This window comes from Catenulispora sp. GAS73 (genome assembly GCF_041262085.1).
In the GTDB taxonomy this organism is placed as follows: Bacteria; Actinomycetota; Actinomycetes; order Streptomycetales; family Catenulisporaceae; genus Catenulispora.
The window spans coordinates 1-50,780 of the sequence record NZ_JBGCCM010000059.1 but is presented as its reverse complement, the minus strand read 5'-3'; the positions used below and the strand labels follow the sequence as shown (position 1 = coordinate 50,780).

Below are 50,780 nucleotides of genomic sequence, written 5' to 3'. Positions count from 1 at the left end.
CCGAGTCACTGCGCATGTCGTAGGCGGCAATCGTCGTGCGTGGTGGGCACCTTGAGGCCTCCGGCGGGCGCTCTACAGCGAGGGGGCGACCCGCGGGTCCGGCGGTTCGGCGGCGGTCCGCGACTGGTCGGCTTCCTATCCGCTGTTGCCTGCGTTGCGTTGTTCGGTGGCGGTGTTGCTTGTGGTCGCCTGGTTCTGGGTCCCTCGCCGCGTCGTCGCCGTAAACGGAACCAGCCCGGTCCGGTGGTGTCCAGCCGCATCGCTGCTGCTGTGGTGCTGCTTCGTTCGGCTGGACACCACCGGCCCGGGCTGGTTGGCAGAGCCCGCCGACGCGGCGAGGGACCCAGAACCAACACCCCGCGTGGTCCGGTCGGACACGACGAACCGCGTGGCCGGCCGCGCTGCCACGTCGCCATGGCGAAGGCGGGACCACGCGTCCGCGTGGTCCCGCCCCGGTCGTGCTGCGTCAGGTCAGTCCTTCAGCAGGATGAACTTCGCTGTGCTCGTTGCCCCCTTCGTGATCGTCACCGTCTTCACCTGCGGTTGGTAGCCGTCCTTTGCGGCGATGACCGTCAGCGGGTTGTTTCGGTAGTCCAGCCAGAGGCCGTAGCCGCCGTTGATGTCGGTGTGCAGTGTGTAGTGCGTGGCCCACGTGTCGATCTGCACCGTGGCGCCTGCCAGTGGCACCAGTGCGCCGGTGGCGTCCGTGTACTCCACGACTCCGGCGAGCTTGCCCCAGGTTGCCGGGGGCTTCACTGTCATGGTGATCGGTAGTGCTGCCAGGGGGTAGGGGGTGTCGGTGCTGAAGGCCAGGCTCGCGGTGTACGCGCCTGGTTGGGTGATTGAGGCGTCGCTGGCGTCGACGGTTACGGTGAAGGTGCCGGAGGTGCCGGGGGCCAGGGTGACGGTTGTTGCGCTCTCCGACAGCCATGGCACGTGGGTGCTTGGGCCGACGTTGTAGCCCGGCAGGACCTGCGTTGTGGCCAGGGGCGGGGTCAGGGTGCCCTGGCCGCCGCCGACGGTGTAGAAGCCCAGTGCGCCGGCGAAGCGGTAGGCGCTGATGTTGGAGTTCGGCAGTGCGGACCAGGCGTCGGCCGAGGGGTCGTAGGCCCAGGCCTGGTTTGTCAGGCCTGCGGCCAGGACGCCGCCGGTGACGACCAGCTTGCCGTTGGCGCCGGTGCCGGCTGCGCCCCAGAAGGCCGCGGGGGCGTTGGCGCCCTTGGTCCAGGAGCCTGCTGCCGGGTCGTAGATGTACGTGCTCTGGCTCGCTGTGGTCGCCGAGGTGCCGCCGGCGCAGACCAGCTTGGCCAGGACGTTGGCGCACGACAGCCACGACGTGGACTCCGGGTACGCGGCCAGCTTGGTCCACGTGCCCGCTGTGGCGTCGAAGGCGTAGACGTCGGTGGTGCCGCAGGTGCTGGTGCAGCCGCCGACGACGTACAGGGTTGAGCCGATCACGGCGCTGCCGGAGCCCGCGTAGGGGGTCGGCGACGCCGTGCCGGTGCTCCAGCTGTTGGCTGCCGGGTCGTAGATCTCCATCTTCGGGTCGGGGTTGCCGGAGGTGGCCCAGCCGCCGACGACGTAGAGCTTGCCGCCGATGAAGCCGTGGGCCGGGGATTCTCGGGTGTCGCTCGCCGCGGCCAGCGTCGTCCAGGCGCCTGCCGTCGGGTCGAAGGAGTACAGCTTGCTGGAGTCGTTGGCGCCGTCGAAGCCGAAGCCGGAGTAGAGCTTGCCGCCGGAGAACTCGGCGATGTTGTCCTGGATCTGCGTCGGGAAGTTCGCCAGCGGCTGCCAGCTGTCACCGGAGGTGGAGTCGTTGCTCTTCAGCGCCTTGGCGCCGATCTGCTTCGACGCCAGCAGTGCGCTGCCGGTGGTGACGTGTGCCGGCACGATCTGCGTCGGTGCCGCCGGCACGTTCTGCATCACGAAGCCGCCCGGCTGCTCGCTGAGGTTCAGCGTCGCCGGGGCGGTGCCGGTGTTCTTCACCGTCACCGTCTGCGTGGCGTTCCCGCCCCACGGCACGGTCTTGGACACGGAACCCGGCTTCACCGTCAGCCGGCCGGCCTTCAGTGAGAAGTCGGACTCCACGACCTTGCCCGCGACCACGGCGGCGGTCGCCGTGCCCGTGGTGTAGTGGCCCTTGGCCGCGGACAGCGGGACTGAGCCGGTGGTCGGCGAGAAGAACCAGTAGAACGCGCCCTTCAGTGCCGGGTCCGAGGTGGTCGCGGTGGTGCCGCCGACGGTCGGTGCCGCGGTCTCGGCCACGCTCACGCCGGCCAGCGGCGCCTTGGTGTTGGCGTCGGTGACCTGCCCGATCACCAGGCCGCCGGGTACCGGGTCGCAGGTCGGGACGCCCAGCAGGACGTTGTCGACCTCCCAGTAGTAGGCCCAGGTGCCGGTGTAGTGGAACCGGACCTGCACCTGCGTCTTGCCCACGGCCTGCGGCAGCGGCACGCTCACCTTGGAGCCGTTCACCGCGGCAGTGCTCTGCGACCACACCGAGGACCAGGTCGTGCCGTTGTCCACGCTGACCTCGACGGTCGCCGTGGAGTTGCCGTACGGCTTGTAGTACGTCGCGAAGTCCAGCTCCGGGGCGGGGATCGCGGACAGGTCGGTGACCGGCGAGGTCAAGTACGTGTCCTGCGAATTGCCCTGCCCCAGGTGGTCGCTGTCGATGATGGCGAAGCCGCCGTCACCGGTGGTCAGGTTGCCGCGCTTGCCCGGGTCGTCGAACTCCCAGCCGCCGGAGGCGGTGTTGTTCGTCACGGTCCAGCCGGTCGGCGCCGTCGTGCCGTCGAACGTCTGGTACGGCCCGGTGTGGCCGACCTTGTAGCCGGCGGCCGTGCAGTTCGCGGAGTCCACCTTCACCGAGATCGGCTGGGACACCGCCGAGACGCCCACGGTCACCGAGGTGTCCGTGGTCTGATATCCCGGATAGGCGGCCGCGGTGTGCAGCTGGTAGGTCTTGTCCACCGGCAGCTGGATCGTGTACGCGCCGGTCTTCGGGTTCGTGTAGACCGGGCCGCCGGGCATGCCGTCGACCGTGATCGTCGCGTACAGCGGCCAGCCCTGGCCGGAGCCGTCGGTCACCGTGCCGGTCACCGCCACTCGGGCCACGGCCGCGAGTGTGAAGTTCTCCGGGACGGTGGCGCCGTCGGCGACCACCACGCCGGTCACCGACTGGTCGGCGTAGCCGAACGCGCTGATGCCGACTGTGTAGGTGCCTGGTGTCACGTTCAGCGTGTAGGTGCCGTCAGCCGCGGTCGTGGCGCTGGTCGAGCCGGCCGAGACCTTGGCGCCGGCCACCGGGTTGGTGCCGTCGGTGACCTTGCCGGAGATCACGCCGTGCGGGCCGCTGCTGAACGCCGCCAGGCCGTTGGGCGTGCCCAGGCCGGTCGGGCCGTCGTAGCCGGGCCCGGCGGTGCACAGGTACGACGGGGTGCAGGTGCTCGTCGAGCCCTGAGTCACGTCGTTGAGCGCCGAGGGCTTGGCGTACGGGTAGGAGTTCGGGTACGTCCCGGCGGACGGCGCGCCGGCGTCGGCGTAGACGCCGGCGACCAGAGGCGTCGAGACGCTGGTACCGCCGTAGACCTGCCAGCCGGAGGCCTGGTAGGAGTCGTAGACCGAGACGCCGGTGGCCGGGTCGGCGACCGCCGAGACGTCCGCGAGCGTCCGCATCGTGCAGCCGGTGTCCGTCTGGAAGCTCGGCTTGGGCTCGTACAGCGAGCAGCCCGAGCCCGGGCCTCCGTAGGAGTTCGACCACACCGACTCCGACCAGCCGCGCGAGCTGGTGTCCTTGACCAGCGAGGTGCCGCCGACCGAGGTGACGTACTGCGAGGCGGCCGGGTAGGCCACGCCGTACCCGCCGTCGCCGGTGCTGGCCAGCACCGCCACGCCCGGGTGGTTGTAGTACGGGTCCATCGACGTGGTCTCCGACGGGTCCTCGCCGCTGCCCGGCGTCGAGGTGTAGTTCGAGCCGTAGGAGTTGGACACGTAGCCGGCGCCCAGCGCCACGGCCTCGTCGACGGACGCGCCCAGGTCGGAGAAGCTCGGGGAGGTGCCCTCGACCAGGATGATGTGCGCCTGCGGCGCGATCGCGCTGACCATGTCCAGGTCCAGCGAGATCTCCCCGGACCAGCTCGCGTTCGGCGTCGGGTAGTTGGTGCCGCCGCTCTGGTCGACCTTCTTGAAGCAGCCGCTGGCGCTGGTGCACGCCGGCAGCCCGAACTGCGTCCGGTACAGCGCCAGGTCGCTCTCGGCGTTCGGGTCGTCGTAGGCGTCGACGATGGCCACCGTCGCCCCGGCCCCGCCGTTGGCCGGCAGGTTGTAGGCGCTGAGCAGGTCCGACGGGCCGAACCCGGCCGGTGTGCTCGCCTGGACCAGGCCGGAGGCGCCGGCTATGTCAGTGCGCTGCAACGCGAAGCAGGTGAAGGTGCCCTTGGCCGCCGGCGGGCAGACCGAGCGCGCCTCGGGCTTGGCGCCGGTCAGGTTCCCGGGCTTGGCGGCGGCTCCGGCCGGGTGGACGGCGGCCGAAGCGGCCTTGGCCGCGGCTTGGGACGTGTCGGCCCGCGCTCCGACTTCGGCGGCGGCGCTGCCGACCCCGGTCGTTAACGCGAGTGCGGCGGCCAGGGCTACTACCTTGCCCAGGCGTCGTGGAAGGGGGATGTGCACGTGCGGCTCCCTTGGGATGGCGGTGGCTGCCATGCCGTGGCGCCGCGGACACGGCGCCACGCTGCGCTGTGCCCTAGCAGAGGTCAGGATGTCCTGTGGTCAGGACGACCTGTTGTCAGCAGTCTGATCAGACTGTGAAGATGAGTGTGGCTCAAGGTAAAGGTTGTGTCTATACCCCGAAATCGGTGATGTCCTCGGTTTTTCCGCGCTGACCCGGAAATGCGCTTTAGTCGCTCATAGGTTGACGGCGTGATCGCGGGCGTTGAGGTTATGAGGCCGAGGCTTTGTGAGATTAACGCTGCGCGGCGACCAGTACGGGGCCGCCCGGAACGGTCGGGTACCGGCGCTCGTCACGGAAGCCCGCAGCAATCAGTGCTTCCTCAACGCTTTCGGTGTCCGATGAGCTGCCGCCGTTCAGATCCGCGGTCCAGGCCGCCACGGCCCGGCGCAGCGGGTGCTCCGGAGCCGGGTTGGTGCCCGCGACGACCCAGCCGCCGGGTCGCAGGGCACTGAAAAAGCGTGGTATCGCGGACTGCAGTGCGGCGTCCGACAGGAACGGGGCCGGAACCCACACGAGGTCGTACGCGGCCTGCTCGTCGAGTGCGCCGGCGTCTTGCAGGCGCAGCGTGACACGGCCGGCGACAGCCGGATCCGCCTCGGCCAGCTCGGTCTTGGCCAGGTCCAGCACCCGCTGCATGACGTCGATGCCCACGACCTCGACCGCCGGGAGCGCCGTGGCCAGAGCCAGCGCCAGCGCCGCGACACCGGTGCCGACGTCCAACACACGGCTCCCCGGCCGAGCCAGACGCTCGGCCAGCCCGGGCAGCACCGGCACGATCCGCGTGGCCAGCGCGCGGCCGGTGCCGGCGGAGGCCCGGCCCTGGTTCAGCAGCACGTCGTCGTCGTGGCGCTCCCAGGACGGTGCGGCGCCTGCGGTCTGCTCGGAGGCCGCGGTGGTGACCGCCTGTCGCAGGGCACTCAGACGCGCCGCGACGGCGCTGTGGGCGCTCGCGGCGTCGGCGACGTCCAGCACCGGGTCCACGGTGACGGCGTCCCCGTCGCGCCGGACCAGCCCGGCGGCCTCCAGAACGGCTGTGCGCCGGGGATGCGCGGCGAGCACCTCGTCGAGGGGCGTCGTGGCCGCGTCCCGCATGGTGCCGATCATCGCGGCGAGCGCCCACGGCGCGGCTTCGAGGATCAGCGCCGGCTCGGTGCGGGGGTCCGGGGATGACGGGGATGACGGGGAGGACGGGGATCCGGGCTGTGCCGGGGTCGGTGCGGAGGCAGTCATGGCGGACCTTTCGTCAGCGATCTTGGTCGCCCTACTCTCCGGCGTCGGCCGCGGTGGCTGTATCAGTCACATGACGCCCAGTACCCCGGTACGCCGCGAGCATGGCACGACCCAGCATGACCCGGCACGCGCGGGTTAAGGTATCTCGCTTATGGAAGAGGCTACGTCTAAGGTCCATGTCCGGCTCGCCGTCGAGGACGGATGGCCGCCGGTTGCCTTCGAGGAGCTGGAGGCCAAGCCTCTGGGCGATCACCGCTACCAGCTCCTGTCCCCGCCGGCGTTCGCCGAGCAGCTGGCGATCGGGGACGTCGTCAGCGTTGAGCATTCGGAGTCGCCCGAACCGGAGCAGGTGTGGGTGGACTCGGTGATCGAGTCGAGCGGCCACTCGACGGTGCGGGTGGTCTTCATCCAGGCGGCCGGCCAGGAGGCCGAGTCAGGCCTGCGGCGTGACCTGGAAGGGCTCGGGGCGCAGGTCCACGACACCGGTTTCCAAGGCCTGATCGCGGTCGACATCCCCGGTGAGGTCGACTACCGCGCGGTGCGGGAGCTCTTGGGCGAAGGGGAGTCGCGGGAGCTCTGGGATTTCGACGAAGGTGCGATCTCGCACCTGCACGACTACGAGTCGTAGCCGGTCGGCCGCAATCTGCCGATTGCCGAACGGGTTGCCGAATACGTGGTGACCTTCGTCGGTCTTCAGGCCGTAAGCTAGTGACTTAGGTAAGCCTAACTCCGGAGGTGTCCCCTTGGCCCGCACCCGCCACGACTTCGTCGTGCGCCGTACCGAGCGGCTGAACGACCACATGATCCGGGTCCATCTGGGCGGCCCGGGTTTCGCGACCTTCCAGCCCAGCGAGTTCACCGACTCCTACGTCAAGCTGCTGTTCCCGGCCCCGGACGGCGAGGTCACGCGCACCTACACCGTGCGCGCCGTCGACACCGCCGCCGAGACGATCGCCATCGACTTCGTCTACCACGGCGACGAGGGCCTGGCCGGCCCCTGGGCGGCCGCCGCGCAGCCCGGCGACGCCATCGGCCTGTTCGGCCCCGGCGGCGCCTACGCCCCGCGCGCCGACGCGGACTGGCACCTGCTGGCCGGCGACAGCTCGGCGCTCCCGGCGATCTCCGCGGCCTGCGCCGCCCTGCCGGCCGCCGCGGTCGGCCGGGTGTTCGTCGAAGTCGCCGGCCCCGCCGACGAGCTCGACGTCGTCCGTCCGGACGGCGTGGAGCTCACCTGGGTCCACAACGACGGCGGCACGCCGGGGGAGGCGCTGGCGAAGGCCGTGCGCGCCGAACCGTGGCTCGAAGGCCTCGTGCACGTCTTCATCCACGGCGAGGCACAGTCGGTCATGCACGACCTGCGGCCCTACGTCCGCAAGGAGCGCGGGGTCCCGGCCGACTGGGCCTCGATCTCCGGCTACTGGCGTCCCGGGCGCACCGAGGAGGGCTTCCGGCAGTGGAAGCGGGAGCTTTCCGAGCGTGAGGAAGTGGCTGTCTGACAGCGTTTGGTGACAGCTGTGTGGTTCAACGGAGGGGCCGGCACCGTGACGGGGTCGGCCCCGCTTCGTCTCATGACTCGGTACTGTCCCGCTATGCCACATGAGCTTCCCGTGCACCTCGCCCCCTTGCCGGATCGGATCGGCCACGTCGGGGGCATCGAATCGCTCACTCTGGACGAGCGTCGGTACTACTTCGGGTTCGACTACAGGAGCGATGTCGTCGTCTCGCCGCTGATCGACGATCCGGGGGCGATGGCGGCGTTCGCGAGCGAGTACATGCGTCAGACCACTGGCAAGCACGACGTGGCGTATTGGGAGGAACTGGTCGCCAGCGGGGCCGAGGAGTCGTCCCTGGCGGGGGACGACGCGGATCGGACGTTTTCCTCGGAGGAGTTGCGGGGCGGCCTGCCGGAGCCTGGTACCCACCTGCTCTACCTGCTGGGCGCGGCCACTGAGTGGGACACGTGGTTCACGGAGGCGCCGGATGTGCAGCGCGCCTATACCGGGCTCGGATTCGATGACGACGACTCGGAGTTTCTCGACCGCTGCCTTGAAGCGGTCGGGAAACACGGGGCGCGGGCTCGGCCTGCCGAGTTTGCGGTCGCGAGCTTTCATCTGGCTGAGGCTGCGGAGCGTGCGCCGGGTAACTGGGGGACGCTGTTCGGGCTGCTCGCGGAGGGGATTGCGAGTAAAGCTTTGGGATAGCTTTGGGACAAAACAGGATTCTGACTAAAGGCGGTGTCCGGCGGTGGTACGGTCGGCCGGTGTCTCGGACTCAATTGCCCGGTATTGCCGCGATGATCGCGGTTTTGTGTCTCGCTGCGGGGTGTAGTTCTCATTCCGCGGCGGTGAATGGCGCCGGCGATCAATCACATGTGATCGCTACGACGGCGTCGCCGAGCGCTTCTGGACGCGCTGTTTCTTCGTCGTCTTCTGCGTCCTCGCCCTCCTCGTCTTCGCCTTCCTCACCCTCACCTTCGCACTCGCACTCTTCGTCTGCGTCGTCGTCGCCGTCCTCCTCGTCATCGGCCCCGGCGGCGTCGACGAACGGGTGGCCCGACGCCAGCACCACCGGGGTCAAGCCCGGGTCGCATCTCACGCCGAAGAAGGGCGAGATCCTGGTCAACCAGAACGGTGCCGTGATCGAGAACATCGACTTGGTCGGCGACATTCGGGTCGAGGCTGACAACGTCGTTATTCGCAACGTGCGGATCTCCGCGCCGCAGAGTTCGGATATCGACCAGTGGGGGATTCTGCAGTGGGTCGGGTATACCGGCCTGACGGTGCAGGACAGTGAGATCGGCGGGCGGTCCGACACCGAACTGCGGCAGGCGGTGATGAACGACGGCGGAATGGTGACGGTGTCGCGGTGCAACATCCACGGGATGAGTAAGAAAGGCGTTTACACCAGCCAGGGCGACATCGAGGACAACTACATCCACGACCCCTACTGGTTTGCCGCCGCCGACGGCGAGATCGACATGATCCGCGTCGACGGCTCCCCGGACCCCGGCACCTCCCTGCTGGTCAAGCACAACGCCCTGATCGACACCACCACCACGAACAGCGCGCTCAGCCTCTTCGAAGCCGACGGCGGCACCCCCTCGCGCGTGACGGTCCAGGACAACTACATGGCAACGGCCGGCTGGGCGATCTACGCCGGCGGCCAGACCGCCGCGACCAGCTACATCGTGGTGAAGGACAACGTCTTCGCGACGAAGTTCAAGGACGGCTACAGCTACGTCACGGAGTGGAACCCGAACGGGCCCGGGAACGTGTGGTCGGGGAACAAGTGGGCCGACGGTAAGGCGGCGCCGGTGCTGTCGTGAGGCCGCGGCGGCGAGCGGCGCGGGTGTTCGGCTCGGTCGCGCCGCCGCACAGGCTTCACGGCCGCGCAGCGCTCCGGCACAACGCGAAAACCGCCGACCGGTCATGACCGGATCGGCGGTTCCGAGATATCTCACCGCTTGCGCGTGCCTCGGGCCGGCTCGCGCTTCAGCGTCTGTCGCGTACGTCTCGGGCCGGCGTGCGCGCTAGTCCTTGCCAACGCCTCAGTGCTTGCGCGCGTCGGCAGCCTTCGCCTTGCGGGAGGCGAACATCGCCGTGCCGCCGGCCCCGAAGAACGCCAAGGCGACCAGGCTGACCTCGCCGACGTTGGCACCGGTGTGCGCCAGGGTCGGGGTGCCGGGGGTGGGCGTGGTCGCCGGCGTGGTCGGCGTGGTGCTGGTGCTCGTCGGCGGCTTCGGCGCGGCCGGGGGAGTCGAGGAGACCGGCGTCGAGGGGTGCGTGCTGGGGCTGGCCGGCGGGGTGGTGGTGGTCTTGGGCGGGGTGGTCGTGGTCGTCGTGGTGACCGGAGGGGGCACGACGCAGCCGCCGGCGTCCGGGCCGTTCCAGGCGGTGATCAGGCGCTCCGGCGTCGGGCTGTCGGGGTAGTGCGGCAGCGCGCCGTGGACGCCGTCGTAGACCGTGGTACCGAAGTACAGGTCGATCTGACCGAAGCAAGGCCCGCCGGGGGTGTTCGGCAGCTTCACCTTGAGGAGTTCCTCAGGGTGCGCGGGGCTCAGGCTCGGAATCGTCTGGGAGTGGTCGACGAAGGTCTGAGTCCCGGAGGTCTCCCAGGTTCCGTGCTCGGCGGTGTACGAAGCCAGGGAGACGTCGATGCTGCCCTGGCAGGACGAGCTGACCAAGTCCGGGTTGAGCCGCACCTTGATACCGAACTGCGGCTCGTCTGTGAGCGCCGTGTACTGGTGGTGCGGGCCGCTCGCGTTCTGCCACTGCCCGATGATGCTCTTGCCGTCCGGGGTGGCCGGTGCGTACTGCACATCGTCGTCGCTGACCGCGCACACCGTCGCCGGCGTCGCGTTCCCGGGCTTCTTGTCGTGGCTGTGGTGGTCGTGCGTGTTCGGTGTCGTGGGCTTCGGCGGCGTGTTGTCGCACGCGTTCGCGGCACCCGCCGCCCACGCCATCGACGCGGCGGCGCCGAGCGTGACGATCGCACCGCGGCCTATTCGGCTAGAGGTCATGGTGGCTCTTCTCTGTGCCGGCCCCGAGGCCTCAAGGCCGGGTCACTGGGGGATGTGGGGGGATGTCAGGGTATTACTGCTCCTCGACAGCGCTGGAGCTTATCCCAGTCCGACCTGGGCTCGGAAGGCAGGTTCAGGGGTGACAAATGACGTAGTTTCTGCGGGGTCTCGACATGCCTTCTGGTGATCGGGGACGGCTTGTCCCGGTTCTCTGTCGGTGCTTCTCACCAGCGCGGACGCCGCAATCTGCGCCACTGCGTAGCTGGACTACGAATTCTGCGGTAGACGCGATTCCTCATACCTTGCTTGAGAATTACGCCGCATCATTCACGCCTTGGCATGAACCGCATGCCAGGCCCGTCCCGAAGCACCGACGGCCCAGGCCGTCAGAATCCCCGTTGCCGTCTCCTCGTCCGGTGCCGCCAGCAGTACGTCCCGCGCCCCGGCAAGTGCTGTTGCCGCCCCTGCAGCCCCCGTCCGCTCCGTCGCGATCGAGCCGTGGCTGCAGCACGTGCAGTGGAACGTCAGGCTGTCCACCGGCTCCATCGCCAGCCCGCGCTCGTCGAACGCGTCGGCCAGCGCCGTCATGTCCTGCGGCTCCGGTGCCGTCACCTGCGCGCGCCACGTCACGGTCGGCGAGGCCTGCCACAGCGCCAGCTCGTCGAAGACCGGGAACGCGTGGTCCTCGACGCGGCGCTCGCCGGTCGGGGCGCCGTCGTGCACGACGATCTCGCCGAAGCGGCGCGACCCGTAGGGCACCGACAGCACGCGGGCGCGCGTGGGGCAGATGCGGCGGACCCACACCACCTCGGCGTCGCCGTCCGGGTCCAGGCGGACCAGGGCCGAGCCGAATCCGTCCTCGATCTCGCCCTCGCCGGGGCTGAGGTGCACCCCGTACTTGGTCCACGCCTCGCGCGCCGTGCCCCAGTCGCCGACCATGGTGGCGGCGATCCCCAGGTTCCACCACGCCGGGTTCCCCTCCGGCTCGCCGGCCCGCAGCGCCGCCTGCCGCCCCAGCTCGTAGGCCTTGGGCCAGTTCCGCAGGAACTTGTTGGCCAGCGCGGCGTCGAACCAGAGCTCGGCGCTGATCGGGGTGTCCGGAAAAGCGGCGAGGAACTCCTCGTAGCAGGCGGCGACCACCGTCCAGTCCTGGACCTCGGTGGCGTCCTCGCCTCGTTGCAGCAACTCCATGGCTTCAGCGCCCGACAGCTGAACCCGGCTCATCTCTCCCCCTGGTTGTGATTGCAGAAGAGAACAGAGTAGCGATCAAAAATAGGGAGCGATGAGAGTCCCCGCCTCCGAGGAACAGAGGCGGGGACTCTCCTCTACGTGTTATACGTGTGGTGCAGGTAGTGCGGCCGCGCTAAGGGTTCTCAGCCGTCTCAGCCGTTCCTGGCCAGAACCTGCAGCTGGCTGTACGGGCCGTTGAACACGTCCTGGTCGCCGGGCTGCGAACCGGAGTCCGCGTACTGCCAGAACGTGTACCAGCCCCAGCCCGGAGGCAGCGTGCCGCCACCGGAGGCGACGTAGTTCGCGATCCACAGCGGGGTGTAGTTCGCGAAGTTGGTGTCGTCGCTGGTGCAGGAGTTCCACCAGTCGGTGGTGGAGTAGATGACCGGGTAGACGCCGGTGCGCGACGCGTACTCGTTCACGAAGTCCCAGATCCAGTTGGTCATCTGGCTTCCGGACAGGCCGTAGCACTCCGAGCCGTAGGGGTTGTACTCGATGTCGAGCGCCCCGGGCAGGGTGAGACCGTCGGAGGACCAGCCGCCGCCGTTGTTGACGAAGTAGTCCGCCTGAGTGGCGCCGCTGGAGTCGCTGGGGTTCGCGAAGTGGTACGCGCCCCGGATCAGGCCCTGGTCGTAGGGGCCGACGTACTGGTTGTAGAAGTCCTGGTTGGTGTAGTACGTGCCCTCGGTCGCCTTCGTGTAGGAGAAGTCGATGTTCGGCGCGATACTGGCCCAGTTCAGGTTGCCCTGGTAGGCGCTGACGTCGATGCCCGGCAGCTGCGGCACGGAGGCCGGCGAGAAGGGCTTCGGGGCGGTTCGTGCGGTCGGCTCGTGGGCCGGGATCGTGGAACCCATGTAGTCGAGCTGGGGGTGGGTCGCCACCGTGGGGTGGACCGGCGTGGTGTGCCGGGTGGTGTCGACCTTGACCAGCTTGCCGGTGACCGTGCGCGCGTAGCCCGGGTGCGGGTTGGCGTGGACGGCCGGGGCGCCGGGGACGCTCGCGGGCGCGGCGCTCGTCGGCTCGGCGCTCGTCGAGGCGGCTCCGCTGGTGGCCGGCAGCAGCACGGTGCCGGCCGTGGCGACCGCGAGGGCCAGGACGGCCAGGCGGCGGGTGGTGCGGGTGCCGTGGGTACCGCGGGCCTCGCGGGATCCCTGGGTTCCGTGGGTGGACGTGGGCATCGTCGGCTCCGTCTTAACCGAGGGCCAACGCTTGCAGGCGGCTGTAGGCACCGTTGAAGGTGTCCTGGTCGCCGGCCATGGAGCCGGAGTCCGCGTACTGCCAGAAGGTGTAGAAGCCCCAGCCGTTCGGCAGCGGGGTGGCGGTGCCGCCGTAGTTGGCGACCCACAGCGGGTCGTTGGTGGCGAAGCCGCCGTAGTTGCCGGTGCAGGTCTTCCACCAGTCGGTGGTGGTGTAGATGACGGCCCAGCGGCTGGTCTTGGCGTGGTACTCGTTGACGAACGAGGCGACCCAGTTGACCATCGAGCCCTGGCTCAGGCCGTAGCACTCGGCGCCGTAGGGGTTGTACTCGATGTCCAGGGCGCCCGGCAGGGTCTTGCCGTCGGCGGACCAACCGCCGCCGTGCGCGACGAAGTAGTCGGCCTGGGAGGCGCCGCTGCCGCCGTTCGGGATCGCGAAGTGGTAGGCGCCGCGGATCAGGCCGACGTTGTAGGCGCCGTTGTACTGCTGGGCGAAGTACGGGTTGGTGTAGTAGGTGCCCTCGGTGGCCTTCGAGTACGAGAACGAGGCGCCGGCGGCCTTGGTCGCCGACCAGTTCACGTTGCCCTGGTGCGAGGACACGTCGTCGCCGATGGGGTTGCCCGAGGCCTGCGCCATGGACGGTATCAGCGCGGCAGTGGCGGCCAGGGCGCCGACCGCGAGCGCGGTGAGGGCGCGGCGGCGGGTCCGAGGGGTGCTGTGCCGGGGGCCGGACGACGAGATCTTGACCATTGAGCTCTCCTGTGGGTGAGACCTGATGGTGGAACCACGACGTGGACAGGAGACGCGAAGCGCCCGAACACGCCCCCGTCCTGCGCCGCCGCCGGCGAGACGCTGACAGTGTGCTGCTTCGCGTCGGTGTCCGCCGCCGTCGGCATCAGCCAATGTAGCGGGAAAACAACAACAGTCAACGACTGTTTATGAGAATTCTGCGAACTGATTGTCCGCACGCACGAACGCGGCGTGTCCGGCCGCGGCCGCGACGGCCCCCACCACCTGCCGCGCGGCCAGCCAGGTCGCCCCGGCGGCGCCGTCGGCGGCCAGCGCGATCGGCGAGTCCGGCCAGCGCCGGCCGATCGCCGCGGCCACCGCCTCGAACACCGGCGAGCGGCTGACCAGGACCGAACCGCCCAGCACCACCGGCTCCCCGGGCGCGGGGGCGACCCCGGCCAGGCTGTCCACCAGCGCCTCGGCGGCCTGCGCGACGATGCGCGCCGCCGCCGGATCGCCGAGCTCGTACGCGGCCATCACCAGCGGCGCGAGCCGGGCCAGCGCCACCGTCGGCTGCGCCGTGACGGCCCGGACCAGCTCGGCGGCCCGGCGCCGGCCGTGCCGGGTGAAGCCTTCGCCGATGCTGGCCGTGAGGGGGAGCGGGGCGGTGGCGGGGGGACGAACGGGGGCTGACGGGTGTGCGGCGGTTGCGATCGGGGGTGCGGCGGGGGCCGTCGCGCCGGTCTTCGCCGAGCCCGCTGCCGACGCTCGTGAATCAGGGCTGGAGCTACGACTAGCCGTAGTACTGGCGCCCAGGTCAGCGGCGCGGCCCGGGGTGCTCGACGCGGGGCTGTCCCGATCGTCCGGATCGTTCAGATCACCCTGATCGTCCTGATCCGCGTCGATCAAGCGCGCCAGCACCGAGGTCGCGAGTTCAGCCATCGGCCGGCGTCCGTCGGCGGCGGCGAGGGCGGCGCGCGCGGCCTGGCGTCCGATCCAGAAGCCGGAGCCCTCGTCGCCGAGCAGCCAGCCGTAGCCGTCGCGGAAGTGGACGGGGAGGCGGTCGTGCATGCGGGCGGCGACGGCCCCGGTGCCGGAGACCAGCAGGGTGCCGTCGGGCGCGGGGGTGCCGGCGGCGAAGGCCACGGTCACATCCGACACCACCCGCACCGCGCAGGTCAGACCGGCGTCGGCCCAGGCCTGGTCCAAAACGTACGGCGCCTTCGGATCGGCCAGCAGGGTACTGACACCGGCCAGCCCCACGACGCACGCCTCGACCCGCTCACCCGGCACGTCGCCGAGCGCCGCCTTCAACGCCGCGACGATGTTCGCGATGGCGACCCCGGCCCCCACCACGGTCGGATTCCCACCCCCGGCCCGCCCGGTACCCAGCGTGCGGCCGTCGACGCCGGCGAGCACGGCCCGCGAATGCGAGCCCCCGACGTCGAGCCCCACCACGCACCGGTCCGCCATGAACGCCGCCACCTCCCGATCGACGCCGCCGGCCACCGGGTGTGCCGCTGTGGCGTTATGTGGGATCTTGCCAGAGTAGGCACAACAACTCAACGCCATCGCAGAGCCTTGACGGACCCCCGCCGATCCGCGAAGCCCCGGCTCTGGGCTGCTGGCGAACCGGATAGCGGCCGGCTGCGGAGCCCCGGACGTAGGCGGCGGACGGGGCGAAACGGCCGTCTGGGTTGATGTGGATTCTTGGCGCACGGCGGTCCGCACCGAGCAAATGGCGGCGCACTCGGGGGTGCGGAAGACCAGGTCAGGTCGGTTGGGCAGACTTGGGGCAGGGGTCTGAGACGATGGGGCCGGGCATGGCGCCACATCGGGTGCGCTTAACCGCATCAGCACACGGCGGTTGATTTTGGTCGCTCGCGATGATGCCGGGGGCCGGGTTGCGCACGGGGGTGCGCTGGGCGAGCGCTAGGCACGATGATTTGCGCCAGCAGCCAGCAGCCAGCAGCCAGCTTGCGAGTCAGCCGGCCCGCACGCCAGCCCGCCGGCCCGCAAACCAGCCCGCGCGCCAGTCCGCAAGCGCGTGAGCCAGCCAGCCGATCCTGCCGCGCCGGCCAACTCGGCCCGCGAGCGAACCCGAGCTGCCCGCTAATCCTGCCCGCACCAGCCGAACGGGCCGGCACCGGCTCATTTTGCGCGCACCGGCCGACCTGTTCTGCGCTGGCCAATCCTGTCCGCGCCAGCCGGCAGACCTACTCCGCTGCTGTCGCAACCGTCCCCGCGCCGGCCAACTCGGCCCGCGAGCGAACTCGACCTGCCGGCCGATCCTGCCGCGCCGGCCAACCCGGCCCGCGAGCGAACCGACCTGCCAGCTAATCCTGCCCGCACCAGCCGAACGGGCCGGCATCGGCTCATTTTGCGCGCACCGGCCAACCCGTTCTGCGCTGGCCAATCCCGTCCGCGCCAGCCGACAGCCCTACTCCGCTCCTGTCGCAACCGTCCCCGCGCCGGCCGCCAGCCGCTCGTGCACGCCGGCGTCGATCTCCGGGTCCAGTACTCGTGCCGCGAGCCAGGCTGCGCCGACGGCGCCGGGGGCGGCGAACAGGGGTGTGCCGCCGTGGTGTTCGGCTAGGCGGCGTTGGACTTCGGCGCCGATGGGGCCCGGTGCTGTCAGCAGGGAGCCGGCCAGGACCAGGGGTTCGTCGGGGTCGTTGGTGGTCAGGGCGGTGGCGGTGGCCATCAGGTGGCTGACTGCGCGGTCCACGATGCGCTGCGCCACGCGGTCGCCGGCCGTGGCTGCCGCCGACACGAGGGGTGCCAGGGCGGCCAGGGCGATCGGGGGGCCGTCGTACACCGCGTCGCGGAGGGCGGCGATCTGCTCCTCGGTGGATTGCGGGACTACGTCGTCGCCGGTCACTGTGCCGAGTACCGCCGAGGCCAGCAGCGTCGGTTCGCCGCGGCCGTCGAGGGCTGCGAAGACCGCGCGGACCGCCTGGCGTCCGATCCAGAAGCCGGAGCCGTCGTCGCCGACCAGCCAGCCGTTGCCGTCGATGCGGGCGGTCACTTCCTCGCCTTCGACGCGCGCGGCTATCGAGCCGACGCCGGCGATCAGGACGGAGCCGCTGGGCCGCGGGGTTCCGGCGGCGAAGGCTGTCACCGCGTCGGCGACGACCAGCACCGGGCAGGTCAGGCCGGCGTCCACCCAGGTCTTGGCCAGCGCCTCGGCGCTGGAGCCGCGGGAGTAGCGCAGGATGCCGGCGGCGCCGACCACGACGCCGGCCACCGAGGCCGGAGCCACCGTGCCCAGGGCCTGCCCGACCGCGTCGCTCAGGTGCGCCACGACGTCCGGGATGGGCAGCGCCGTCGGGTTCGCCAGCCCCGTGCGCCCGCGGCCGATGACCTGGCCCTCGACCGTCGCGACCACGGCCTCCACCAGCGTCGACCCGGCCTCCACCCCCAGCACGACCCCGGTCCGGGTGCGGTCTCGGCCCGCCGGGGCGGACGGTGCGGCCGGAGTCGGTGCCGAGGCGGCGGGCGAAGCGGACGGCATGGGTCCTCCTGGCGTGGACGGATGTCCCGGTGGTGGTCGGTGCCTGACACAGTGTGGCATGCCGGACCGGGCCTAGGAACGGTTCGGGCCAGGTCCGGGACCGGTTACGGGACCTCGGCGGCGTGGCACGCGGCATGCCGCCCGGAGGCGGGCAGCGGCTCCGGATCGACGCCTCGACACCGCCCCGCCACGCCGAGCCGTTCGGCCTCACCGGAGGCGACAAGCGGACACCGCGGACGGAAGCGGCACCCGGCGGGGATCGCGGCGGAATCCGGGGTCTCGCCGGTCAGGATCACCGGCTCCGCGCCGGACTCGGCCACCACCGACAGCAGAGCCCTGGTATACGGATGCTGCGGTGCCGTGAGCACCTCCTCCACGGTCCCGGTCTCCACGATGCGCCCCAGATACATCACCGCGACCCGATCGGCGATGTTCCACGCCAGCCCGAGATCGTGCGTGACGACCAGCGCCGACAGCCCGGCGCTCGCTCGCAGGTCGAGCATCAGCTTCAGGATCTCGCCACGCACCGAGGCGTCCAGCGAAGCCACCGGCTCGTCGGCGACGAGAACCTGCGGATCGAGCACGAGCGCCCCGGCGATCACGACCCGCTGCCGCTGCCCGCCGGAAAGCTGATGCGGATGCAGGTCGAAGAAGCGCTCAGGGGGACGCAAGCCCGCGCGGGACAGGGCATCGGCGACCTTGGCCTTCTCGTTGGGGAAGCCGGCGAGGGCGGATTTGCCATGGATGCGCAGGCCTTCGGCGACGGCCTCGTAGACGGTACGGCGCGGGTTGAGGGCGCCGGTCGGGTCCTGGAGCACCAGCTGCACGCCCCGCCGATAAGCCTTCAGCGCGCGCGATTTGTAGGACACCGGCACGCCGTCACGAAGAACCTGCCCGGCGGTGGGCACGACGAGCCCGGTCAGCGCACGCGCAAGGGTCGACTTCCCGCAGCCGGATTCGCCGACCAAGGCCACGATCTCGCCGGGGGCGATGTCGAGATCGACGCCGTCGACGGCTCGCGCCCGTCCGCGACCATCGCGGGCCCGGTAACTCACATAGAGCTCGCGGACGGACAACACCGGCTTCACAACTGTCTCCGTGCTCACCCCGCCTCCCGCACAACGTCCACCCGCACACAAGCCGCCGTCCGTCCCTCCCCGGCCGCCGCCAGCGCCGGCTCCGCCGCCCGGCATTCCTCGGCGGCGAACGTGCAGCGCGGCGCGAACGCGCAGCCCTCCGGCAGGTGCGCCGGGTCCGGCGGGTCGCCGGGCAGGCCGCGTGGTCCGCGCCGCGAGGCCGCGTCGCCGATGCGCGGGAACGCTTCGGCCAGTGCGCGGCCGTAGGGGTGTCGGGCGTCGGCGAAGACCTCGCCGGCCGGGCCCTCCTCGGCGATGCGCCCCGCGTACATCACCGCCAGCCGGTCGCAGTGCTCGGCCAGCACGGCCAGGTCGTGGCTGATCATCAGCAGGCTGATGCCGTGCTCGGCCACCAGCTCGCCGATCAGCCGCAGGATCTGCGCCTGGATCATCACGTCCAGCGCCGTGGTCGGCTCGTCGGCCACGATCAGCTGCGGCGAACACGCCAGCGCCATCGCGATCATCACCCGCTGGCGCTGCCCGCCGGACAGCTCGTGCGGATAGGCGGCGGCGCGCGCAGCGACCAGCCCCACCTGATCCAGCAGCGTGGCCACCCGGCGGTCGGCAGCGGTTCGGCTGACGCCGCGATCGTGCACCAGGATCGGTTCGGCGATCTGGTCGCCGACGCGCCGCACCGGGTTCAGCGAGTGCATCGCGCCCTGGAACACGATCGACGCCTCGGCCCAGCGCACGGCACGCAGCCGGCCCCAGGTCATCGTCTGCACATCCTCGCCGTCCAGCAGGATCCGCCCCGAGACGTCCGCCGACTTCGGCAGCAGCCGCAGGACCGCCCCGGCCAGCGTCGACTTGCCGCAGCCGGACTCCCCGGCTAAGCCCAAGCGGCCGCCGGCGGGCAGCGCGAGGTTCACGCCGCGCACCGTCGGTACCGGACCGGCTGCGGTCTTGTAGGAGACATATAGGTTTTCCAACCTAAGGACGTCGTTCACATCCGCTCCTGAAGCCGCGGGTTCAGTACCTGCTCCAGTGCCCGGCCGACCAGCGTGAAAGCCAGCGCCACCGCGATGATCGCGGCGCCCGGCGGCAGCAGGATCCACCAGTCCCCGGCGCTGACCGCCCCGACGGCCCGCGCCAGCTGCAGCGTGGTGCCCCAAGAGACCTTCGTCGGATCGCTCAGCCCCAGGAACGCCAGCGTCGCCTCGGTCAGGATCGCCGCCGAGACCGTCAGCGTGGCCTGAGCCAGCATCAGGGGCATGACGTTCGGCAGGATGTGCCGCCGCATCACGTGCCAGTGCCCGCCGCCCAGCGCCTTGGCCCGCTCGATGTACGGCCGCGACTCCACCGACAGCGTCTGCGCCCGCACCACGCGCGCCGCGGTCGGCCAGGCCGTCACGCCGATCGCGATCACCACCGTGCCGACCCCCGGCGTCAGCACCGACGCTAGCGCCGTGGCCAACACCAGCACCGGCAGCACCAGGAACCAGTCGGTGACCCGCATCAGCACCGTGTCCACCCAGCCGCCGAAATGCCCGGCGGCGACCCCGACCAGCGCCCCGATCCCGACCGCCAGCAGCGTGGCCAGCAGCCCCACGGTCAGCGAGATCCGCGCGCCCCAGATGGTCACGGCGACCATCGAGCGGCCGTAGGCGTCGGTGCCGAGCAGGAAGTGCCCCGACGGCGCCTGCCTCGGCACGCCCGGCGCGAACACCGCCGAGAGGTCCTCGGCCGAAATGAACAAGGGAGCTGCCAGCGCCGCCACGGCGGTCAGCACCAGGAAGGCCAGGCCGACCAGGCCGGCGCGCCGGTGACGGAAGTCAGCGATCACGAGGTGCGCACTCTCGGGTCGAGGATCGGATACAGCAGCTCGGCCAGCAGGTTTATCACGACCACCGCCGCCGCGAAGAAGATGAAAAGTCCCTCCAGCAGCGGCTGGTCCGGCACGGTCAGCGCCTCGTAGAACAGCGACCCCAGGCCCGGCCAGGAAAAGACGGTCTCGGCCAGGATCGAGCCGGACACCGCGGTCCCCAGGTTCAGGAACACCAGCGTGACCGCCGGCAGCATCGCGTTCGGCACCGCGTGCCTGCGCCGTACGTCGTCCTCCCGCAGGCCCTTGGCGCGCGCCGTGGTGAGGTAGTCGGCGCCGACCTCCTCCAGCAGCGTGGCGCGCATCGTCAGCAGGTACTGCGCGTAGAGCACCGCGATCAGTGTCACGCAGGGCAGCACCAGGTGCCGGAAGTGGTCCCACACGGAAGGGAAGAACCCGTGCACGTTCGGCGAGCTCATACCCCCGGTCGGGAACATGCCCGGGATCGGGCCGAAACCGACGCCGAACACCACGATCAGGATCAGCGCGAGCCAGAACGTCGGCATCGACCACAGCACCAGCGCGATGCCGGAGTTCGCGCGGTCCGCACGGCTGCCGTGCTTCCACGCCGAGCGCACGCCGATGCGCAGCCCCAGGAACGCCGCGATCAGCGTCGCGGTGCCGACCAGGTAGACCGTGGCCCACACGTGGCTGCCGATCAGGCTGCTGACCGAGGTCTTGTACTGGTACGACGTGCCCAGGTCGCCCCGGACGACGCGCGCGGTGTAGTCGCCGAACTGCGCGATCAGCGGCTTGTCGATCCCGAACTGGTGCCGCAACGCCGCCAGCTGCGCGGCGTCGACCGCGCGGCCGCGGGTCAGGGCCCTGACCGGGTCGCCGGGCACCACCCGGAACAGGAAGAAGCCGGTGACCACCACGGCCAGCATGCTCACCAGCGCTCCGGCGACGCGGCCCGCGGCATACCGCAGGGGGATGACGGGCCCGCGCCGCCGGACGCTGGCGGCCCCTGAGGGAGGGGGCACGGCCGCGGCGTCCCCCGAACCAGGGTGCGCGGAGACGGTGATCGACACGGTCGGCTACTCGCGTTCCTCGGCCGACGCGGTGCGCCGCCGGCGCGCCAGGACCAGACCGCCGCCGCCCACGACCACCACGACCGCGATGACGATCCCAGCGATCAGGCCGGTGTCCGAGCTCGACGACGAGGACTTCGAGGACGACGCCGAGGCGGCCGCCGGCTTGGCCGACCAGAAGGACCAATAGCCGTCCTGGCCCCAGTAGACGCCGTTCGGCTGCGGCTGCTTCTCCCAGGAGCCGATGACGTCGGAGCGGTAGGCCTCCAACACGTCCGGGTAGTACAGGACATTGATATAGGCGTCGGTGTAGAGCGCCTGCTCCATCTGCTTCACGTCACTCGCGCGGGTCGCCGGGTCGTACTCGGAGATCTGCTTGGCGTAGAGCGCGTCGTAGTTCTGGTCGCAGATGAAGTCGTCACCGTTGAGGGTCCCGCCGGGCTTGGAGGGCCGGCCGTCGCACTTCCGCAGGGACAGCACGTAGTCCGGGTCCGGGTTCACCTGCCAGCTGTCGAAGCCCAGGTCGAAGGTGCCGGCGGTCTCGGTGTCGGAGAGCTTGCCCTGGTCCACCACCGAGGTGGTGGTGGCGATGCCGACGGCCTTGAGGTAGTCGCTGACGAAAGCCGCGTTCTGGGTGTCGTCGGGCCGGTTGGTCTCGCCCAGCAGGCGTAGCGTCAGCGGTTTGCCGTCGGGCATGGTGCGCATGCCGTTCGAGCCCTTCTTGAACCCGGCGGTGTCCAGCAGCTGGTTGGCCTTGTCCGGGTTGTACGTGTACGCCGTGGAGGGATCGGGGGACCAGTGGTAGGTCGCGAACGCCGGGGGTATGTAACCGGCGCCGGCCACGCCGTAGCCGCCGAGGGTCTTGGCGACCAGCGTCTTGGTGTCGACGGCGTACAGCAGCGCCTGGCGGAACTTCTGGTTCCGCAGCGCCGGGCTGCCGTTGCCGAAGGCCTGGCCGGTCGTGGTGGTGGCGCCGGGGTTGATCGCCAGCGCGTAGAACCGCTTGCTGGGGGCGTCGTTGGTGACGATGTCCGACTGGCCCTTCAGCGACTCGTACTGTGCCGGTGTCAGACCACTGACGAAGTCTACCTCGCCCTTCTTCAGCGCCTCCACTTCGGCGTCGGCGTCCTTGTAGAACTTGAACACCAGGTGGTCGAAGCCCGGCTTGCCACGCCAGTAGTTCGGATTGGCGTCCAGCGTGAGGTACTGGTCCTTCTGGTATCCGGTGAGAATGAACGGCCCGTCGCCGACCACCGGGAACTGCGCGTCGTTGTTGAACTTGCCGATGTCGGCGACGTGCGCGGCCCAGATGTGCTTGGGCACGATCGGGACGTCCAGCGCCAGCATCGTGGACTGCGGCTGCTTCAGAGTGATGACCAGCTGGTTCCCGGTCGCCGTCACCTTGGCGAAGTTGGCGACGAAGGTGCCGTTCGCGGTGGCCGCGTTCGTGTTCGTCATCATCAAGTTATAGGTCCAGGCCACGTCGTCGGCGGTGACCGGCTGGCCGTCGGACCACTTCACGCCGTCGCGGACGGTGAAGGTCCAGGTCAGCTTGTCCGCCGAGGTGGTCCAGGAACCGGCCAGGCCGCCGATCGCGTGGTCGTCGGCGGCGTCGTAGTTCGTGAGGAAGTCGTACATCAGGCGGTGGATGTCAGTAGGCAGCGCCCGCTGCGCCAGGAACGGCGACAGCGAGTCGACGCTGCCGGTGGTCGCGACGGTCAGGGTCTTGCCGCTGGGGGCGGCCGCGGCGGCGGCCGGAGCGCTCAGCACCGCCGCCCCGGCCAGGGCCGCCGCCAGGGCGAGAGCACGTCGTCGGGGGAGCGGGAGGGGCATGCGTCCTCACAAGCGGTGTGGATGGTGCCTTGCGGTGTTGTGACTCCGCGGGTCGATGTGCGCCGAGTGTGACAATTCCTTAAGGAGTCGTCAAGACTCCACGTTGAGTTCGGCCAACAAGCCACATATTCCGCAGCTGATGCCGGAGGTCGCCGTACCAGCGGGCGTGAACCCCACTACGCTGGGGGTGCGCGCGCCCGCGCGCGATCGCCCGGCCAGCTGTGGAGTCCCGACGGATGAAGGAAGAACTGCTCGACGCGGTCCTCCCCGAGGAGCGCCGTCTGCGCATCGCCGCGCAGCTGCGCCGCGACACCCGCGTGCGGGTCGAGGACCTGGCCGCACGGTACGGCGTCTCCGGCGAGACCATCCGCCGCGATCTGCAGGTCCTGGAGGAGCGCGGCATCCTGCGCCGCGTCTACGGCGGCGCCGTCGCGCAGGAGTCGCGCGGCTGGGAGCCCGGCCCCGACGAGCGCGCCATTGCCCGGCTGGACCCCAAGCGGGCCATCGCCGCGGCCGCCGCCGCGCTGGTGGAACCGGGGGAGACGCTGGTCTTCGACCTGGGCACCACCGTCGCCGAGACGGCGCGCGCGCTGCCGGCCACCTTCAGCGGCCGGGCGCTGTGCGTCGCGCTGCCGACCGCCGCCGAGCTGGCCGGCCGCGAGGGCGTGGAGGTGCACCTGGCCGGCGGGCAGGTGCGGCGCGGCGACCTGTCCTGCGTGGGTCCGGGCTCTGAGAAGTTCTTCGAGCGCTTCTTCGCCGACCGCGCGTTCATCGCCGCCTCCGGCGTGCACCTGAAGGCCGGCGTGACCGGCGACCGGCTGGAGGAGATCCCGGTCCGGCAGGCGATCCTGGCCCAGGCGCAGTCCGTGTACGTGCTGGCCGACGGCTCCAAGCTCGGCCGGGTCGCGGTCGGGCGGGTGTGCGCGCTGTCGGCGGTCACCGCGGTCGTCACCGACTCCGGCGCCGATCCGGAGGCGGTGCGCGCGCTGGAGCAGAGCGGGACCAGGGTGATAGTCGCGCCGACCGGCTCGGAGTTGGACTGACGCTCAACGTTTTGAGATATAGGCGAAGATCCGTCAAGAATCATCATGGGTTCTTGTTGATTATGCGCACGGTTGGTGCCACCTTGTCCGGGGAGTCCCCCACGCCCCCCACAACCCGGACGGTGATCGCGACCCATGATGAGACGCGAAAAGCGCAGACCCCGCATGCGCGTGCTCGGAATGCTGTTGTCCGCGGCGGCACTGCTGACCTGCGGGCTGAGCGGCGCTCCTGCCCAAGCCGGTACGTCCAGCGGCAGCGTCGCGGCGGCATTCGCCGCCGCTTCGCACACCTACGGCATGCCGCAGCAGGTCCTTGAATCGGTCTGCTACCTCGAAGGCCGCCTGAGCTCGCACGGCGGCCGTCCGAGCGTCGAGGGCGGCTACGGCTGCATGAACCTCGTGAAGAACGACCGGGCCGACACGCTCGACCAGGCGGCGAAGCTGACCGGGCTGAGCGTCAGCGCTCTGCGACACGACACCGCGGCGAACATCCGCGGCGGCGCGGCGGTGCTGCGGGCCGAGGCCGAGGCGCTGTCGCCGGCGTCGAAGCTGCCGGCGTCGCTGGCCGGCTGGTACGCACCGATAGCCGCCTACAGCCATGCGTCTTCGCGTTCAGTGGCCGGGATGTACGCCGACGCCGCGTACAAGCTGATCGCCACCGGCTTCACCGGCACGGCCGATGACGGCTCCCAGATCACCCTGGCGCCGCAGTCCGTGACGCCGGACAAGTCCACGCTGAACTCCGTACCGCTGGCGCCCGCGGCGCTCCCCACGGGCTGCACGCAGGACGGCAACGTCGACTACCCCTCGGCGGTCGACTGCGTGGTGCCGTCGAGCTACGACTGCAACGTCGCCAGTGGGGCTTGCACGTACACCGGCTCGAACCGGCCGTCGAGCTACGCCATCTATGACGTGACCATCCACGACCTCGAAATGAGCGCGCTGGACGGTGTGAACGAGTTCGAGGACGCCAACAGCGGACTCAGCGTGCACTACGTCGTCGACACCGACGGCACGGTCTACCAGACGCTGCGCGAGCAGGACATCGCCTACCACGCCGGGAACTACTACTACAACGAGCACGCGGTCGGCATCGAGCACGCGGGCGTCGACGCCTCCGGCTACCAGTGGTACAACGCCACCGAGTACCTGGCCTCGGCCAAGCTGGTCGCCTACCTGGCGAACAAGTACGGCATCCCGCTGGACCACGCGCACATCACCGCGCACGGCACCATCCCCGCGCCGACCGTCGGCACGTCGCCGAACCACGTCGACCCGGGCAAGTACTGGCTGTGGGACTACTACTTCGGGCTGATCCACGCCCAAGGCGTGCCCTACCCCACGGGGAACACCCCGGCCGCCGGCCTGTTCCGGGTCAACGCGAGCAGCGACCAGGCGCCGCTGGGTGCGAACGGCGCCGAGAGCGCCGGCAACAACAGTTTCTTCACCCTGTACACCGGTCCCAGCACCGCCGATCCGGTCATCCCCGGCGCGCCCGGCGCCGACTCCACGGACGAGACCACCAACGTCGAGACGCAGATGCCGTACTACTCCCTGGCCTCCCAGCCCGACCAGGCCGGGAGCGGGATGACGATGTACGAGATCTGGTACGGCGAGAACGACCGCCTGTCCAACTCCACGCCGAGCTACTACACCGACGCGAAGAAGGCGTGGCTGGCGGTGCCGGCCGGGTCGGCGGTGCCGGTGCACTCCTACGTGGTCAGTCTGAAGCCGACCACGACGAACGGGACGATCAAGATCTACGGCCGGCCGACGACGAGCTCTTCGTACGTCATCGGCACGGCGCCGTCCAGCTCGTTGTGGGCCGCGCCGAAGTCGGTGTTCGAGGACGGTACGCAGAACGTGTGGTTCGGGATCGACTACAACCACCGTGAGGCGTGGGTGCCGAGCTCGGAGGTGACGGTCGTCGACTGGTACTGAGGTGCTGACCTGAGGCACTGGCACTGGACTGAGGCATGGAGACCTGAGTTGTGGCGCGGCCACCGCTCAGGTCTCAGCCGCGCCGGGTCAGGATGATCGTGGAGAGCAGATACGTGGCCCCCAACACCGCGCACAGCCCGGCCCAGGTCATCGATTCGTGGCCGCGGATGAGTGAGACCAGGTAGCCGCCGACCAGCACCAGGGTCAGGACGTGCAGGGTCAGCGCCGATGCGCGCAGCTCGATGGACCGGCGGCGCTCGTCGCCGGTCTCGCCGCGCAGCAGCGCCACCGCCTCGGAACGACGGGAGCCGAAGACCAGGACCGCCGCGTAGGCGATCATGATGACCAGGCCGGAGACGGCCATCCCGACGTCATGGTGACTCAGGTAGATCGCCAGAAATACGCCGCCCATCACGGCCGCCGTCACCGGCACCGTCCACGGTCCGCGTGGTACGCCGCCCCGGCCTTTCCGCTCGTTCTGTTCCGGCTCGCCCCCGCCGGCTTCCGTGTCAGCATCCGTCGACATGGAACATCCCCTCCACCGTTGTGCCGAAATACCGCGCGATGCGGATCGCCAGAGGGAGCGACGGGTCGTAGCGGGACTGCTCGATCGCGTTGACCGTCTGCCGCGACACCCCGAGGGCCTGCCCCAGATCCTGTTGCGACAAGCCCTTCGCCTGTCGCAGGGCCCGCATGTCGTTGCGCATGCTATGGAAAGTACGCTTTACATCGCGACGGTGTCAAACAAGCTTTACATCTCACTCGCGATCATCTACGCGCGCGGTAGTAGTGCACTCACGCAGTGACGCCTCCTTTACGCTTCGCTTTTGCCGGACTACGGTGACAGCCGTGTCAGGACGTGGATTCCGCCCGGCCGACGCCGCTACTACGGCCCACCGTGCATACCGGCTGCTGGCGGCCGGACGGTCGGCGGCGGCGGAGCCGGTCGAGGCCGATCCGGTGTCGGCTGATCCCGCGGCCGATCCCGTGGCGGCCGTCGCCTCGGGGCTCGACGTCTCCGAGGATCAGGCGCGCGCCGGCCTGGAGTGGCTGGGCGAGCGGCGGCTGCTGGCCGCCGACGACGGCGCCGTCGCGCTGCCGGAGCAGGCGGTGCTGGACGTGCTGGCCCAGGCCAGCGGCGGCTTCGGGCGGATGGCCGAGGAGGTGGAGCGCTGGCGGACCGCCGTCTCCGACCTGGCGGACCTGGTGTCCGGCGCCCCGGCCGGCTTCGAGTCCGAGCGCGTGGACGTCCTGCGGTTCACCGACCGCACGGAACTGCGCCGCTGGCTGGACGACCGCGCCCTGCTCAACCGCCGCGACGCGGTGGCGATGCACCCCGCACTCGCCCCGAACGACGTGCTCCGCGAGAGCCTGAAGGTGGACCTGGAACTGCTGCGGCGCGGAGTCGGCTTCCGCATGCTGGTGTCCCGCACCGCGGCCCGCCGCCCCGGAGCCGCCGCGTACCTCAGCGCGCTGGAACGCGGCGGCGGCCAGGTCCGCGTCGCCGACGCGATCCCCTTGCGCATGCTGGTGCTCGACGGCTCGGTCGTGGTCACCCCGGGCTCGGACGCGGAGCCCCCCTGCGACGTGGTGATCCGCAGCGACGTGGTCGGCCGCTGCCTCCTGGCGGCCTTCGACCACCTCTGGGTCGCCGCGGAGAAGTACGCGACGTTCGTCGGCGCCGGCGACGACCGCGACGAGGAGCTGACGGCGGTGCACGTCAGGCTGCTGCGGGCACTGGCCACCGGCGCGAAGGACGAGGCGATAGCGCGGCAGCTGGGGTGCTCGGAGCGGACGCTGCGGCGGCTGGTCGCGCAGACGCTGGACGCGCTCGGGGTGCGGAGCCGGTTCGCGGCGGGGGCCAAGGCGGCGCAGTTGGGGCTGCTGGATTAGGGAACCTGCGTACTGACCCACACCGTACTGACCCACACCGCACTGACCCACACCGCACCGACCGGCACCGCACCGACCGGCCCCGACCCGCGCCGCCCCGACCCGCGCCGCCCCGACCCGCGCCGCACCGACCCGCGCCGCCCCGACCCGCGCCGCGCTGACCCGATCTGCGCGGCGCCGCGCTGACCCGATCTGCGCCGCGCCGCGCTGACCCGATCTGCGCCGCGCCGCGCCGCGCCGATCCGATCCGCGCTGCGCCGATCCGATCTGCGCCGCGCCGATCCGATCTGCGCCGCGCCGCGCTGACCCGACCCGACCGGCACCGACCCGACCTGACCCGCGCCATTCTGCTGCTTCGCGCCCTGCTGGTCCTGCTCCATGCCGTGTGGTCGTCCTCAGCGCCAGGGGTCGAGGGCGTGCTTTCCGCTGGTCTGCCCTTCTTCGAGCTGCCGCAGCACGTCCGGGCCCAGCGCCAGGGGGTGAATCTGTGGCGTGCCGGGAGGGTAGACCCCTCGGTCGATGAGCGCTTCGAGCTCGGCGAGCAGGTCGGCGAAGGCGGCCGGGGTCGCGGCTGCCCAGTTGCCGATATGCAGGCCCCTGACCTGGGCGTAGCGGGTGAAGATGAGGTCGCGGGTGGAGACCTCGGCGTGGCCGGACGCGGCGCCGAAGACGATGACGCGTCCGGTGAACGGCTTGGCGACCGCCAGGCTGGTGGTGAAGGTGGCCTCGCCCACCGATTCCAGGACCACGTCGACGCCGCCGGTCAGGCGCAGGATCTCGGCGGCGAGATCGGGACGCCGGCTGTCCAGGACCTCATCGGCTCCCAGGGCCTTGACGACGTCGTGCTTGGCCGGGGAAGCCGTGGCGATGACGCGGGCGCCGTAGTGACGGGCGAGGTGGACCGCGGCCTGGCCCACGCCGCCTGCCGCCGCGTACACCAGCACCGTCTGGCCCGGCTCGATCTCGCCCAGCGGCCTCAGCGCCGCCAGCGCGGTCGCCCAGTTCAAGACCAGGCCCAGGGACTCTGCATCGCTCCAGCCAGCCGGCACGGGGAGCACGTCGGCCGAATGCATGGTCATGTACTGGGCGAACGCACCCGCACCGACTCCCACGACGTGGGTGCCGAGCCGAAGCGGGCTCTCGACGTCCGGCGCGGCGGCCACGATCTCGCCGGCGGCTTCGAACCCTGCCGTGTAGGGCGCCCGCGGCCCACCCTCGTAGTTGCCCCGGCTCTGCATGACGTCTGCGAAGTTGACCCCGGCGGCACCCACGCGGATCAGGTACTCACCGGACCCTGGGACGGGACGGGGTCGGTCGGTCGCAAGGGCCAGGTCCTTCGGCCCCTGGTGCGACCGCTGAATCAGGGCCTTCATCAGCTGCTCATCAGTGCTCATGCGCCGACGCTAGGAGGCTGACGCTTGCGTCAAGGTCAAGCGGCATCTCACGAACCGGCTGAACCGGCCGGACGGGCCTTGCGCAGGAACGCGTCAAGGGCCTCCTGCTGCCCACTGAGGATGGCGATGCGCGCGGCGAGGCGGTCGCGGTGGCTCCGCACCTCGGCCAGGAACTCCGGACAGACCTCGTCGGATCCGTCGGTGAGGTGGGGCAGGAGCTCCCGGATCAGCCGCACGGGCAGCCCGGACTCCAGCAGCTCGCGGATGACCAGCACCCGATCGATGGTCGACGGGCAGTAGTCCCGGAACCCGTTGGCGCACCGGCCGGAGACGATCAGGCCCTCGGCCTCGTAGTACCGCAGCGCGCGTGCGCTGACTCCGGTGACGTCGGCGGCTTCGCTGATCTGCATGTCCGGCGACAACGTCCGGGCCCGCCGCCGTCTTCCTTTGCTGTGCCTTTAAGCGTCTCACCCCTCGGCGGGATTAGGCCGCGACCGGCCATGGCCGCCATCGGCCCGCCGCGACGCGTTCCCAACCGGCCGTTCGGTTCCGAGACTGACGAATCAGTCCCCGTCCATTAATCGGAACTGGAGATCCCCACCATGTACAGCCCCACCTTCCTCGCCGCCCGTCGCGGCCGCCTCGCCGCCGCGGCGCTGGCCTGCGCGGCCCTCACCGCCGGCGCCGGCGTCACCGGCGCCCCCGCCGCGGCCGCCCACAGCCGCACACCGGTGTCCTTCGGGCACCACCGCCACGTGAAGAGCTTCCAGGACAGCAACTGGGGCGGCTACGTCGCCACCGGCAACTTCACCAGCATCTCCGGCTCCTGGACCGAGCCGCAGGTGACCTGCAACACCAGCAACGACCTGTACGCGCCGTGGGTCGGCATCGACGGCTACGGCTCGGACAGCGTCGAGCAGACCGGCGTGCAGACCGACTGCTCCTCCGGCAGCCCGGTCTACTCGGCCTGGTACGAGATGTACCCGGCGCAGCCCGTCTACTGGAACGACCCGGTCTCCGCCGGCGACTCCTTCACCGGCAGCGTGGTCGACAACGGCGGCGGCAACTACACCATCACCCTGACCGACAACACTGCCGGCTGGACCGAGAACACCCAGCAGCAGTACAACGGCCAGGACGCCAGCGCCGAGGCCGTCATCGAGTCGCCGACCTCCAGCTACCCGTCCTTCTCCGAGCAGGACTTCAGCAACGTGACCGTCGACGGCCAGGCCTTCGACGCCTCGAACCCGCAGGCCCTGACCAGCGGCGGCTACGGCCCCACGGCGCTGAGCAACGGCTCGTTCGCGATGGTGCCCGGCGCCGGCTTCAGCGCCCACAAGAAGTAGGATGCGCTGATGTAAGGCTGATGTAAGACGGTATCGGCAGCTGTCGCTGGAACGGTTGGAATGGGCCGTAGCCAGTAGCGCCAAACCGATAGCGGCAAGAAGGAAAGACGGACCGACCGGTCGTCGACAGCCACCGGTTCGCCATCCGGCGCCCGCCACGAGGCCTCGTGGCGGGCGCTTTCGCGTCCCGGTCTACAACGAGATCCCGGCCACCATCGTCCGAGCCAGCGCCGCGCACGTCGCGGCGTCGGCCTCCCCGGCCTGCCCGGTGATCAGCCCGAACAGCGCCCCGCCGAACAACGCGACCAGCGTCGCCACGTCCTCCCGCGACGTGGTCAGCCCCAGCATCTGGTGCTGCTCGTACGAGTACTGGACCGCCGCTTCCCTTATGGCCTCGAACGTCTCCCGCAGCGCCGGCCTCCGCGTCGCCTCCAGCGTGAGCTCGTACACCGCCAGATACCGCTCGCGGTGCAGCTTCACCGACATCTCCAGCGACATCGCCAGCAGCCCGATCAGCCCCTCCCGGTCCACCGGCCCGGTGAGCAGGCCGTGCGCGGCGGCCATGTCCTCCTCGTGCAGCTCCAGCACCCGCTCGGCCGCGGCCCCCAGCAGCGCGTCGCGGCTCCCGAAGTAGTTGGCGGCGGTGCCGGCGGGCAGCTCGGCGGCGGCGTCGACCGCGCGGTGGCTGAAGCCGTGCATCCCGGAGGCGGCGAGCACGCGCAGCGCGCCGTCGGTCAGGGCGCGGCGGCGGGCCAGGTTCGGAGGAGGAGCCATCACCCCTGGATGATACCGGAGTCATGATAGTACTATCGAGGTGGTACTATCGCCGTGGTGGTATCAAACCGGGGAGGAAACCATGCGCATCGCAGTCATCGGAGCCGGAATCGGGGGCCTGGCCGTGACCCGGGCCCTGATCGCGGACGGACACGACGTCGCCTGCTACGAACACGCCGAAGCCCTGCGCACGACCGGCTCGGCGATCACGATCTGGAGCAACGGGACGGCCGTCCTGCACGCGCTCGGCGTCCCCTACGCGGACATGGGCGCCCCGATCGACGTCCTGGGCACCCTGCGCGGCACCGACGGCCGCACCCTGATGGACATCGACGTCTCCCGCGCGGCCGTCCGCTACGGATTCCCGCACCGCTCGACCCCGCGCCGCGAGCTCATCCGCCGGCTGGCCGAGGGCCTCCCGCCCGGCACGCTGCACTTCGGCCGCCGCGCGGTCGGTGTGGAGCAGGCCCCTGACAGCGCCGAGGTGAAGTTCGCCGACGGCTCCTCGGCCACCGCCGATCTCGTGATCGGCGCGGACGGCCAGCGCTCCGCGATCCGCCTCGCCGTGCACGGCACCGACCCCACGCGCCCGGCCGGCTGGGCCACCTGGCAGGGCCTGACCCCGGTCGACACCGAGACCACGCACTCCCGGCGCGGCCTGATGGTCATCGGCAAGGAGGGCATGTGCGGCCTGCTGCCGGCCGGGAACGGCCTGCTCCAGTGGTGGTTCGACCGCCGCTGGGACGCCGACGCCCCGCAGCCGCCCTCGGTCACCGCCATGCTGAAGGAGCGCTATGGCCACTGGGAGGCCCTGCCGGTCGTCGAAACCCTCGCCGCCGCGGATGACTCGCACATCGAATTCTTCGCCCACCGCCGCCAGAAGGTGACGCGCGGCTGGAGCCGCGGACGCGTGGTCCTGCTCGGCGACGCCGCGCACACCATGCCGCCGACCGTCGCCCAGGGCGCCAATCAGGCCCTGGAGGACGCCTGGGCGCTGGCGCGCGGCCTGCGCCGGACCGGTGATCTGCAGGCCGGGCTGCTCGACTACGAGCGCTCAAGGCTCAGGGGAGCTCGGATGACGCAGCGGATCGCCGGATCGGAAATGACGGACAAGTACACGCCGCTGGCGACGCGGCTCACGCCGGACGCCCTGGTCACCGGCTTCCACACGTGGTGGATCCGGGCGGTCAGCTCGATCCTGCAGGAGTAGGGGCACCCCGGCTGTTCCGGGCGCACGGGGAAGAGGGCAGGATGCCCTGGTGGCAGAACTGGCGTCCGTGGCGTTGCCGGGCGGGCCGGGCGCACCGGACGCGCTCAGCGGGCCGAACACACTCAGTTCCACAGCGAGTGCAACAGCGACGGCGACTGGACTCGTCTTATCGTCTGTGCCCCTCCCGCAGAGCTCGCCGACTTCACCGGCCTGGCCCACCGAAAGCGTGCGGCTGCGAGCGGCGGCGCCCGACGCGGTCCCGGGCCCGGCCACGGTGCTCCGCCTGCTCGGCTCGGCCCGCCCGGCCGACGTCCCGCACGTCCTGGCCGCCCTCACCCCCGACCAGCTCGCCGAGGCCGTCGCGACCGCCGACCTGCCGCTGGCCCCGGCGGTCGTGGCCCACGTCTCCCGCTGCGGCCCCGCGCAGGCGCGCCGCGTGCTCGCGCGCCGCCTGGTCCAGCAGCCCGAACACGTGCCGCCGCGGCCCCTCACCCTGGAGGCCTATCTCCGGGCCCTGACCGAGGCCGCGGCCGCTGACTACCGCGACGACGCCGTGACCCGCCTGCGCGCCCTCGCGCTCGCGGCGTTGTGCGCCGGTGCGCTGACCGCCGAGCAGATCCTCGACCACACGCGGCCGGCGGCGTTGACCCTGGCGCTCGCCGTCTGCACCCCGGCGGACTACCCGCGTCCGTGGGTCCGCCGCGCGACCGGCGACGTCAGGGTCCTGCTCGCGCGCCGCCTGTCCGAGGAACTGGGCGAGGACGACCGGCGCTGGGCCGCTGCGATCACCCTCAGCGGCAGCTTCGCCGGCACCGTCGCCGAACTCCTGCACTCCGACGAAGCCCCCGTCGGCTTCCGCCGCTTCTTCGACGCGAACCATTCCGACCACGCACCGCAGAACGTCCTGCTCGCCCTGGCCCCGCGCGCCGTCGCAGGACGCTACCTTGCCGGACTCGGCGGACTCGGCGGACTCGGCGGACTCGGCGGACCGGGCAGACTCGGCGGACTCGCCAGCCGCACCAGACCGGTCGGACCGCCCAGCCTCACCGATCCGTCGAGCGCCTTCCGCCCGAGCGTGCCGGACCACCAATGGGAGTGGATGTTCGCCAGCGGCCCGCTGAGCCGGCCACTGGTCGATCACGTGCTCGCGCACGGCACCGTCGACCAGCGCCGCCGCCTGCTGCGCAACGAGCTGTGCCCGGACTTCGTCCTGGAGCAGGCGCCGGCCGCCCAGAACCGAGAGATCCTGCTGCGCAGGCTGCTGCCGCCGCACATCCGCAGCCGGGCGTTCCACTTCTTCGACCGCGAGCCGCGCGAGGCCCGGCTGTGGGCCCACAGCATGACCGAGCGCGGCCGGGACGGGCTCGTGGACCTCGCCTGGTCGCTGATCGACGCCCCGGAGTTGCTGCGCCAGGTGGTCGTCGCCGCGCTGGGCCGTGCCGACCAGCAAACGCTGACCTGCCTGTACGGCGCGCTGGCCGAGGCGGCCGGGCCGGAGCCGGTCTGGGCGCTGGACCTGGAGCGTGCCGGGAGCCTGGAGGCCGTGCTGCCGCCGGTCCGCGCCTCCATGGCCCTGTGCAGCGCCGAACCGCTGGTCGAGGCGGCCCGGCAGACGCCGCGCCGACACTGGATCGACGTCCTGGAGCCCGAGCAGTTCGGCTGCCAGGGGCTGCGCGCCGAGGCCGAACTCGACCGCACCGGCCACTTCCCGCTCGAAGCGCTGGTCGCCGAACACCTCGACGGCCGTGCTGACTTGTGGGGCGAGCTGGCGCGCCGGCTCGCCGCCGGGGCCACGCCGGTGGAATCCGCGATCGCCGACGTGGCCGCGCCGGCTGCGGTGTCGGCCTCCACCACCTGACAACAGGCCCACCGGGGTGACGCGCCACCGCCGCTCCACCTGATGGACAGGCCCTGTCCAGGTAAGCCTCGCGGACTACAATCGTCACCGATTGGTCAAGTAAGAGCAGCCGCTCACCCGGAGGAACCCTCATGGCCTCGACCGCCGTTATTTCCGCGCACGCCGGAAACGCCCGGATCGCCGCACTACGCGAAGCACTCCGGACCAGGGTGGTGGTGGCCGACGGGGCCATGGGCACCATGCTGCAGGCGCAGAACCCGACGCTGGACGACTTCCAGGGCCACGAGGGCTGCAACGAGATCCTGAACATCTCGCGCCCCGACATCGTGCAGGCCGTCCACGAGGAGTACTTCCGCGCCGGCGTGGACTGCGTGGAGACCAACACCTTCGGCGCCAACCACACCAACCTCGGCGACTACGACATCTCCGACCGCGTCTTCGAGCTCTCCGAGGCCGGCGCCCGGCTGGCCCGCGAGGTCGCCGACGGCTTCGCCACCGCGGACAAGCCGCGCTGGGTCATCGGCTCGATCGGCCCCGGCACCAAGCTGCCGTCCCTGGGCCAGATCGGCTACGCCACGCTGCGCGACGCCTACCAGGCCGAGGCCGCCGGACTGATCGCCGGCGGCGCCGACGCGCTGCTGATCGAGACCAGCCAGGACCTGCTGCAGATCAAGGCCGCGGTGCTGGGCGCCAAGGCGGCGGCGCGCGCCGCCGGGATCGACGTGCCGGTGTGGGCCTCGGCGGCGTTCGAGACCACCGGCACGATGCTGCTGGGCACCGAGGTCGGCGCGGCGCTGACCGCGCTGGAGTCCCTCGGGATCGAGCGCATCGGCCTGAACTGCTCCACCGGCCCGGCCGAGATGAGCGAGCACCTGCGCTACCTGGCCAAGCACTCCACGATCGGCCTGTCCTGCATGCCGAACGCCGGGCTGCCGGTGCTCACCTCCGACGGCGCGCACTATCCGCTGAGCCCCGAAGAACTGGTGGACTGGCACGAGCGGTTCGTCGACCAGTTCGGGATCGCGCTGATCGGCGGGTGCTGCGGCACCACGCCGGAGCACCTGCGGCAGCTGGTGGACAGCCTCGGCGGGCGCGAGGTGCCGCAGCGCGCGCCGAAGCGGGAGCCGGGGGCGTCGTCGCTGTACCAGCACGTGCCGTTCCGGCAGGACATCAGCTACCTGGCCATCGGCGAGCGCGCCAACACCAACGGGTCCAAGGCGTTCCGCGAGGCGCTGCTGGCGGAGAATTGGGACGCCTGCGTGGAGATCGCGCGCAACCAGATCCGCGACGGGGCGCACATGCTCGACCTGTGCGTCGACTATGTGGGCCGGGACGGCGTCGCGGACATGAAGGCCGTGGCCAGCCGGTTCGCGACCGCCTCGACGCTGCCGATCGTGCTGGACTCCACCGAGCCGCAGGTGCTGGAGGCCGGGCTGGAGACGCTCGGCGGGCGGGCCGTCATCAACTCCGTGAACTACGAGGACGGCGACGCCCCGACCTCGCGGTTCGCGCGGATCATGGAGCTGGTGTCCGCGCACGGGGCCGGCGTCATCGCGCTGACCATCGACGAGCAGGGGCAGGCGCGCACCGCCGAGCACAAGGTGGCGATCGCCGAGCGGCTGATCGAGGACATCACGACGAACTGGGGCGTGCCGGAGGACTCGATCCTGGTGGACTGCCTGACGTTCACCATCTGTACCGGGCAGGAGGAGTCGCGGCGCGACGGCCTGGAGACCATCGAGGGCATCCGGGAGCTGAAGCGGCGGCACCCGGACGTGCAGACCACGCTGGGGCTGTCGAACATCTCCTTCGGCCTGAACCCGGCCGCGCGCCAGGTGCTGAACTCGGTGTTCCTGCACGAGTGCGTGGAGGCCGGCCTGGACTCGGCGATCGTGCACGCCTCGAAGATCCTGCCGATCGCGCGCATCCCGGAGGAGCAGCGCAAGGTCGCGCTCGACCTGGTCTACGACCGGCGCGCCGAGGGCTACGACCCGCTGACCCGGCTGCTGGAGCTGTTCGACGGCGTGGACGCGGCGTCGTTGCGGGCTTCGCGGGCCGACGAGCTGGCGGCGCTGCCGCTGCAGGAGCGGCTGAAGCGCCGCATCATCGACGGCGAGCGCAAGGGCCTGGAGGCCGACCTGGACGAGGCGCTGACCGAGCGGCCGGCGCTGGAGATCGTCAACGAGGTGCTGCTGGACGGCATGAAGACGGTCGGCGAGCTGTTCGGGTCCGGGGAGATGCAGCTGCCGTTCGTGCTGCAGAGCGCTGAGACGATGAAGGCGGCGGTGGCGCACCTGGAGCCGCACATGGAGAAGTCGGACTCCACCGGCAAGGGCACGATCGTGCTGGCCACGGTGAAGGGCGACGTGCACGACATCGGCAAGAACCTGGTCGACATCATCTTGTCGAACAACGGCTACAACGTGGTCAACCTCGGGATCAAGCAGCCGCTGCAGACGATCCTGGACGCCGCCGACGAGCACGCCGCCGACGCCATCGGGATGTCCGGGCTGCTGGTGAAGTCCACGGTGGTGATGAAGGAGAACCTGGAGGAGATGAACACCCGCGGCGTGGCGGGGCGCTGGCCGGTGCTGCTCGGCGGCGCGGCGCTGACCCGGGCCTACGTCGAGCAGGACCTCGCCGAGCTGTACGACGGCGAGGTGCGCTACGCGCGCGACGCGTTCGAGGGGCTGAACCTGATGGACGCGGTCGCGGCGGTGAAGGCCGGCGTGCCGGGCGCGTCGCTGCCGGCACTGCGTCCGCGCCGGGTGAAGGCCTCGGGACCGCTGCGCGAACTCCCGGACGAACCGATCCCCGCGCGCTCGGACGTGGCGCTGGACAACCCGATCCCGACGCCGCCGTTCTGGGGCGACCGCATGGTCAAGGGCATCCGCCTGGCGGAGTACGCGCCCTACCTCGACGAGCGCGCGCTGTTCCTGGGGCAGTGGGGCCTCAAGCCGGGGCGCGGCTCGGGCGGGCGTTCGTACGAGGAGCTGGTCGAGACCGAGGGCCGGCCGCGGCTGCGGATGTGGCTGGAGCGGCTGCAGACGGAGAACCTGCTGGACGCGGCGGTGGTGTACGGCTACTTCCCGGCGGTGAGCAAGGGCGACAGCCTGCTGATCCTCGACGAGAGCGGCGAGCAGCGCACGAGCTTCACGTTCCCTCGGCAGCGGCGTGACAGGCACCTGTGCCTGTCCGACTTCTGGCACCCGCAGGACAGCGGCGAGGTGGACGTGGCCCCGTTCCAGCTGGTGACGGTCGGCGCCCGTATCGCCGAGGCCACCGCGGAGCTGTTCGCCGCCAACTCCTACCGCGACTACATGGAGCTGCACGGCCTGTCGGTCCAGCTGGCCGAGGCCCTCGCCGAGTACTGGCACGCGCGGGTACGCGACGAACTGGGCTACGCCGCGGAGGACCCGGACTCGACGGAGGGGCTGTTCAAGGTGGAGTACCGCGGATGCCGGTACTCGTTCGGGTACCCGGCGTGCCCGGACCTGGAGGACCGGACGAAGATCGTGGAGCTGCTGAAGCCGGAGCGGATCAACGTGCTGCTGTCGGAGGAGTACCAGTTGCATCCGGAGCAGTCGACGGATGCGATCGTTGCGCACCATCCGGAGGCTTCTTACTTCAACGCTGGGTGAGGTGCTGCGGTCTGGCGCGGAGCTCGGCGCGCCGGCGCGGGCGGTCAGTCGTCGTCCGCGCTGTCGCTGTAGTCGTACTCGTCGACGTCGAGCACCGCGCCGGTGGCCTGTAGGAACTCCAGAACGGCGCGGTCCAAGTGCCATCCCAGCAGGTCATGGCCGTCGATCAACTCGGGCGGCGTGCTGGCGAGGCGGTCCTGCCCTTCGTCGTGGTTGAACTTGCGCACGATCTCCAGGACGGCGCCGGACTGGTCACCGTCTTCGGCGTCGAGCCGCCGCGCCAACGCGGCGATCGCGTCACCGTGAGGTGCGAGCCGTTCCATGATGCGCTCGACTTGCTGGTCCACGCTCATGGCCGGCTCGCGGCACACGATCTTCCAGCGGTGCAGGGGGGGATGGGGTCGCGGCTCGCCCCGGCGACTTCCCCGCACCGATATCTCGTCCGGTGCGATGCCCAGGATGGCCGTCATCTCGGCGGCCGGGATGACAAGGCTGGACAGCCCGAAGTAGGCGTACTGGCTGATGAGCATGCCGGAAGGATAGAAGTCGCAGCGGTCTGCGGCTCGGCAATATCGCAGTGGCCGATGCGCCGGCCGCGCCCGCCGGCCTCCGCCCCGGTCACCCCTCCGTAGCCAGCGCCTCAGCCTCCGCGGCCCGAGGCCCCGTCACCCCGTGCACGGCGTCCGGCGCGTTGCGGCCCAGCAGGCCGCCGCCGAGGGCGACCATGGCCGCCAGGATCGCGACCGCGACGAAGGCCACGCGCAGCGAGGTCAGGTCGGCGATGCCGCCGATCATGCCGGGGGCGGCCATGCCGGCGCCGTAGGCGATGGTGGCGACGCCCGCGACGCCGAGGGTGGGGTTCGGGCCGGCGTGGCCGGCGGCGGCGAAGGCCAGGGGGACCACCACTGAGACGCCGATGCCGATTAGCATGAAGCCGATGACGGCCGGGACCGGGCTTTGGGCCGCGACCACCAGGACGCCGCCGAGCGCGCCGAGGGTTCCGCAGGCCCGGACCGTCGTGGCCGCGCCGAGGCGGCCGACCACCGCGTCGCCGGACAGGCGGCCGGCGGCCATGGTGAAGGCGAACATGCCGGTGGTGAAGGCCGCCTCCGCCTCGTCGCCGTGCAGGACGCGGTGCATGTAGACCGAGGACCAGTCCTGCGCCGCGACCTCGGCGTAGATGCCGCAGAAGCCGACCAGGCCGATCAGCAGGATCACGCCGCGCGGGATCACGAACAGCGGGACGTCCCCCTTCTTCTCCTCGACCAGGCCGACGTCCGCGTTGGTGGTGCGGAAGCCGGACGCTCCCCAGGACACCGTCACCGCGAGGACCGCCGCCGCGACGGCGAAGTGGACGCGGGCGTCGACGTGGGCGTGCGCGGCCAGGGAGCCGGCCAGCGCGGCGATCAGGACGCCGGCGCTCCAGCTGCCGTGCAGTCCCGACATTATGGAGCGGCCCAGGCGTTTCTCGACCAGGATGCCCTGGGCGTTCATCGCCATGTCGGAGGTGCCGGCCACGGCTCCCATCACGGTCGTGCACGCCGCCAGGGCCAGCAGGTTCGGCATCCAGGAGGCCGTCACCTCGACCGCAGCCATCGCGCAGATCAGCGTCCAGGCCGTCGCCCGGGTGCCGAAGCGGGCCACCGCGCGGCCGGCGAACGGCATCGTGGTGATGGCCCCGATCGAGGTCATGAGCAGGGCGATGCCGAGTTTTCCGGCGGAGAGCTGGAGGTGGTCGGACAGCCACGGCAGCCGCGAGGCGAGCGTCCCGGAGGCCGCGCCGTGGGTGGCGAACACCGCCGCGACGGAGCGTCGTTCCTTGTCCCACATGCGCCGTCTCCGCCCCTGGCCTGGTCCACCCCTTACCGTGGGGGATCTTATCGTCAGATTAAGCGGCGTGGACCTGAGTAAAGTTTTGGCTAAGCTGAACACTTCGAGCGCTGACAACCAACCTTGGGCACGGCCCGCCAGGAGGGTGCATGGCCGAACACGAAGGACTGGGCCCGCTGCCGCCGCTGTTCGACGTCCCGCACCCGCGGCCCCCGGCCCCGCTCGACACCGACTCCCCGCACGTCGCGAGGGTCTACGACTTCCTGCTCGGCGGCAAGGACCACTTCCGCGCCGACCGCGCCGCCGCCGAACTCCTGCTGCGCGCCAACCCGTACTTACGCGACACCTGCCGCGAACAGCGCGACTTCCTCCGGCGCGCGGTCCGATACCTGGCCGGCGCCGGCGTGCGCCAGTTCGTCGACATCGGCACCGGCCTGCCCGCGACGCTGCCGACGCACCAGATCGCGCGCTCCGTGGAACCCGCCGCCCGGGTCGCGTACGTCGACAACGACCCGATCATCCTGTCCCACGCGCGGGTCCTGCTCACCGACGGCGGTCCGGGGACCGCATTCGTCGAGGGGGACCTGCGCGAGCCCGAGGCGCTGCTGCACGACCGGGCGCTGACCGAGCTGATCGATCTGCACGAGCCGGTGGCCATGGTGGTCACCGGCTTGCTGCATTTCCTGCCGGACCATGAACAGCCTGCCAAGCACCTGCGCACGCTGATGGACGCCTGCGCTCCGGGCAGCTGCCTGGTGCTCACCCACGGCGCGACGGACCTCGCGGTGGAGCTGTCGCGCGCCACGGCCGCGGCGTTCCGGCAGTCCGGAATCCCGTGCCAGGCCCGGGACCGCGAGGAGGTGCTGGAGCTGATGGTGGATCTGGAGCCGGTCGAGCCGGGGCTGGTGCCGATGGCGGCCTGGCGGCCCGAGGGTCCGGTGACGAGGGCGATGCGGGAGCGGCAGATCGCTTACGGGGCGGTGGCGCGGAAGGGGTAGGGGAGGGGCTCGTATTCGGGGACGGGGCTGTCGTTGGACGCGGCCTCAAGCCGCGTCCAGCACCTGCACCGCGACCAGCTCCTCCAGATACCGCGCGTCCCACCAAGCCATCTGCCACTGCTTGGCCCGCCGGAAGTACAGCTGCGTGTCGAACTCGACCGTGAACCCGTTGCCGCCGAAGATCTGCTGCGCGGTCGCCGTCACGTCCCGGAACGTGTCCCCGGCGAACAGCTTCGCCATCGGCGCCAGCTTCGCCGTGGAACGCCCCGCGTCCCGCGCCCACGCCGCCTCCCACACCAGCGTCTCGGCGCCGTCGACCACCGTCACCGCGTCGGACAGGTAGTGCGCGATCGCCTGGAACGCCCCGAGCGGCTTGTCGAACTGGTGCCGGGTCAGCGCGTAGTCGACGGTGAACTCCAGCGTCCGGCGGGCCGCGCCGGAGGCCTGGGCCGCCGCCAGCACGATCGCGTCGTGCATGACCGCGTCCCACACCGCCCAGCCGCCGCGGACGACGGAGTCCTGGGGGACGAACACGTCCTCGAAGTCGATCCGGTACTGCGTGTCGGAGGCGATGGTGAGCTGCTGCGTCAGGCTGACGCCCTCGGCCGCCGGGTCCACCAGCAGGAACACCACCTCGCCGTCGGCTTCGTCCCGCGCCAGCACGAGCACTCGCTCCGCGCTGCGTGCGTAGGGGACGTGGCGCTTGACGCCGGTCAGCCGATAGCCGCCGCCCTCAGCAGCGACGGCCCTCGCCCGCACACCCTTGGGCCCGCACCCGCGATCCGGCTCCAGCCACGCCACCGTGAACACCCCGGTCCCGGAGGCGATCCGCGGCAGCCAGCGTTCCTGCTGCTCGTCGCTGCCGGCCGTCGTCAGCACCCGGCCGGCCAGTACCGTGCTGGCGAAGTGCGGCGAGGGCACCAGCGCACGGCCGAACTCCGCGTACACCAACGCCGCGTCCAGCAGCGTCATGTCCGTGCCGCCGTGCTCCTCGGGCAGCCGCATCCCGTGCAGGCCGAGTTGCCCGGCCTGCTTCCAGAAGTCCTCCGGGTAGCGTTCGGGGTCGTTCTCCAGGTCACGCACGGTCGCCGTCGGCACGTGCCTGGCGCACAGGTCCCGCACCGTGTCCCGCAACAGGATCTGCTCGTCGCTGAAGTCGAGGTCCATCGTCAGGGCCTTCTCTCGTTCTCTCGCTCGCTAGGGGCGCCAGCGCTCGCCACGCCGCGCCCACGGGTTGTCGTCGGAGTCCACCGGCACGGCGATCCGTGCGGAGCACCCGGTTTTCGAGGCGCCGCCGACCGCCAGATCGAGATCGAGATCGACCCAGCCGCAGCCGGTGTCGTCCACGGCCACGCCGGTGACCGTGCCGCCGATCGCCATGGTGTCGCCGGGGAAGACAGAGTCCTTCATCCGGAAGCGCATGCGTCCGGGGCGGCCGTGCGGGCCGGTCCAGTCAGTGAGGTAGCGCTCGAACCACGCGGCTTGGTTGGGGGTGTTGAGGAAGATGTCGCGGACGCCGTTGCGCTCCACGGCGAATGCGTGGTCGTGGTGCATCGGGCGCCAGTCTCGGGTGGCCAGGGCGCCGAGGACGACGGTCGTGGCGGACACGTCGTAGGTCAGCGTCGGCAGCACGTCCCCGACGGCGATCGCGTCCAGCGTGAGCAGCGGTTTCATGCAGTCTGGTCCTCCCGGTCGTAGCCGAACCCGGTGTACGACTCGACCCCGCACAGCTCGCCGCGCACATTGCGGTACTCGACGTCGATGGTCCAGAACCGCCCACGGCCGAGCTTGGTGGTCTTCACCGGGCTCACCGAGCGCAGCCGCTGGCAGGTGGTGAGGATGTCCCCGGGGCGTACCGGCTCGTGGAACACCGTGGTGAACTCCGCGATGATCGCCTCGGGCAGATTCAGGCGCTTCTTGAGGTCGAAGTGGATCTGGAGCGGCAGCTTGGGTTCGTCCCGGCCGGGGGACCAGTGGTGCGGACGGAACCACGTCGAGAGCATCGACGGCGGCGCGATCGGGCCGCCGGTGACTTCGGCCGCGACGGTGTCGTCCCAGTACAACGGGTTGCCGTTCTCGACCGAGGCGCAGGAGGTCCAGACGTAGCCGCGTTCGACGGGGAAGTCGGCGGTCTCCTCGTGGCTCGTGCGGTCGATCAGCGCCGTGACGTCGGCGGGGAGGTCGTCGGGATGGTTGTCGGTCATGCCACGGTGCCTTCCGCCAGCAGTTCCTTGGTCTCGGCTTCGGTGAATCCGGCCTCCAGCAGCAGCTGCGTGCTGTGCGTTCCGGAGGGGAGCTGATAGGGGAGTCCGGAGCGAACCATCCCGGCCAGCAGCGGGGCGGTCTGGCGCAGTTCGCCGTGCTCGGGGTGGACGGCCGCAGCGAACGCGTCCCGGGAGCGGTATTGGGGATCCTCGGTCAGCTCGGCCACGGTGAGGACCGGTGCGACGCAGGTGTCTGATCCGGACAGGATCGCCACCCACGAGTCCCGGTCTCCGGCTGCCAGCGCCGCGGCGATGTCCTCGCGGATCTGGTCCTGGACGGTGTCATCGGTCTGATGCGTGGCCCACTTCTCCAACCCGAGCAGGCGGCAGAAGTTCGCCCAGAACTTCGGTTCGATCGCGGCGACCGCGAGCCAGCGACCGTCGCCGGCCCGATAGGTGCCGTAGCAGGCGTAGCGGCCGGAGGTCATCGAGTGCTGATAGCCCGGTTCGCTGCCGGTGGCCAGGTACTCGTCGACCGCCAGCGACATCAGGGACAGGACGCCGTCGGCAACGGAGACGTCGAGGTACGCGCCCTCGCCCCTCACGAGCGCGGCGAGGATGGCGATCACCGCGTGCATGCCACCGCCGGCACTGTCGGCGAGCGTGGCGCCGGGCAGGGCCGGGTTGCCGCGCGCTCCGGGCTCGCCGACGGCCAGGTAGCCCCCGACGGCGAGGTAATCGAGGTCGTGCCCGGCCCACTGGGAGCTCGGGCCGGACTGGCCGAAGCCCGTGGTCGAGCAGTAGACGATCTTCGGGTTGCGCTCGCACACGGTTTCGAACCCGATGCCCAGCCGATCGGTCACGCCGGGCCGGAACGACTCGATGACGACATCAGTGCGCTCGGCCATGCGCAGGAAAGTCTCACGGCCGCGCTCGACCTTCAGGTCCAGCAGGATGCGGCGCATGCCGCGGTGGCCGCTGTAGGCGTGGAAGACCGGAGTGATCTGCACCGCACCGCGCGCGGGCACGGCACCGACGTTGACCACCTCGGCGCCGTAGTCCGCCAGCCACCGCCCGGCGCGCGCCGCCGGCCCCACGCTCGCCAGATTCAGGACTCGGACACCCTCCAACAGCGGAGTCGTCATCTCAGAAGTTCTTCGGCAGGCCCAGGCGCCGCCGCGCGATGATGTTCTTCTGCACCTCCGACGTCCCGCCGCCGATCGTGTCGAGCACCGTGTAGCGGTACGTCGACTCCGCGCGGCCGGCCATCGGCGCCTCCTCGGTGCCGACGCGCAGCTGCGATCCGGGTGCGGCCAGGTCCATCGCGGCGTCGGCGACGCGTTGCGAGAGCTCCGTCGCGTAGAGCTTGTACTCGCTGGCCTCGGTGGTCGGCGGCGGCCCGGGTTTCGTCGAGGCGGCGACCACCCGCAGGCCCATCAGGCGCGCCACCTCCGCCTCGGTCGCCAGGCGGGCGATGCGGCGGCGGGTGACCGGGTCCTCACGGACCGGCTCGTCGTCGACCTCGGCGGTGCGGGCCCAGTCGACCAGCAGTTGGAAGCGGGCGGCGATGGGGGAGTAGGTGAACATCGTGAAGCGTTCGAGGTCCAGGGCCTCGGAGATGTACTGGAAGCCCTTGTTCAGTTCGCCGACGCGGTGGTCGTCGGGGACGAAGACGTCGTCGAAGAACACCGAGTTGGTGCGCTCGTCGCCCATCGTCCAGATGCCCTGGACGGTGATCCCGGGGTGGTCCAGCGGGACCAGGAACAGGGTGATGCCGAAGTGCTTCGGCGCTTCGGGGTCGGTGCGGGCGCCGACCCAGTACCACTCGGCGAAGTGCGCGGAGGTGGTCCAGGTCTTCTGGCCGTTCAGGATCCAGCCCTCGACGCCGTCGCGGGTGGTGCGCTCGGCCTTCAGCTTCATCGACGCCGCGTCGGAGCCGGAGTCCGGTTCGCTGTAGCCGACCGCGAACTCGACCTCGTTGCGCAGGATCTTCGGCAGGAACTCCTGGCGCAGCGCCGGCGAGCCGTGCGCCAGGATGGTCTTGCCGATGATGCCCACGCCCTTGCCGATCTGCGGGGCCCCGCGACGGGCCAGCGCCTCGTTCAGCAGGTACTCGTACACCCCGTCGCCCTCGGCCCCGCCCCACTCCTTGGGCCAGGTGATGCCCAGCCAGCCGCGCTCGCTCATCTTCTTCATGAACGCGCGGCGCGCCGGGGTGTCGACGATCTGCGCCATGTTCTCCCGGGTGACGTCGAAGACGCTGGTGTCCCCGGGGACCTGTTCGGTGTCGAGGAAGGTTTCGACGTCGGCGGCGAAGGCCCGCTGCTCGGGCGTGAAGTCGAAGTCCATAGTGCGGTGAACATATATCTGACGGCGTGTCAGATCAATACTCGCCGACCGCGCGCGTATCCTGCCCGGGTGGCAGACAGCGCGTGGCGGTTCAGCGTCCTCGGCCCGGTGCGCGGCTGGGGCCCGCACGGCGAGCTGGACCTCGGCTCGCCCCAGCAGCGCGAGCTGCTGGCCCTGCTGGTGCTGCGCCCCGGCCGCGCCGCGATGGCCGAGGAGCTGATCGACGCGCTGTGGGGCGGCGACGCCCCGAAAGGCGCGCTGAGCACCATCCGGACCTACGCCTCGCGGCTGCGGCGCGCGCTGGGCGGGGGCGCCGAGGGCGTCGGCGGCCCTGGCGGCCCTGGCGGCAACGGCGGCACCGAGGCCTCCATCGGTACCGCAGGCCCGATCAGCTCGGTGGCCGGCGGCTACGCCCTGACCGTCGACCCCTCGGCGGTGGACGCCCTGGCCTTCGAGGCCGGCCAGGCGGTCGCGGCCGGACTCCGGGCCGACGGCGACCTGATCGGCGCCGCCCGCCGCCTGCACGAGGCGCTGGAGCTCTGGCAGGGCGAGCCGCTGGCCGGCCTGACCGGACCGTTCGCGGTGGCGCAGCGTGCGCAGTGGACCGAGCGCCGGCTCGGCGCCCTGGAGGTCAGAATCGCGCTGGACCTGGAGGTCGGGCGCTACGGCGCGGTGACGGCGGAGCTGGCGGCGCTGGCGGCCGAGTTCCCGCTCCGAGAACGTTTCCGCGAACTGCAGATGCTGGCGCTGTCCCGCAGCGGCCGCAAAGCCGAGGCGCTGGCCGTCTACGACCAGACGCGGCGCACGCTGGCCGAGGAACTCGGCGTCGATCCGGGACCGGATCTGCGGGCGCTGTACCGGCAGGTGGCGGCAGGCGCCGCGGACACCGACACGGTGAACGGCTCCGGGCGCACGGCCCGCGACTGGGCCGCCGTGGCCGGCGGGGCGTTCGGACTGCCGCGCGTGCGGTCGGTCCCCAGGCCCGACGACGCCGGTGCCGTCGCCGCCGATCAGCGCCCCGCAAACACGGCTGAAACATGTGCCGAGACAGCACGTCCCGGAGCTTCGATGCATGCGGTCGAACCATCGGCCTCCTCGGCATGCGCCGGGCACACCGGCCCCGCGCAGCTCCCGGCCGACGTCGCCGACTTCACCGGCCGCGCCGACTGGTCCCGGCAGCTGCTGGAGCTGATCCAGCCGGGCGACGCGATGCCGCTGGCGGTGCTCTCCGGCATCGGCGGCGCGGGCAAGTCCACGCTCGCCGTCCACACCGCGCACCTGGCCGTGGGCAGGTTCCCCGACGGCCAGCTGTTCGCGGCGTTGCGCGGGACGGACCGCGAGCCGGCCGATCCCGGCGGCGTGCTCGGCGGGTTTCTCAGGGCTTTGGGAACTGATCCGGGAGCCGTGCCGGACACCCTGAAGGAGCGCACGGAACTGTTCCGGACCACGCTCGCCGGACGCAGGGTGCTGATCGTGCTCGACGACGTGCGCGACGCCGAGCAGATCCGTCCGCTGCTGCCCGGCACTCCCGGATGCGCGGTCCTGGCGACGAGCCGGTCCCGGCTGACCGGCGTCCCCGGCGCGCGCCTCCTCGAACTCGGCGCGTTCCACCCCGACGAGGCGCTGGCGCTGTTCAGCGCGGTGGCCGGCGAGGATCGCGTCGTCGGGCACGAGGCGGCGGTGCGCAAGGCCGTGGCGGTGTGCGGCCATCTGCCGCTGGCGGTGCGGATCCTGGCCTCGCGCCTGGCCGCCCGGCCGCACTGGACCGCCGAGACGCTGGCCGGGCGGCTGTGCGACGAGGCCCGGCGGCTGGACGAGCTGCGGGCCGGGGATCTGGCCGTGGAGGCGACTTTCCGGCTCGGGTACGAGCAGCTGCGGCCGGACCAGGCGCACGCCTTCCGGCTGCTGGCCGTGCCGGACGGTCCGGACATCGGCGTCGAGGCCGTGGCGGCGCTGCTGTGCTGCCCGGAGCAGGTGGCCGAGGACCTCGCCGAGGGGCTGGTCGATCTGTGCCTGGTCGAGTCGCCGAGCCCGGGACGGTACCGGCTGCACGCGCTGTTGCGGATGTTCGCGCGGCGGCTGGGCGCCGACGTCGACGGTCCGGATGCGCACCGCGCCGCACTGGATCGCTTAATCCGTTATTACCTCGGGGTTTCCGCGGCCGCCGCGACGGCGGTGAATCCGTGTGCTGCGAACCTGGAGGGGCTGATATCGGCACCCGCGGTCGCCGACGCGCCGATCGGTTCGGCGGACTGCACGGCGTGGGGGGAACGGGAGCGGGAGGCGGCGTGCGCGGCGGCCACTCAGGCGCTGCTGAGCCGGCACGGCCGCGCCGCACGCTGCGCCGGAGTCGGCGACGTGGATCAGAGGACTGATCCGATCGGCGGGGGCCCGGTCGAGCCCGTCGATCTGGTCGACGCCTGCGCCGATCTCTTGTACTGGCAGGGGATCCTGTGCCAGTCCGGCCCCGGCGATCAGGACTTGGCGCGCCTGGCGGCCGTCCTCATCGACGAGGCCGACCGGGAGGGGAACCGCCGCGCGGAGGCCGTCGCGCGCTTCGAGCTCGCGCACTCGCTGTCGCAGTCCTGGTACTTGGCCGAGGCGGACGTGCAGGCCGCAGCCGCCGTCGCTGTGGCGCGAGAACTTCCCGAGCCCGGGTACCTGCTGGAAGCGCTGTCGGTGCTGTCCGCGAACCACTGGCGTGCCGGGCGCGACGAGGAGTCCATGCGAGCCGCCGCCGAGGCCCTGCACCTGCTGGAGCAGACCGGCGCCGGCTGGGAGCAGCTGTCGGAGGCGCAGCTGAACCTCTCGCAGAGCCTGTGCCGCGTGCAGCGCCCCGAGGAGGCGCGGGAGCTGGCGGAGCGGGGGTTGGCGCTGCGGCGGGCCCACGGCGACGCCAGAGGGCTGGCCGACGGCCTGCACTCCACCGGGATGGTGCTGCGCGAGGCGGGCTTTCCCGATCGCGCCGCGGCCTGCCACCGCGAGGCCTTGGACATCCACCGCGGCATCGGGCAGCACCGCCTGCTCGGCTGGTCGCACCTGCGGCTCGCGGAGGCGCTGGCGGACCAGGGCGTGGACCACGAGGCCCTGGAGGCGGCCGCGCAGGCGGTCGAGACGCTGACCGAGGTCGGCGACCGGCCGGGGCGGGGGCTGGCGCTGGCGCTGGTCGGCCGGATCCGCGAGCGGCTCGGGGACCCGGCCGGGGCGCGGGCAGCTCGGCAGGATGCTTATTCGGTCTTCGAGGGGACGTCTTCGCCGGTGACATTCGAGCTGCGCAAGTCGCTGGGGCTCGACGCCGCGCCGGGTGGCGCGCTTGACGCGGCCGACGGCGCGGCCGGCGCCTCGGGCCCGGCCGCGCGTCCTGCCGAGCAGTGGCCGCAGTGGATGCCGCGGCATCCGGTGCCGCCGCGCGGTCGGGGCTAGGCGGCCGCTTCGACTGCCTCAGCGACTACTTCGGTGACCGCGTCGGCCAGCGCCGTGACCACGTCCTGCGGCACGTCCAACGCCCCGAGCGCGTCGTCGAGCTGAGCTACCGAACTCACCCCGACGACCGGCACGATCGCCGGGTCGCCGCGCAGCAGCCACGCCAGCGCCAGCTGCGTGCGCGTCACTCCGGCCTCGTCGGCGACGCGCCACAGGGTCCTGAGACGCGCCTCGTTCTCCGGACTCTGATACTGCTGCGGCAGCGGCCGGTCTGGCCGGACCAGCGCGCCCTCCAGCAACGTCGCGTACGCCATCATCGACACCTCTCCGTCGCGCACCATGGCCAGCAGCTCGTCGTCGGCGGTCTCCTGCGGCGAGGAGAAGGCGGCGCCGGGCAGTGCCCGCAGGTAGGCGTGCCGCTGCTGGACCGCCGTGTAGCCGGGGACACCCAGCGCCTCGGCGGCGGCCCGGGCCCGCTTCACACGCGACGTCGGATGGTTCGAGACTCCGGCGACCGCCACCTTGCCCTCCGCGATCAGCTCCGCAAAGGCGCCGACCGTCTCGGGGAACGTCACGGAGGTGTCCTCGATGTGCGAGAACAGCACCTCGACACGGTCGGTCCCGAGCCGCGCCAAGCTGCCCTCCGCCGCCGCGCGCACCGCCGGCGCCGACAAGCCCTCGGCGTTGCGCGGCCACGGCGCCACGAACGCCGGATCCGGCTGCGCGCCGAGCTTGGTCGAGATCGCCATCTCCTCGCGGCAGCCACGCGAGGCCAACCAGCGTCCCAGCAGCTCCTCGCTCTCATGGCCGGTGGCGCCCTCGACCCAGAAGGCGTAACAGTCAGCGGTGTCCAGGAAGGTCCCCCCGGCCTCGCGGAAGCGGTCGAGGATGGCGACGGACGTCGCCTCATCGGTGGTCGTGCCGAACATCATCACACCCAGCGCAAGGGTGCTCACCCGCGGCCCACTCGGACCGCCGAAGGTCGTGTACTCCATGCCCGCCATCCTGGAATCTGGAGCGCGCTCCAGGTCAAGCCCTCCTACGATGGGACGCTATGACGACCGAGAACTACTCCCCGGCACAGACGGTCGAGATATCCGGCTTCTCCCTCGACACGCTCCGCTACTACGAGCGCATCGGCCTGATAGAACCAGTCCGCCGCGCCGCCGGCGGCCACCGCCGCTACACCGACGACGACATCGGCTGGCTCGACATGCTCCGCTGCCTCCGCGGCACCGGCATGCCCATCGCCCAGATGCAGACCTTCGCCGAACTAGTCCGCGACGGCGACACCACAGTCGCCGAGCGCCTAGCCCTCCTGGAGGAGCACGACGCGAACGTCGAGGCAGAAATGGCGCGCCTGATCGACCTGCGCCGAAAGGTGCAGGAGAAGATCGCGTACTACCGGGGCGCTTTGGCGCAGATGCCGGTGGAGTGCGTGCGGGACTAGGGCGATGGCGGGCCGGCGCTTGGCATGAGCGGCGGCGGGGCCGGGCTCCCGGTTCCGGTGAGGACCGGTGCCTGCTGGCTGCGGGTGGTGACGGGCCAGCGTGGCCGACCACGTGGTGAGGGGGTCCGAAGGACCATGCGGGGTGTTGGTTCTGGGTCCCTCGCCGCGTCGGCGGGCTCTGCCAACCTGGCCGGTTTGGCGGTGTCAAGCCGGACGAGGCTGAACCACAGCAGGTGGGGTGCGGCTTGATTCCGCCAAACCGGGCTGGTTCCGTTTACGGCGACGACGCGGCGAGGGACCCAGGACCTCGGCGACCACAAGCAGCGACCGCCGCCGACCAACGCAACGCAGGCAACAACGTGAAGGAAGCCGACCAGTCGCGGACCGGCGCCCCCAAGCCCGACGCGCGGGTCGCCCCCTCGCTGTAGAGCGCCCGCCGGAGGCCTCAAGGCG

The 50,780-nt window shown here is 71.2% G+C and carries 41 protein-coding genes; 14 read left to right on the top strand and 27 right to left on the bottom strand.

The window, feature by feature from the left end:
- Positions 1–471 precede the first annotated feature (471 nt).
- Entirely contained in the window at positions 472–4,671 is a 4,200-nt protein-coding gene (locus ABH935_RS47925) for a carboxypeptidase regulatory-like domain-containing protein (protein ID WP_370384692.1), read from the bottom strand.
- A 292-nt stretch (positions 4,672–4,963) separates the two neighbouring features.
- Entirely contained in the window at positions 4,964–5,962 is a 999-nt protein-coding gene (locus ABH935_RS47920; protein ID WP_370384691.1) for a cyclopropane-fatty-acyl-phospholipid synthase family protein, read from the bottom strand.
- Between the two features lie 151 nt (positions 5,963–6,113).
- Here ABH935_RS47920 and ABH935_RS47915 point away from each other — a divergent pair, with 151 nt between their 5' ends.
- The 3 genes from ABH935_RS47915 to ABH935_RS47905 all read left to right on the top strand — a co-directional run bounded on the left by ABH935_RS47915 (position 6,114) and on the right by ABH935_RS47905 (position 8,163).
- Entirely contained in the window at positions 6,114–6,590 is a 477-nt protein-coding gene (locus ABH935_RS47915) for a DUF4265 domain-containing protein (protein WP_370384690.1), read from the top strand.
- 115 nt (positions 6,591–6,705) lie between these two features.
- A complete protein-coding gene (locus ABH935_RS47910) occupies positions 6,706–7,458 on the top strand; it encodes a siderophore-interacting protein (protein WP_370384689.1) in 753 nt (250 codons plus the stop codon).
- A 111-nt stretch (positions 7,459–7,569) separates the two neighbouring features.
- Positions 7,570–8,163: a hypothetical protein gene (locus ABH935_RS47905; protein ID WP_370384688.1), complete on the top strand. Its 594-nt coding sequence runs from the start codon at positions 7,570–7,572 to the stop codon at positions 8,161–8,163.
- Positions 8,164–8,323: 160 nt separating this feature from the next.
- Here the strand turns inward: ABH935_RS47905 and ABH935_RS47900 are convergent, their stop codons facing one another.
- Entirely contained in the window at positions 8,324–8,611 is a 288-nt protein-coding gene (locus ABH935_RS47900; RefSeq protein WP_370384687.1) for a hypothetical protein, read from the bottom strand.
- Between ABH935_RS47900 and ABH935_RS47895 the strand changes: the two genes are divergently transcribed.
- On the top strand, positions 8,598–9,287 hold the full coding sequence (locus ABH935_RS47895; RefSeq protein ID WP_370384686.1) for a hypothetical protein: 690 nt from the start codon (positions 8,598–8,600) through the stop codon (positions 9,285–9,287). The two genes, ABH935_RS47900 and ABH935_RS47895, sit on opposite strands and share 14 nt — an antisense overlap.
- Before the next feature lie 222 nt (positions 9,288–9,509).
- Here the strand turns inward: ABH935_RS47895 and ABH935_RS47890 are convergent, their stop codons facing one another.
- The 11 genes from ABH935_RS47890 to ABH935_RS47840 form a co-directional block, all read right to left on the bottom strand.
- Entirely contained in the window at positions 9,510–10,481 is a 972-nt protein-coding gene (locus ABH935_RS47890; RefSeq protein ID WP_370384685.1) for a hypothetical protein, read from the bottom strand.
- 327 nt (positions 10,482–10,808) lie between these two features.
- The gene (locus tag ABH935_RS47885; protein ID WP_370384684.1) at positions 10,809–11,705 is read right to left on the bottom strand and encodes a tetratricopeptide repeat protein; all 897 of its coding nucleotides are present in this window, start codon (positions 11,703–11,705) and stop codon (positions 10,809–10,811) included.
- 158 nt (positions 11,706–11,863) lie between these two features.
- Positions 11,864–12,889 (bottom strand): GH25 family lysozyme, encoded by a 1,026-nt coding sequence (locus tag ABH935_RS47880; RefSeq protein WP_370384683.1) that lies wholly within the window; start codon positions 12,887–12,889, stop codon positions 11,864–11,866.
- 13 nt (positions 12,890–12,902) lie between these two features.
- Positions 12,903–13,658 (bottom strand): lysozyme, encoded by a 756-nt coding sequence (locus tag ABH935_RS47875; RefSeq protein ID WP_370384682.1) that lies wholly within the window; start codon positions 13,656–13,658, stop codon positions 12,903–12,905.
- A 186-nt stretch (positions 13,659–13,844) separates the two neighbouring features.
- A complete protein-coding gene (locus ABH935_RS47870) occupies positions 13,845–15,110 on the bottom strand; it encodes an N-acetylglucosamine kinase (RefSeq protein ID WP_370384681.1) in 1,266 nt (421 codons plus the stop codon).
- A gap of 967 nt (positions 15,111–16,077) precedes the next feature.
- Positions 16,078–17,151: an N-acetylglucosamine kinase gene (locus ABH935_RS47865; RefSeq protein ID WP_370384680.1), complete on the bottom strand. Its 1,074-nt coding sequence runs from the start codon at positions 17,149–17,151 to the stop codon at positions 16,078–16,080.
- A 104-nt stretch (positions 17,152–17,255) separates the two neighbouring features.
- The gene (locus tag ABH935_RS47860) at positions 17,256–18,344 is read right to left on the bottom strand and encodes an ABC transporter ATP-binding protein (RefSeq protein ID WP_370384679.1); all 1,089 of its coding nucleotides are present in this window, start codon (positions 18,342–18,344) and stop codon (positions 17,256–17,258) included.
- Positions 18,254–19,234, bottom strand: a complete 981-nt coding sequence (locus ABH935_RS47855) for an ABC transporter ATP-binding protein (RefSeq protein WP_370384678.1) — start codon at positions 19,232–19,234, stop codon at positions 18,254–18,256. Before ABH935_RS47855 ends, ABH935_RS47860 begins: the two co-directional genes overlap by 91 nt.
- Positions 19,231–20,070 carry an ABC transporter permease gene (locus ABH935_RS47850; RefSeq protein ID WP_370384677.1) on the bottom strand — a complete coding sequence of 280 codons (840 nt, stop codon included), beginning with the start codon at positions 20,068–20,070 and terminating at the stop codon, positions 19,231–19,233. The genes ABH935_RS47855 and ABH935_RS47850 overlap by 4 nt, the downstream gene beginning before the upstream one ends.
- The gene (locus tag ABH935_RS47845; protein WP_370384676.1) at positions 20,067–21,140 is read right to left on the bottom strand and encodes an ABC transporter permease; all 1,074 of its coding nucleotides are present in this window, start codon (positions 21,138–21,140) and stop codon (positions 20,067–20,069) included. Before ABH935_RS47845 ends, ABH935_RS47850 begins: the two co-directional genes overlap by 4 nt.
- A gap of 6 nt (positions 21,141–21,146) precedes the next feature.
- Positions 21,147–22,973, bottom strand: a complete 1,827-nt coding sequence (locus ABH935_RS47840; RefSeq protein ID WP_370384675.1) for an ABC transporter substrate-binding protein — start codon at positions 22,971–22,973, stop codon at positions 21,147–21,149.
- 236 nt (positions 22,974–23,209) lie between these two features.
- Here ABH935_RS47840 and ABH935_RS47835 point away from each other — a divergent pair, with 236 nt between their 5' ends.
- Positions 23,210–24,016, top strand: a complete 807-nt coding sequence (locus tag ABH935_RS47835) for a DeoR/GlpR family DNA-binding transcription regulator (RefSeq protein WP_370384674.1) — start codon at positions 23,210–23,212, stop codon at positions 24,014–24,016.
- 135 nt (positions 24,017–24,151) lie between these two features.
- Positions 24,152–25,957 (top strand): N-acetylmuramoyl-L-alanine amidase, encoded by a 1,806-nt coding sequence (locus ABH935_RS47830; protein ID WP_370384673.1) that lies wholly within the window; start codon positions 24,152–24,154, stop codon positions 25,955–25,957.
- Between the two features lie 73 nt (positions 25,958–26,030).
- On the opposite strand, the gene ABH935_RS47825 is transcribed toward ABH935_RS47830, so the two are convergent.
- Positions 26,031–26,483: a hypothetical protein gene (locus ABH935_RS47825; protein WP_370384672.1), complete on the bottom strand. Its 453-nt coding sequence runs from the start codon at positions 26,481–26,483 to the stop codon at positions 26,031–26,033.
- Entirely contained in the window at positions 26,467–26,664 is a 198-nt protein-coding gene (locus ABH935_RS47820) for a helix-turn-helix transcriptional regulator (RefSeq protein ID WP_194914492.1), read from the bottom strand. The genes ABH935_RS47825 and ABH935_RS47820 overlap by 17 nt, the downstream gene beginning before the upstream one ends.
- Before the next feature lie 142 nt (positions 26,665–26,806).
- Here ABH935_RS47820 and ABH935_RS47815 point away from each other — a divergent pair, with 142 nt between their 5' ends.
- Positions 26,807–27,850 carry a helix-turn-helix domain-containing protein gene (locus ABH935_RS47815; RefSeq protein WP_370384671.1) on the top strand — a complete coding sequence of 348 codons (1,044 nt, stop codon included), beginning with the start codon at positions 26,807–26,809 and terminating at the stop codon, positions 27,848–27,850.
- Between the two features lie 395 nt (positions 27,851–28,245).
- On the opposite strand, the gene ABH935_RS47810 is transcribed toward ABH935_RS47815, so the two are convergent.
- A complete protein-coding gene (locus tag ABH935_RS47810; RefSeq protein ID WP_370384670.1) occupies positions 28,246–29,244 on the bottom strand; it encodes a zinc-binding dehydrogenase in 999 nt (332 codons plus the stop codon).
- A gap of 47 nt (positions 29,245–29,291) precedes the next feature.
- Complete coding sequence (locus ABH935_RS47805; RefSeq protein ID WP_370384669.1) at positions 29,292–29,654, bottom strand: MerR family transcriptional regulator; 363 nt, start codon at positions 29,652–29,654, stop codon at positions 29,292–29,294.
- 192 nt (positions 29,655–29,846) lie between these two features.
- Here ABH935_RS47805 and ABH935_RS47800 point away from each other — a divergent pair, with 192 nt between their 5' ends.
- Entirely contained in the window at positions 29,847–30,590 is a 744-nt protein-coding gene (locus ABH935_RS47800; protein WP_370384668.1) for a G1 family glutamic endopeptidase, read from the top strand.
- A gap of 192 nt (positions 30,591–30,782) precedes the next feature.
- On the opposite strand, the gene ABH935_RS47795 is transcribed toward ABH935_RS47800, so the two are convergent.
- Complete coding sequence (locus tag ABH935_RS47795; RefSeq protein ID WP_370384693.1) at positions 30,783–31,364, bottom strand: TetR/AcrR family transcriptional regulator; 582 nt, start codon at positions 31,362–31,364, stop codon at positions 30,783–30,785.
- Between the two features lie 82 nt (positions 31,365–31,446).
- On the opposite strand from ABH935_RS47795, the gene ABH935_RS47790 reads away from it, so the two are divergent.
- The 3 genes from ABH935_RS47790 (at position 31,447) to metH (ending at position 38,073) form a co-directional block, all read left to right on the top strand.
- Complete coding sequence (locus tag ABH935_RS47790; RefSeq protein WP_370384667.1) at positions 31,447–32,574, top strand: FAD-dependent oxidoreductase; 1,128 nt, start codon at positions 31,447–31,449, stop codon at positions 32,572–32,574.
- Between the two features lie 226 nt (positions 32,575–32,800).
- Positions 32,801–34,432, top strand: a complete 1,632-nt coding sequence (locus tag ABH935_RS47785) for a hypothetical protein (RefSeq protein ID WP_370384666.1) — start codon at positions 32,801–32,803, stop codon at positions 34,430–34,432.
- Between the two features lie 131 nt (positions 34,433–34,563).
- The gene (gene metH / locus ABH935_RS47780) at positions 34,564–38,073 is read left to right on the top strand and encodes a methionine synthase (RefSeq protein WP_370384665.1); all 3,510 of its coding nucleotides are present in this window, start codon (positions 34,564–34,566) and stop codon (positions 38,071–38,073) included.
- Positions 38,074–38,117: 44 nt separating this feature from the next.
- Here the strand turns inward: metH and ABH935_RS47775 are convergent, their stop codons facing one another.
- Positions 38,118–38,603, bottom strand: coding sequence for a DUF4279 domain-containing protein (locus tag ABH935_RS47775; RefSeq protein ID WP_370384664.1), 486 nt, complete (start codon positions 38,601–38,603; stop codon positions 38,118–38,120).
- Between the two features lie 88 nt (positions 38,604–38,691).
- A complete protein-coding gene (locus tag ABH935_RS47770; protein WP_370384663.1) occupies positions 38,692–39,903 on the bottom strand; it encodes an MFS transporter in 1,212 nt (403 codons plus the stop codon).
- Between the two features lie 149 nt (positions 39,904–40,052).
- On the opposite strand from ABH935_RS47770, the gene ABH935_RS47765 reads away from it, so the two are divergent.
- A complete protein-coding gene (locus tag ABH935_RS47765) occupies positions 40,053–40,901 on the top strand; it encodes an SAM-dependent methyltransferase (RefSeq protein ID WP_370384662.1) in 849 nt (282 codons plus the stop codon).
- 45 nt (positions 40,902–40,946) lie between these two features.
- On the opposite strand, the gene ABH935_RS47760 is transcribed toward ABH935_RS47765, so the two are convergent.
- From ABH935_RS47760 to ABH935_RS47740, 5 genes are read right to left on the bottom strand one after another with little or no spacing between them, the layout of a single operon-like run.
- Positions 40,947–42,068 carry an acyl-CoA dehydrogenase family protein gene (locus tag ABH935_RS47760; protein ID WP_370384661.1) on the bottom strand — a complete coding sequence of 374 codons (1,122 nt, stop codon included), beginning with the start codon at positions 42,066–42,068 and terminating at the stop codon, positions 40,947–40,949.
- 30 nt (positions 42,069–42,098) lie between these two features.
- Positions 42,099–42,575, bottom strand: coding sequence for a hypothetical protein (locus ABH935_RS47755; protein WP_370384660.1), 477 nt, complete (start codon positions 42,573–42,575; stop codon positions 42,099–42,101).
- Positions 42,572–43,105, bottom strand: a complete 534-nt coding sequence (locus tag ABH935_RS47750) for a MaoC family dehydratase N-terminal domain-containing protein (protein ID WP_370384659.1) — start codon at positions 43,103–43,105, stop codon at positions 42,572–42,574. Before ABH935_RS47750 ends, ABH935_RS47755 begins: the two co-directional genes overlap by 4 nt.
- Positions 43,102–44,250 (bottom strand): CaiB/BaiF CoA transferase family protein, encoded by a 1,149-nt coding sequence (locus ABH935_RS47745; protein WP_370384658.1) that lies wholly within the window; start codon positions 44,248–44,250, stop codon positions 43,102–43,104. The genes ABH935_RS47750 and ABH935_RS47745 overlap by 4 nt, the downstream gene beginning before the upstream one ends.
- A gap of 1 nt (position 44,251) precedes the next feature.
- Positions 44,252–45,454, bottom strand: coding sequence for an acyl-CoA dehydrogenase family protein (locus ABH935_RS47740; RefSeq protein WP_370384657.1), 1,203 nt, complete (start codon positions 45,452–45,454; stop codon positions 44,252–44,254).
- A 69-nt stretch (positions 45,455–45,523) separates the two neighbouring features.
- On the opposite strand from ABH935_RS47740, the gene ABH935_RS47735 reads away from it, so the two are divergent.
- Positions 45,524–48,877 carry a BTAD domain-containing putative transcriptional regulator gene (locus ABH935_RS47735; protein WP_370384656.1) on the top strand — a complete coding sequence of 1,118 codons (3,354 nt, stop codon included), beginning with the start codon at positions 45,524–45,526 and terminating at the stop codon, positions 48,875–48,877.
- Here ABH935_RS47735 and ABH935_RS47730 read toward each other — a convergent pair.
- Positions 48,874–49,872, bottom strand: coding sequence for an aldo/keto reductase (locus tag ABH935_RS47730; RefSeq protein WP_370384655.1), 999 nt, complete (start codon positions 49,870–49,872; stop codon positions 48,874–48,876). The two genes, ABH935_RS47735 and ABH935_RS47730, sit on opposite strands and share 4 nt — an antisense overlap.
- Positions 49,873–49,931: 59 nt before the next feature.
- Between ABH935_RS47730 and ABH935_RS47725 the strand changes: the two genes are divergently transcribed.
- The gene (locus ABH935_RS47725; protein ID WP_370384654.1) at positions 49,932–50,327 is read left to right on the top strand and encodes a MerR family transcriptional regulator; all 396 of its coding nucleotides are present in this window, start codon (positions 49,932–49,934) and stop codon (positions 50,325–50,327) included.
- The last annotated feature ends 453 nt before the right edge of the window (positions 50,328–50,780 follow it).

What these genes read in the sequence shown, in the direction of transcription:
- ABH935_RS47920 (WP_370384691.1), bottom strand. Translation starts at nt 5,962, where the DNA reads ATGACTGCCTCCGCACCGACCCCGGCACAGCCCGGATCCCCGTCCTCC.
- ABH935_RS47915 (WP_370384690.1), top strand. Translation starts at nt 6,114, where the DNA reads ATGGAAGAGGCTACGTCTAAGGTCCATGTCCGGCTCGCCGTCGAGGAC.
- ABH935_RS47900 (WP_370384687.1), bottom strand. Translation starts at nt 8,611, where the DNA reads ATGTTCTCGATCACGGCACCGTTCTGGTTGACCAGGATCTCGCCCTTC.
- ABH935_RS47890 (WP_370384685.1), bottom strand. Translation starts at nt 10,481, where the DNA reads ATGACCTCTAGCCGAATAGGCCGCGGTGCGATCGTCACGCTCGGCGCC.
- ABH935_RS47885 (WP_370384684.1), bottom strand. Translation starts at nt 11,705, where the DNA reads ATGAGCCGGGTTCAGCTGTCGGGCGCTGAAGCCATGGAGTTGCTGCAA.
- ABH935_RS47880 (WP_370384683.1), bottom strand. Translation starts at nt 12,889, where the DNA reads ATGCCCACGTCCACCCACGGAACCCAGGGATCCCGCGAGGCCCGCGGT.
- ABH935_RS47875 (WP_370384682.1), bottom strand. Translation starts at nt 13,658, where the DNA reads ATGGTCAAGATCTCGTCGTCCGGCCCCCGGCACAGCACCCCTCGGACC.
- ABH935_RS47870 (WP_370384681.1), bottom strand. Translation starts at nt 15,110, where the DNA reads ATGGCGGACCGGTGCGTGGTGGGGCTCGACGTCGGGGGCTCGCATTCG.
- ABH935_RS47865 (WP_370384680.1), bottom strand. Translation starts at nt 17,151, where the DNA reads ATGCCGTCCGCTTCGCCCGCCGCCTCGGCACCGACTCCGGCCGCACCG.
- ABH935_RS47860 (WP_370384679.1), bottom strand. Translation starts at nt 18,344, where the DNA reads ATGCCGGGCGGCGGAGCCGGCGCTGGCGGCGGCCGGGGAGGGACGGAC.
- ABH935_RS47840 (WP_370384675.1), bottom strand. Translation starts at nt 22,973, where the DNA reads ATGCCCCTCCCGCTCCCCCGACGACGTGCTCTCGCCCTGGCGGCGGCC.
- ABH935_RS47835 (WP_370384674.1), top strand. Translation starts at nt 23,210, where the DNA reads ATGAAGGAAGAACTGCTCGACGCGGTCCTCCCCGAGGAGCGCCGTCTG.
- ABH935_RS47830 (WP_370384673.1), top strand. Translation starts at nt 24,152, where the DNA reads ATGATGAGACGCGAAAAGCGCAGACCCCGCATGCGCGTGCTCGGAATG.
- ABH935_RS47825 (WP_370384672.1), bottom strand. Translation starts at nt 26,483, where the DNA reads ATGTCGACGGATGCTGACACGGAAGCCGGCGGGGGCGAGCCGGAACAG.
- ABH935_RS47820 (WP_194914492.1), bottom strand. Translation starts at nt 26,664, where the DNA reads ATGCGCAACGACATGCGGGCCCTGCGACAGGCGAAGGGCTTGTCGCAA.
- ABH935_RS47810 (WP_370384670.1), bottom strand. Translation starts at nt 29,244, where the DNA reads ATGAGCACTGATGAGCAGCTGATGAAGGCCCTGATTCAGCGGTCGCAC.
- ABH935_RS47805 (WP_370384669.1), bottom strand. Translation starts at nt 29,654, where the DNA reads ATGCAGATCAGCGAAGCCGCCGACGTCACCGGAGTCAGCGCACGCGCG.
- ABH935_RS47800 (WP_370384668.1), top strand. Translation starts at nt 29,847, where the DNA reads ATGTACAGCCCCACCTTCCTCGCCGCCCGTCGCGGCCGCCTCGCCGCC.
- ABH935_RS47795 (WP_370384693.1), bottom strand. Translation starts at nt 31,364, where the DNA reads ATGGCTCCTCCTCCGAACCTGGCCCGCCGCCGCGCCCTGACCGACGGC.
- ABH935_RS47790 (WP_370384667.1), top strand. Translation starts at nt 31,447, where the DNA reads ATGCGCATCGCAGTCATCGGAGCCGGAATCGGGGGCCTGGCCGTGACC.
- metH (WP_370384665.1), top strand. Translation starts at nt 34,564, where the DNA reads ATGGCCTCGACCGCCGTTATTTCCGCGCACGCCGGAAACGCCCGGATC.
- ABH935_RS47775 (WP_370384664.1), bottom strand. Translation starts at nt 38,603, where the DNA reads ATGCTCATCAGCCAGTACGCCTACTTCGGGCTGTCCAGCCTTGTCATC.
- ABH935_RS47770 (WP_370384663.1), bottom strand. Translation starts at nt 39,903, where the DNA reads ATGTGGGACAAGGAACGACGCTCCGTCGCGGCGGTGTTCGCCACCCAC.
- ABH935_RS47765 (WP_370384662.1), top strand. Translation starts at nt 40,053, where the DNA reads ATGGCCGAACACGAAGGACTGGGCCCGCTGCCGCCGCTGTTCGACGTC.
- ABH935_RS47760 (WP_370384661.1), bottom strand. Translation starts at nt 42,068, where the DNA reads ATGGACCTCGACTTCAGCGACGAGCAGATCCTGTTGCGGGACACGGTG.
- ABH935_RS47755 (WP_370384660.1), bottom strand. Translation starts at nt 42,575, where the DNA reads ATGAAACCGCTGCTCACGCTGGACGCGATCGCCGTCGGGGACGTGCTG.
- ABH935_RS47750 (WP_370384659.1), bottom strand. Translation starts at nt 43,105, where the DNA reads ATGACCGACAACCATCCCGACGACCTCCCCGCCGACGTCACGGCGCTG.
- ABH935_RS47745 (WP_370384658.1), bottom strand. Translation starts at nt 44,250, where the DNA reads ATGACGACTCCGCTGTTGGAGGGTGTCCGAGTCCTGAATCTGGCGAGC.
- ABH935_RS47740 (WP_370384657.1), bottom strand. Translation starts at nt 45,454, where the DNA reads ATGGACTTCGACTTCACGCCCGAGCAGCGGGCCTTCGCCGCCGACGTC.
- ABH935_RS47730 (WP_370384655.1), bottom strand. Translation starts at nt 49,872, where the DNA reads ATGGAGTACACGACCTTCGGCGGTCCGAGTGGGCCGCGGGTGAGCACC.
- ABH935_RS47725 (WP_370384654.1), top strand. Translation starts at nt 49,932, where the DNA reads ATGACGACCGAGAACTACTCCCCGGCACAGACGGTCGAGATATCCGGC.